The 57,671-nt window shown below is 74.1% G+C and carries 49 protein-coding genes and 2 riboswitches (2 of these 51 only partly in view); of the genes, 31 read left to right on the top strand and 18 right to left on the bottom strand.

The window, feature by feature from the left end:
• On the top strand, positions 1-345 hold the 3' portion of the coding sequence (locus ABZ576_RS13175) for a VOC family protein (RefSeq protein ID WP_360739456.1). It extends 6 nt beyond the left edge of the window; 345 of the gene's 351 nt are visible here — the last part of the coding sequence; its start codon lies beyond the left edge, outside the window; it ends in the stop codon at positions 343-345.
• Positions 346-419: 74 nt separating this feature from the next.
• A complete protein-coding gene (locus tag ABZ576_RS13180; protein WP_360739458.1) occupies positions 420-854 on the top strand; it encodes a MarR family transcriptional regulator in 435 nt (144 codons plus the stop codon).
• Here ABZ576_RS13180 and pqqB read toward each other — a convergent pair.
• From pqqB to ABZ576_RS13205, 5 genes are all read right to left on the bottom strand, one after another.
• Positions 851-1,747: a pyrroloquinoline quinone biosynthesis protein PqqB gene (pqqB, locus tag ABZ576_RS13185; protein WP_360739459.1), complete on the bottom strand. Its 897-nt coding sequence runs from the start codon at positions 1,745-1,747 to the stop codon at positions 851-853. The genes ABZ576_RS13180 and pqqB overlap by 4 nt on opposite strands.
• Before the next feature lie 221 nt (positions 1,748-1,968).
• The gene (locus ABZ576_RS13190) at positions 1,969-2,367 is read right to left on the bottom strand and encodes an SseB family protein (protein ID WP_360739461.1); all 399 of its coding nucleotides are present in this window, start codon (positions 2,365-2,367) and stop codon (positions 1,969-1,971) included.
• Between the two features lie 157 nt (positions 2,368-2,524).
• Positions 2,525-4,030 (bottom strand): cytosine permease, encoded by a 1,506-nt coding sequence (locus ABZ576_RS13195; protein WP_360739462.1) that lies wholly within the window; start codon positions 4,028-4,030, stop codon positions 2,525-2,527.
• Positions 4,031-4,132: 102 nt separating this feature from the next.
• A complete protein-coding gene (locus ABZ576_RS13200) occupies positions 4,133-4,456 on the bottom strand; it encodes a DUF2795 domain-containing protein (RefSeq protein WP_360739464.1) in 324 nt (107 codons plus the stop codon).
• Between the two features lie 9 nt (positions 4,457-4,465).
• Positions 4,466-4,606 (bottom strand): hypothetical protein, encoded by a 141-nt coding sequence (locus ABZ576_RS13205; RefSeq protein ID WP_360739465.1) that lies wholly within the window; start codon positions 4,604-4,606, stop codon positions 4,466-4,468.
• Between the two features lie 194 nt (positions 4,607-4,800).
• On the opposite strand from ABZ576_RS13205, the gene ABZ576_RS13210 reads away from it, so the two are divergent.
• Positions 4,801-4,995, top strand: a complete 195-nt coding sequence (locus ABZ576_RS13210; RefSeq protein WP_360739466.1) for a DUF2795 domain-containing protein — start codon at positions 4,801-4,803, stop codon at positions 4,993-4,995.
• Here ABZ576_RS13210 and ABZ576_RS13215 read toward each other — a convergent pair.
• Positions 4,967-6,214, bottom strand: coding sequence for an MFS transporter (locus tag ABZ576_RS13215; protein WP_360739467.1), 1,248 nt, complete (start codon positions 6,212-6,214; stop codon positions 4,967-4,969). The two genes, ABZ576_RS13210 and ABZ576_RS13215, sit on opposite strands and share 29 nt — an antisense overlap.
• 54 nt (positions 6,215-6,268) lie before the next feature.
• Between ABZ576_RS13215 and ABZ576_RS13220 the strand changes: the two genes are divergently transcribed.
• Entirely contained in the window at positions 6,269-7,054 is a 786-nt protein-coding gene (locus ABZ576_RS13220) for a helix-turn-helix transcriptional regulator (protein WP_360739600.1), read from the top strand.
• Positions 7,055-7,075: 21 nt separating this feature from the next.
• Here ABZ576_RS13220 and ABZ576_RS13225 read toward each other — a convergent pair whose 3' ends face one another.
• The 3 genes from ABZ576_RS13225 to ABZ576_RS13235 all read right to left on the bottom strand — a co-directional run bounded on the left by ABZ576_RS13225 (position 7,076) and on the right by ABZ576_RS13235 (position 10,714).
• Positions 7,076-8,761 carry a sigma-70 family RNA polymerase sigma factor gene (locus ABZ576_RS13225; RefSeq protein ID WP_360739468.1) on the bottom strand — a complete coding sequence of 562 codons (1,686 nt, stop codon included), beginning with the start codon at positions 8,759-8,761 and terminating at the stop codon, positions 7,076-7,078.
• A 175-nt stretch (positions 8,762-8,936) separates the two neighbouring features.
• Positions 8,937-9,599 (bottom strand): response regulator transcription factor, encoded by a 663-nt coding sequence (locus ABZ576_RS13230; RefSeq protein WP_360739469.1) that lies wholly within the window; start codon positions 9,597-9,599, stop codon positions 8,937-8,939.
• Positions 9,596-10,714 carry a histidine kinase gene (locus tag ABZ576_RS13235; RefSeq protein WP_360739470.1) on the bottom strand — a complete coding sequence of 373 codons (1,119 nt, stop codon included), beginning with the start codon at positions 10,712-10,714 and terminating at the stop codon, positions 9,596-9,598. Before ABZ576_RS13235 ends, ABZ576_RS13230 begins: the two co-directional genes overlap by 4 nt.
• A 528-nt stretch (positions 10,715-11,242) precedes the next feature.
• Here ABZ576_RS13235 and ABZ576_RS13240 point away from each other — a divergent pair.
• Positions 11,243-12,733 (top strand): hypothetical protein, encoded by a 1,491-nt coding sequence (locus tag ABZ576_RS13240; protein ID WP_360739472.1) that lies wholly within the window; start codon positions 11,243-11,245, stop codon positions 12,731-12,733.
• 226 nt (positions 12,734-12,959) lie between these two features.
• A complete protein-coding gene (locus ABZ576_RS13245; protein ID WP_360739473.1) occupies positions 12,960-14,033 on the top strand; it encodes an NAD(+)/NADH kinase in 1,074 nt (357 codons plus the stop codon).
• A gap of 38 nt (positions 14,034-14,071) precedes the next feature.
• Here ABZ576_RS13245 and ABZ576_RS13250 read toward each other — a convergent pair whose 3' ends face one another.
• The gene (locus ABZ576_RS13250) at positions 14,072-14,800 is read right to left on the bottom strand and encodes an AAA family ATPase (RefSeq protein ID WP_360739475.1); all 729 of its coding nucleotides are present in this window, start codon (positions 14,798-14,800) and stop codon (positions 14,072-14,074) included.
• A gap of 360 nt (positions 14,801-15,160) precedes the next feature.
• Here ABZ576_RS13250 and ABZ576_RS13255 point away from each other — a divergent pair, with 360 nt between their 5' ends.
• A complete protein-coding gene (locus ABZ576_RS13255) occupies positions 15,161-15,661 on the top strand; it encodes a peptidylprolyl isomerase (protein WP_360739477.1) in 501 nt (166 codons plus the stop codon).
• A gap of 63 nt (positions 15,662-15,724) precedes the next feature.
• Here the strand turns inward: ABZ576_RS13255 and ABZ576_RS13260 are convergent, their stop codons facing one another.
• Positions 15,725-16,504 carry an alpha/beta fold hydrolase gene (locus tag ABZ576_RS13260; protein WP_360739478.1) on the bottom strand — a complete coding sequence of 260 codons (780 nt, stop codon included), beginning with the start codon at positions 16,502-16,504 and terminating at the stop codon, positions 15,725-15,727.
• A 320-nt stretch (positions 16,505-16,824) separates the two neighbouring features.
• Between ABZ576_RS13260 and ABZ576_RS13265 the strand changes: the two genes are divergently transcribed.
• The 7 genes from ABZ576_RS13265 (at position 16,825) to ABZ576_RS13295 (ending at position 25,785) form a co-directional block, all read left to right on the top strand.
• Positions 16,825-17,478, top strand: a complete 654-nt coding sequence (locus ABZ576_RS13265) for a PAS domain-containing protein (RefSeq protein ID WP_360739479.1) — start codon at positions 16,825-16,827, stop codon at positions 17,476-17,478.
• A gap of 14 nt (positions 17,479-17,492) precedes the next feature.
• A complete protein-coding gene (locus ABZ576_RS13270) occupies positions 17,493-18,662 on the top strand; it encodes an alanine racemase (RefSeq protein ID WP_360739480.1) in 1,170 nt (389 codons plus the stop codon).
• Positions 18,663-18,711: 49 nt separating this feature from the next.
• Entirely contained in the window at positions 18,712-19,680 is a 969-nt protein-coding gene (locus ABZ576_RS13275) for a threo-3-hydroxy-L-aspartate ammonia-lyase (RefSeq protein ID WP_360739482.1), read from the top strand.
• A gap of 383 nt (positions 19,681-20,063) precedes the next feature.
• Positions 20,064-20,993 carry an endonuclease/exonuclease/phosphatase family protein gene (locus tag ABZ576_RS13280; protein ID WP_360739483.1) on the top strand — a complete coding sequence of 310 codons (930 nt, stop codon included), beginning with the start codon at positions 20,064-20,066 and terminating at the stop codon, positions 20,991-20,993.
• Positions 20,994-21,151: 158 nt separating this feature from the next.
• Positions 21,152-22,129, top strand: a complete 978-nt coding sequence (locus ABZ576_RS13285) for a peptidase (protein ID WP_360739485.1) — start codon at positions 21,152-21,154, stop codon at positions 22,127-22,129.
• A 226-nt stretch (positions 22,130-22,355) separates the two neighbouring features.
• Positions 22,356-22,580: riboswitch (cobalamin riboswitch) on the top strand.
• Between the two features lie 151 nt (positions 22,581-22,731).
• Positions 22,732-25,050, top strand: a complete 2,319-nt coding sequence (gene metE / locus ABZ576_RS13290) for a 5-methyltetrahydropteroyltriglutamate--homocysteine S-methyltransferase (protein ID WP_360739486.1) — start codon at positions 22,732-22,734, stop codon at positions 25,048-25,050.
• Positions 25,051-25,215: 165 nt separating this feature from the next.
• Positions 25,216-25,785 carry a histidine phosphatase family protein gene (locus ABZ576_RS13295; protein ID WP_360739487.1) on the top strand — a complete coding sequence of 190 codons (570 nt, stop codon included), beginning with the start codon at positions 25,216-25,218 and terminating at the stop codon, positions 25,783-25,785.
• 203 nt (positions 25,786-25,988) lie between these two features.
• Here ABZ576_RS13295 and ABZ576_RS13300 read toward each other — a convergent pair whose 3' ends face one another.
• From ABZ576_RS13300 to ABZ576_RS13310, 3 genes are all read right to left on the bottom strand, one after another.
• Positions 25,989-26,735, bottom strand: a complete 747-nt coding sequence (locus ABZ576_RS13300) for a CbtA family protein (RefSeq protein ID WP_360739488.1) — start codon at positions 26,733-26,735, stop codon at positions 25,989-25,991.
• Positions 26,736-26,754: 19 nt separating this feature from the next.
• Entirely contained in the window at positions 26,755-26,976 is a 222-nt protein-coding gene (locus tag ABZ576_RS13305) for a CbtB-domain containing protein (protein ID WP_360739490.1), read from the bottom strand.
• Positions 26,977-27,012: 36 nt separating this feature from the next.
• A riboswitch (cobalamin riboswitch) is annotated at positions 27,013-27,153 on the bottom strand.
• Between the two features lie 452 nt (positions 27,154-27,605).
• A complete protein-coding gene (locus tag ABZ576_RS13310; protein WP_360739492.1) occupies positions 27,606-28,799 on the bottom strand; it encodes an enoyl-CoA hydratase/isomerase family protein in 1,194 nt (397 codons plus the stop codon).
• A 184-nt stretch (positions 28,800-28,983) separates the two neighbouring features.
• Between ABZ576_RS13310 and ABZ576_RS13315 the strand changes: the two genes are divergently transcribed.
• The 13 genes from ABZ576_RS13315 (at position 28,984) to ABZ576_RS13375 (ending at position 44,424) form a co-directional block, all read left to right on the top strand.
• Positions 28,984-29,184, top strand: coding sequence for a DUF2997 domain-containing protein (locus ABZ576_RS13315; protein WP_360739493.1), 201 nt, complete (start codon positions 28,984-28,986; stop codon positions 29,182-29,184).
• A 7-nt stretch (positions 29,185-29,191) separates the two neighbouring features.
• A complete protein-coding gene (locus tag ABZ576_RS13320; protein ID WP_360739494.1) occupies positions 29,192-29,806 on the top strand; it encodes a 4Fe-4S single cluster domain-containing protein in 615 nt (204 codons plus the stop codon).
• Positions 29,803-31,344: an AAA family ATPase gene (locus ABZ576_RS13325; RefSeq protein WP_360739496.1), complete on the top strand. Its 1,542-nt coding sequence runs from the start codon at positions 29,803-29,805 to the stop codon at positions 31,342-31,344. The genes ABZ576_RS13320 and ABZ576_RS13325 overlap by 4 nt, the downstream gene beginning before the upstream one ends.
• A gap of 64 nt (positions 31,345-31,408) precedes the next feature.
• The gene (locus tag ABZ576_RS13330; protein ID WP_360739498.1) at positions 31,409-33,883 is read left to right on the top strand and encodes a hypothetical protein; all 2,475 of its coding nucleotides are present in this window, start codon (positions 31,409-31,411) and stop codon (positions 33,881-33,883) included.
• A 52-nt stretch (positions 33,884-33,935) separates the two neighbouring features.
• Positions 33,936-35,552, top strand: a complete 1,617-nt coding sequence (locus ABZ576_RS13335) for an Hsp70 family protein (RefSeq protein WP_360739499.1) — start codon at positions 33,936-33,938, stop codon at positions 35,550-35,552.
• A gap of 10 nt (positions 35,553-35,562) precedes the next feature.
• Positions 35,563-35,973 carry a DUF1257 domain-containing protein gene (locus ABZ576_RS13340; RefSeq protein ID WP_360739501.1) on the top strand — a complete coding sequence of 137 codons (411 nt, stop codon included), beginning with the start codon at positions 35,563-35,565 and terminating at the stop codon, positions 35,971-35,973.
• Positions 35,974-36,778: 805 nt separating this feature from the next.
• Positions 36,779-37,513, top strand: a complete 735-nt coding sequence (locus ABZ576_RS13345; RefSeq protein WP_360739502.1) for a hypothetical protein — start codon at positions 36,779-36,781, stop codon at positions 37,511-37,513.
• A 358-nt stretch (positions 37,514-37,871) separates the two neighbouring features.
• Positions 37,872-38,210: an antibiotic biosynthesis monooxygenase family protein gene (locus tag ABZ576_RS13350; RefSeq protein ID WP_360739503.1), complete on the top strand. Its 339-nt coding sequence runs from the start codon at positions 37,872-37,874 to the stop codon at positions 38,208-38,210.
• Positions 38,207-39,094, top strand: a complete 888-nt coding sequence (locus tag ABZ576_RS13355; RefSeq protein ID WP_360739504.1) for an NAD(P)-dependent oxidoreductase — start codon at positions 38,207-38,209, stop codon at positions 39,092-39,094. The genes ABZ576_RS13350 and ABZ576_RS13355 overlap by 4 nt, the downstream gene beginning before the upstream one ends.
• On the top strand, positions 39,091-40,119 hold the full coding sequence (locus tag ABZ576_RS13360; protein ID WP_360739506.1) for an amidohydrolase family protein: 1,029 nt from the start codon (positions 39,091-39,093) through the stop codon (positions 40,117-40,119). Before ABZ576_RS13355 ends, ABZ576_RS13360 begins: the two co-directional genes overlap by 4 nt.
• The gene (locus tag ABZ576_RS13365) at positions 40,116-41,357 is read left to right on the top strand and encodes a cytochrome P450 (RefSeq protein ID WP_360739507.1); all 1,242 of its coding nucleotides are present in this window, start codon (positions 40,116-40,118) and stop codon (positions 41,355-41,357) included. Before ABZ576_RS13360 ends, ABZ576_RS13365 begins: the two co-directional genes overlap by 4 nt.
• Positions 41,358-41,500: 143 nt before the next feature.
• Positions 41,501-43,873, top strand: a complete 2,373-nt coding sequence (locus ABZ576_RS13370) for a SpoIIE family protein phosphatase (RefSeq protein ID WP_360739508.1) — start codon at positions 41,501-41,503, stop codon at positions 43,871-43,873.
• Between the two features lie 77 nt (positions 43,874-43,950).
• Complete coding sequence (locus ABZ576_RS13375) at positions 43,951-44,424, top strand: hypothetical protein (protein WP_360739510.1); 474 nt, start codon at positions 43,951-43,953, stop codon at positions 44,422-44,424.
• 77 nt (positions 44,425-44,501) lie between these two features.
• On the opposite strand, the gene ABZ576_RS13380 is transcribed toward ABZ576_RS13375, so the two are convergent.
• Positions 44,502-46,571, bottom strand: coding sequence for a SpoIIE family protein phosphatase (locus ABZ576_RS13380; RefSeq protein WP_360739511.1), 2,070 nt, complete (start codon positions 46,569-46,571; stop codon positions 44,502-44,504).
• 300 nt (positions 46,572-46,871) lie between these two features.
• Positions 46,872-48,137 carry a vanadium-dependent haloperoxidase gene (locus ABZ576_RS13385; RefSeq protein ID WP_360739513.1) on the bottom strand — a complete coding sequence of 422 codons (1,266 nt, stop codon included), beginning with the start codon at positions 48,135-48,137 and terminating at the stop codon, positions 46,872-46,874.
• A gap of 617 nt (positions 48,138-48,754) precedes the next feature.
• On the opposite strand from ABZ576_RS13385, the gene ABZ576_RS13390 reads away from it, so the two are divergent.
• The gene (locus tag ABZ576_RS13390) at positions 48,755-49,648 is read left to right on the top strand and encodes a serine protease (RefSeq protein ID WP_360739514.1); all 894 of its coding nucleotides are present in this window, start codon (positions 48,755-48,757) and stop codon (positions 49,646-49,648) included.
• A 55-nt stretch (positions 49,649-49,703) separates the two neighbouring features.
• On the opposite strand, the gene ABZ576_RS13395 is transcribed toward ABZ576_RS13390, so the two are convergent.
• Positions 49,704-52,085, bottom strand: a complete 2,382-nt coding sequence (locus ABZ576_RS13395) for a phosphoketolase family protein (protein ID WP_360739516.1) — start codon at positions 52,083-52,085, stop codon at positions 49,704-49,706.
• 228 nt (positions 52,086-52,313) lie between these two features.
• Positions 52,314-53,342 (bottom strand): alcohol dehydrogenase catalytic domain-containing protein, encoded by a 1,029-nt coding sequence (locus ABZ576_RS13400; RefSeq protein WP_360739602.1) that lies wholly within the window; start codon positions 53,340-53,342, stop codon positions 52,314-52,316.
• 158 nt (positions 53,343-53,500) lie between these two features.
• Between ABZ576_RS13400 and ABZ576_RS13405 the strand changes: the two genes are divergently transcribed.
• From ABZ576_RS13405 to ABZ576_RS13415, 3 genes are all read left to right on the top strand, one after another.
• On the top strand, positions 53,501-54,421 hold the full coding sequence (locus ABZ576_RS13405; RefSeq protein WP_360739517.1) for a pyridoxamine 5'-phosphate oxidase family protein: 921 nt from the start codon (positions 53,501-53,503) through the stop codon (positions 54,419-54,421).
• A 378-nt stretch (positions 54,422-54,799) separates the two neighbouring features.
• Complete coding sequence (locus tag ABZ576_RS13410) at positions 54,800-55,669, top strand: cyclase family protein (RefSeq protein ID WP_360739519.1); 870 nt, start codon at positions 54,800-54,802, stop codon at positions 55,667-55,669.
• 125 nt (positions 55,670-55,794) lie between these two features.
• A protein-coding gene (locus tag ABZ576_RS13415; protein ID WP_360739520.1) for a SpoIIE family protein phosphatase crosses the window boundary here: on the top strand, positions 55,795-57,671 show its 5' portion. The gene runs 937 nt beyond the window's last position; the window shows 1,877 of its 2,814 coding nt (coding positions 1-1,877); its start codon is at positions 55,795-55,797; its stop codon lies beyond the right edge, outside the window.

Genomic DNA, 57,671 nt, shown 5'->3' on the forward strand with positions numbered 1-57,671 from the left:
GCCGGCCTCCAGACGATCGTCTACCCCGTCAAGGACCGGGAGCGGGCGAGGGCCCTGTTCACCGCCCTGCTGGGAGTCGAGCCGTACGTCGACGAGCCCTACTACGTCGGTTTCAAGGCCGCCGGGCAGGATGTCGCTCTCGACCCGAACGGGCATGCGCAGGGCATGACCGGACCGGTGCCGTTCTGGCACGTCACCGATCTCCGGGAGCGGCTCGCGGCTCTGCTTCAGGCCGGCGCGGAGGTGCTCCAGGACGTGCGGGACGTCGGCAACGGCCGGCTGATCGCCTCCGTGAAGGACGCCGACGGCAACCTGGTGGGGCTGCTCCAGGATCCGGCCGCCTGAGCCTCTCCGGTCGCCCCGGCCCGGCCACTAGTTGCACACTCAACGATTGGCCGGTTCGGTGCTACGGTGCGGTTATGGCAGTCAAGACGGCCGGCAGCCGGCTCGAGGAACGGTGGCGGGGCATCCTCGCGGTCCACGCGCGCACGATGTGCGAGATCGACCGCGCGCTGCACCCCCACGGGCTGGGCGCGAGCGACTTCGAGGTGCTGGACATCCTGGCCTCCGAGTCGCCCGGGGAGGGCGACCAGTGCCGGGTGCAGAACCTCGTCGGCCGGGTCCATCTCAGCCAGAGCGCCCTGTCCCGGCTGATCGGCCGGCTGGAGAAGGACGGACTGGTGGAGCGCTCGGTGTGCGCGGAGGACCGGCGCGGGGTCTGGGTCGCGCTCACCGACAAGGGCCGCGGGCTGTACGCCGAGGTACTGCCCCTGCAGCGGGCCGTGCTGGAGCGCATGCTCGCGGAGCAGGAGGACCAGGGGGCGTCCCGGCCGCTGGATCACCCGTTGCCCTAGAGCACCAGCTCGGAGCCGTCCGACAGGACCTCGACGCCGTGCTCGGCGATCCGGGCGCGTGCGGGGGAAGCGGGGTCCAGCAGCGGGTTGGTGTTGTTGAGGTGGGTGTAGACCCGCCGTACGCCGGGGTGGCGGGCCAGCGCGGCCAGGGTGCCGGCCGGACCGGTGACCGGCAGATGGCCCAGGGCGGCCTGCCCGGCGCCGGAGCGCACCGCCGTGCCCATCTCGTCGGCCGCGAAGAACGTGCCGTCCAGCAGCACGCAGTCGGCCCCGGCGCAGAGCTCCTCCAGGGCGTGGCTCCAGGCGCCGACACTCGGCGCGTACACCAGCACTCCCCCGCTGGCCAGGTCCTCGACGCGGTAGGCCGTCACCCACGGACCCGTGGGCGCGGGCGCCTGCGCCGGAACGTACGCCGGGATCCTCGCGCCCATCGGGTGGGCGGTCACGACGAGGCCCCCGGCCAGGACGAAGCCGCCGTCCGCCAGGCTGTCGGCCCACTCCCAGGGCGCGTAGCGGTCCAGCGCGGCGCGGAGGGGGGCGAGGACGGCGCGTACCGGGGGCGCGGCGTAGACCTTCAGCCCGGCCGCGCCGCGCAGCTCGCTCAGGCCTGTCACGTGGTCGGCCTCGGCGTCGGTGAGGAGCACTCCGCGCAACGGGGTCTCCCGGGGGCCGGGCCCGGGCCACAGGGCCGGCGTGCCGGCCAGCTGTGCGCGCAGGTCGGGGGAGGCGTTCAGCAGCCACCAGTCACGGCCGTTGCCGGTGACGGCGACGCACTCCTGCGCCCGGGACGGCAGTTTGCCCTCCCGGGCGGCGGTGCACAGCGCGCACGCGCAGTTCCACTGCGGGAAGCCGCCCCCGGCGGCGGTGCCCAGCAGGACGACCCTCACGGCCATCGCTCCTTCTTGCTCACCCGGACCTGTCTCCCGGTGGGACTTTCCCTCCGGGAGGGCCGGTACTACCGGTGCCGGGGAGCAGTTCCGGCCGTCGTCGTGCGGCGGTCCGCCCTGGCGCGTACGGATCGTCCTCGCACGTACAGATCGTCCTCGCACGTACGGATCGTCCTCGCGCGTACGGTCGTCGGCCGCCCGCCAGGGGCGTCTTCGGGGGCGCCGGATCACCTGGCCAGCAGGGTGCGCACGCCCTGGGACGTGAGAGTCAGCCCGTGGGCGGAGCTGCCGTCGATGGCGAGGGAGAGGTCCTCCTCGGGCCACTGCGCGGCGAGCGCGCCGAGCGGGATCAGGCGGTAGCGCGAGACGAACGGCAGCAGTTCCGCCATCTCGCCCTCGGAGGTGAACACCGGGACGACCGGGTCGCCCCCCGGCTGTTCGAGGACGGGCAGCGCCACCGTCGTGGCGTCGGCGCCCTCCCCGTCCACCGCGTCGTCGGGCACCGGGACGAGTACGTCACTGTGCGCGAGAGTGTCCAGGGCGGACTGGTCCTCGGCGTTCACGGCCAGCGCGTCCAGTGCCTGCTGGGCGGGCGTCGGCAGGTGGTCGTGTGCGGGTGTCTCCATGGCAGATCCCCAGGTAGCGGCGGTCGTACGGGCCGCCCGGGCGGGCTGTGCCCGGGCATGCTCCGCCTCGCGTACCCGGTGGGGTGCGGGGCATGCGCCGGGCAAGCCCCGGTCTTCGCCGGGTGGGCGCGGGCGCCGCCGGCGAGGTGTCCCGCGCTCATCGGTTCGGCATCTCTTCACCGGGCACCGGGCCGGGGGGCTGGGCCTCCTGCTCGCGGATCCGGCGCCGGCCCAGCAGCAGCGTGCCGAGGAAGGCGAGCGCCAGGGCGGCCAGCACGCCCAGGTTGGCGTACGCCCAGGCGCCGGTCCGGCCGCCGAGGCCCAGGGGTTGCAGCAGGTAGCCCTGCCAGGTCAGCCAGTCGGCCGCGGTGTTGGTGACCAGGCCCCAGCCGACGGCCGTGGCGGCGAGGGTGAGCGACAGCGGGAGGAGGGGGACGTCGCCGTAGCGGCCGTGCGGGCGGTACAGGTCGCCCTCGTCGTAGTCGCGCCGGCGCAGGGCCAGGTCGGCGAGCATGACGCCGGCCCAGGCCGCGATGGGCACGCCGAGCGTGGTGAGGAAGCCCATGAACTGGCCGAGGAAGTCGTCGGCGAAGAACACGATGTAGACCGCGCCGGCGATCATCAGGACACCGTCGAAGAGCGCGGCCAGATAGCGCGGCACGCGCAGGCCGGCCGAGAGCAGGGCCAGCCCGGAGGAGTAGATGTCGAGGACGGCGCCGCCGACCAGCCCGAGGACGGCGACCACGGCGAACGGCACCAGGAACCAGGTCGGCAGGAGCGTCGTCAGCGCGCCGATGGGGTCGGCCGCGATCGCCGTGGCGAGCTGCTCGGAGGAACCGGCCAGCAGCAGGCCGAAGACCAGCAGGACCAGCGGTGCCAGGGAGGCGCCGAAAGCGGTCCAGCCGACCACGCCCCTGCCGGACGAACCGCGCGGCAGGTAGCGGGAGTAGTCGGCGGCCGCGTTGACCCAGCCGAGGCCGAAGCCGGTCATCATGAACACCAGCGCGCCGACGAACTCCTGCGCCGAGCCCGCCGGGATGTCCGCCACCGTGCCGACGTGGACGTGGTCGGCGACCAGGGCGATGTAGACGATCGTGAGCACGCCCGTGACCAGGGTGATCCAGGTCTGGAGCCGCATGATCAGGTCGAAGCCCATGACACCGCCGACGACGGTCAGCGCGGCCACCACCACCAGGCCGACCACCTCGGTCTCCGTGCCGCCGCCCCGGCCGAGGCGGCCGAAGACGGTCGCGGTCGCCATCGTGGCGAGCGCGATGAGCACGGTCTCCCAGCCGACGGTGAGCAGCCAGGAGACGACGGACGGCAGCCGGTTGCCGCGCACGCCGTACGCGGCCCGGCTGAGGACCATGGTGGGTGCCGAGCCGCGCTTGCCGGCGACCGCGACGAGGCCGCACAGCAGGAACGACGCGACGATGCCCAGCACGCCGGCGGCGAGGGCCTGCCGGAAGGAGATGCCGAAGCCGAGCGCGAAGGCCCCGTAACTCAGGCCGAGGACGGAGACGTTGGCCCCGAACCAGGGCCAGAACAGACCGCGCGGCGTGCCCCGCCGCTCCGCGTCCGCGATGACGTCGAGCCCGTGCGTCTCCACCTGGAGCGGGCGGCCGGTGACCGCGCCGTCCGGGGACTCGTACGGAGAGGTCATCGCCGAGCCCCCTGCCCTGGCCGTCCGGACGTGTGCGATCACGCTAGGTCGGCGCCCAGGGGGCGTCAAGGCGGCCGGGGAACGGTGCCGGGCGTCCGCCGCTCAGCGGTCGAACTCCTCGTGGATCGGGGTCTTCGGCTCCTCCCGCAGGTGCTGGGAGAGCCCGGGCTTGCCACCGTGCCGGGACTGTTCCGCCCGCTGTGCGTCGTCGAGGCCGAGGTCCGATTCCGGATCGACCCGGACCGACCTGGCCACCTCCGGGTCGCCTGCGTACTCCTCGGCGGGCATGCCGCGCAGGGCCTTGACGACCTCCTCCGAGGCCCCGGCCTCCCGTGCGGCCGAGACCAGCCGGTCCTTGTCGGCGGGATAGGTCACGTCCCTCAGCGCGTCCAGCACCTCGGGGACGCTGGTGTGTGCCGTGCTCATGACGCCCTCCTACGCGTCGTCCTCGTCCGCGTTCTCGTCGTCGGGGTCGGCGCCCTCCGCCTGCGACGGAGTGGTACGGGGCGGCTGCTCCTCCTCGGGGGCGTCCGCCGCGGGCTCGCCCTCGGCCTGGCTGGGGGTGCTCTCGCTCATGGGGTCCTCTCAGACGCGTGCCGTGCCTGTTGCGGGGACCCGAGTACCCCTGCGCCGCGGGACCCATCACCGCCCGGGACCGCCGGCGGGCGAAATCCCTGAATCCGCTTCCGTCGGATGGGTACCTGACCAGTCCGGCGCAGCATGCGGCGCCGGCCACATGATCCGGCACCATCTCACCGCCTGGAGGAACCATGGCGGGTATCACCCCACCTGATCTGCAGAAAGCCCTGTCCGGCGCGGAGTACCCGGCCGATTCCGAGCAGCTTCGGAAGGTCGCCGAGGGCAATCGCGCGCCCAAGGAGATCACCGAGCGGATCTCCCACCTCGGCAAGAAGAAGTTCGAGAACCCCGCCGAGGTCAGCAAGGCCGTCTTCCAGAACGAGTGACGGCGCCCGTCTCCGGGTGCGCGGCGGCCGGGCCTGCGGGCTCCGGCCGCCGCGTGGGCCCGGGAGACGGGACCGCGGGGGCGTCCGGGGCCGCTGGTTCGGGCAGGGTGCGGAACAGCAGCCAGCTCAGCGCCGGCATCAGCACCAGGGGGGTCAGGGCGGTACGCAGCGACGTGGCGTCGGCGAGGGCGCCGATGAGGGGGCTCGTCAGTCCGCCGATGCTCACGGTCAGGCCGAGGGTGACGCCGCCGGCGGTGCCGATCCGTGAGGGCAGGTAGTCCTGGGCGAGCGTGACCTGGAGCGAGAAGGGGACGTACAGTCCCGCGGAGGTCAGGGCCACGCACAGGTAGAGGGCGGGCCCGGGGACGAGGACCACGCCCGCCACCGCCGCCACGGACAGCAGGTACGACCAGCGGCACACCGTGACCCGGTCCCAGCGCCCGGCCAGCCGGCCGCCCAGCACCGAACCGGCCGCGCCGCCCAGATAGAGCACGAACAGGGCGGCCGTACCGGCTGCCGTACCGCCGCCCAGACGCTGCGCGGCGTACAGGGACAGGAAGCCGCCCAGACCGGTGAAGACCACCGAGCGGCACACCACGGCCAGCGTCAGCCTCAGGAAGGACGCCCGGTCGTCGGCGCCGGCCGCCGCCGTCGTGGCGCGCGGCCGCTGCCGCGGACCGGGTGCGCGCAGGACGGTGCTGGTCAGCGCCGCACCGGCGAGCGCGGGCAGCGCCAGCAGCGGCGTCCAGTGCAGTCCGCCGGTGCCCACGACGGCCGTCACCAGGAGCGGGGCCAGCGCGAAGCCCACGTTGCCGCCCAGCGAGAACCAGGCCATGGCGCTGTGGCTGCCCCCGCCGGCCAGCCGGGCGACGCGGGCGGACTCGGGATGGTAGGCGGCCACGCCGACGCCGGACACCGCCACACAGGCCAGCGTGAGCGCGTACGAGCCGCTGCTTCCGCTCAGCGCGATGCCCAGCCCGGCCAGCAGCGTGGCGGCCGGCAGCAGCCAGGGGACCGCGCGGCGGTCGGTGAGCGCGCCGAACAGCGGCTGCGCCACCGAGGAGAGCAGGGCGGCGGCCAGTACGACGCCCGAGGCGGCGGCGTAGCCGTAGGCGCGCTCGGCGACGAGGAAGGGGACCAGGGACGCCACGGCGCCCTGGTAGACGTCGACGCAGGCGTGCCCGACGGACAGCAGGGTGAGGGATGCTTTTCTTCGCACCCGGCCATGCTCCGGTCCGGCCCGGCTGACGCGCTTTCGATAAGCTGCCACATGATGTCGCAGATCCGCCACGACCCGGTCGCGCCCACCCGCACCCGGCGGCTGGCCTCCGGCGCGGGGATAGCCGCCCACCGGCACGACGACCACCAGATCGTCTACGCCCGCCGCGGCGTGCTGGCCGTCACCACCGACGCGGGGTCCTGGATCGCCCCGGCCGACCGCGCCATCTGGGTACCGGCCGGCACCGTCCACGCCCACCAGGCGCACGGCGCCCTCGACCTGCACCTGGTGGGGCTGCCCGCGACCGAGAACCCGCTCGGCCTGGACGCGCCGACCGTGCTCGCCGTCGGTCCGCTGCTGCGCGAACTGATCGTCGCCTACACCCGTGCCCCGGCGGACGGCGGTGCGCGGCGGGCGCGGCTGCGCGCGGTGCTGCTGGACGAGCTGCGCGCCTCGCCCCAGCAGCCGCTGCACGTGCCGGCGCCCGCGTCGCCCGTGCTGCGCGCGCTGGGCGACATCCTGCGCGCCGATCCGGCCGACGGCCGCACGCTGGCGGAGCTGGGCCGGGAGGTCGGGGCGAGCGACCGCACCCTCTCCCGGCTGTTCCGCCGCGAGCTCGGCATGACGTTCCCGCAGTGGCGCACCCAGGTGCGGCTGCACCACGCGCTGGTCCTGCTGGCCGGGGGGACGCCGGTGACGACGGTGGCGCACCGCTGCGGCTGGTCCTCCGCGAGCGCGTTCATCGAGGTCTTCCGGCGCACGTTCGGGCACACCCCGGGCAGCGCTCCGGCGGCGGTGCGGCCCGGCGGCCCGCTCCCCGGCGAGGGCGCGCGGCCGTGACGGCCCGCCCGGGGCGGCGGCTCACATCCTGGCGCCGAAGTCCTGGGTCCACCACGGGCCGCCGGGGCCGTTGTGGACGCCCACGCCGATGTTCTTGAACGAGCAGTTGAGGATGTTCGCGCGGTGGCCGGGGCTGTTCATCCAGGAGTCCATCACCGCCTGCGGGGTCTGCTGGCCCCGGGCGATGTTCTCCCCGTACGTGGACCAGCGGTAGCCGGCCGCGGTGATGCGCTCGCCGGGGCCGTTGCCGTCCGGGTCCGTGTGGTCGAAGAAGCCGCGGGCGGCCATGTCGTCGGAGAGGCCCCGCGCGGCCTGGTCCAGCTGCGGGTCCTCGGTGACCGGGCCGCAGCCGGCCGCGGCCCGCTCCTTGTTCACCAGCGCGACCACCTGCGCCACGGTGCCCGCGGGGGCCGCCTGGGGCTGCGGGGCCCGGGAGGCGGGCGTGGCCGCGGGCGAGGTCCGCTCGGGCCGGGGGGTGCCGCTCGTGCGCGCCGGGCGGGGGCTCTTGGACGGGGCCGGCTTCTTCGCGCGCGACGCGGACGGCGAGGGGGACGCCGAGGACGAGGGTGACGCCGAGGTCCGGGAGGCGCTGGGTGCGGCGAGGTCCACGACGGCCGTGTCGGCGGCACTCGCCGCGGTCGTGTCCTTGGTCCCCGGTCCGGTGCCGGTGCCGGTGCCGAAGTACCAGAGCCCGCCGCCGGTCAGACAGGCCGCCACCACGGCGCCCCCGACGGCCCGCCGCCGTATCCGCCGGCGCCGCCGCGCCTCGCCCCGGGCCGCCGTACGACGCCGGGCGGCCCGCAGCCCGACCGGGGCGCCGGTTCCGGATCCGGCGCCCCCGTCGGAGGCCAGGTACGCGGTCTGCGGGTCCGCCGGCGGGACGGGGGCGGAGGAGCCCGCCGCGGTCATGCCGGCCGCCGCGGACCGGGTGGTCGCGAGCAGCGCGGGCGACGCCGCGATCAGGGCCAGCCCGGCCAGCAGACCCTCCGCCGGCAGCAGACCGCTCCACAGGCCGCCGCAGCGGCCGCACTCCCGGGCGTGCCGGGCTATCCGCTTGCGCCAGAGGGCCGACGGCACCCCGTCCCAGGAGGCGAGCACACCGCGCAGCTCCGTGCAGGCGGGGTGCGCGTCGAGTGCCCGTACGACCACCCGGGCCGCCTCCAGGCGCGCCTTCATCCGCTGCACCCGTACGGCGGTGTGCTGCGGCGACACACCCAGGGCCGCGGCCACTTCCGCCCGGGTCAGCTCGCCGGCGCACTCCAGCCACCACAGCGACAGCACTTCACGGTCGTCCGGCTCCAGCCAGCGGGTGGCGCGCGCGGTCTCCTGGCGCTGGCCGGACAACTGGAGCCGGACGATGGTCAGGTCCACGAAGTCGGCGCCCGGATCGGCGAGGTCACCGGCCTCCTCCACGGCGCCCGGGGCCAGTTGCCGGTCCTGCCAGTGCGCCCGCACCCGGTTCATGGCGATGGCCACGAGCCAGGAGCGGAAACTCCCGGGGGTCCGCAGGTCACCGAGCGAGTCGAGGGCCCGCAGCATGGTCTCCTGGACCACGTCGTCGACGTCGACCGAACCGTTCAGGGCCCGTCCCACGATGTTGTACACCAACGGCAGGTAGGCGCTGACCAGGGCGTCCTGGGCCCCCGGGTCGCCTGCTCGGGCGGCGTTCACCAGTGCCGCCGGATCCACCGTGTGCTGTGTCCTCATCAGAACTTCCCTGTCGTCGACGCCGAACGATGCTGTCCGCTGACTGGGAGACCGCCGGGCGCGGCCCCGATAACAGTTCTTCGGAAAATCGTTCGACGGGAGACTCACAGGGCGGGGCGAGGACCGCAAGGGAGAAGGTCACAGGGGGTCGCCGAGGTGGCTCCGGGCGACGGCGTCATGCCGGGCGGACGAGGCGGCTTTCGTAGGCGAAGACCACGGCCTGGATACGGTCGCGGAGTCCGAGCTTCTGCAGGATGCGCCCGAGGTGGGACTTCACGGTCGCCTCCGCGAGGTACAGGGTGGCCGCGATCTCGGTGTTGGACAGGCCGCGGCCCACCTGGACGAGCACCTCGCGCTCCCGGGCGCTGAGCCGGCTCAGCCGTTCGTCGCGTTCCGTGCCGCTGCCGTCGGGAAGGCGCGGGCGGAGGTGCTCCAGCAGGCGGCGGGTGATCCTCGGGGAGACCACCGCGTCGCCCGCGGCCACGCCGCGTATCGCGGTGAGCAGTTCCTCGGGCCTGGTGTTTTTCAGCAGGAAGCCCGAGGCTCCGGCGCCGAGTCCGGCGAACGCGTATTCATCCAGGTCGAAGGTGGTCAGGATCAGCACTCTGCTCGGCGGGGAGACCCGGATGACCTGCCGGGTCGCCTCGATCCCGTCGGTCCCGGGCATCCGGACGTCCATGAGGACGACATCGGGGCGCAGCTCCCGTGCGAGGCGTACGGCCTGCATGCCGTCCGCGGCTTCGCCGACCGGTGCCATGTCGGGCTGGGCCTCCAGGACCGTGCTGAAGGCCATGCGGAGCAGCGCTTCGTCGTCGGCGATCAGGATGCGGATCGTCATGCGGCCGCTCCGCCGCTGTCCAGGAAGAGGCGGGTACGGACTCCCCAGCCACCGCCCGGAAGCGGTCCGGCCTCCAGCTTCCCCCCGTAGGCGGCCGCGCGCTCGCGCATGCCGTGGATGCCGTGGCCGGATGGTGTGGCGGCGGGAAGCGGCAGGCAGGGGCCGCTGTCGGTGACGTCCACGGCGACGGTCTCGGCCGAGCACACCACCCGGACCTTGGCGTGTGTGCCGGTGGGCGTGTGCTTGAGGGCGTTGGTCAAGGCTTCCTGTACCAGGCGGTAGACGGTCAGTTGTGCGGTGGCGGGAATGTGCGCGTGGCCGCCTCGGACCTCGAGGCGGGTCGGCAGCCCGGCGGCGCACATCTGGTCGGCGAGGGTTTCCAGCTGTGCGATGCCGGGCACCGGATGGCGCTCCGCGTCCGGTTCACCGGTCCGCAGGACGCCCAGCGAGCGCCGCATGTCGGTCAGGGCCTGCCGGCCCGTCTCGGAGATCTGCAGCATCGCGGTGGTGGCCTTGCCGGGCGACCGGTGCTGCGCGTACAGGGCGGCGTCGGTGAGGGCGACCATGACGGACAGGTTGTGGGTGACGATGTCGTGCATCTCCCGGGTGATACGCGTCCTCTCCTCGGCGGCGGCCAGCCGCGCCTGCTGGTCCTGTTGCTGCTCCAGGCGTGCGGCCCGCTCCTCCACGGCCGCGAGATAGGCGCGCGTGGTCCGGACGTTCACCCCCAGGACGGCGGCGGCGACGACCATCGCGGTCACCGCGATGAAGAGGGCCGGGAACGCGCCTTCCGCCGCCCAGCGCAGACAGGCCAGCAGGGCGCCTGCCTCCACGACGGCACCGGCGACGAGCGTGCGGCGCCGCCCCGAGTTCGCGGCCACCGTGTGCAGGGCCACCAGCAGGGCGATGTCCGCCGGGAGTTGGACGTCCATCAGCCACTGGACGAAGGCCGCGGCTGCCACGGCGCCGAACACCGTGAGCGGGGCCCGGCGCCGCCACACCAGGGGCAGGGCGAGGGCGGCGGTGAGGGCCACCGCCACGGGCAGCTCCCGCGGCGCGCGCGTGGTGACGATGTGGAGCAGGAGCAACGCCGGCACCAGCGAGTCCCCCACCATGGGCGGCAGCCGGAGGCCCGCGCGCCGGGCGGCTCTCCCCCCTCGTGCCGCTCGCGCGGAGCCCGGACCGGCGTACCCGGCCGGCCGTTCGGCCGTCCTCCTCCGCCGCGCGCGGTCCCGGTGGCGCACCGGGTGCGCGGTGCCCGGCTGTGCGGCCGCCTCGGTCATCACACGTCCCTGTCGGTTCAGCGTCACGGTGGCCCCCGGCAAGGGCCACCACCGCGTCCGGCCGGAGCCGGGTCGGGTACGAGGTGTACGCACGCCCGCGCTCCCCGGCGTGAACCGCGGCTCTGTCACGGTAGGCCGCGGGCTCGCGAAGCACATGAGTCCACCGTCTGACGGCACCGCGCCGAGGTACGACCGCAGGAGGAGTCCCGCTTCCTTCCACGGTCGCAAAGCGGCCGTTCACCTGGCGCGCCCGATTGCGACTCCGGTCGCACGGGCGGGAGGCATGGATGCCCCCTGGGTCGCACCGGCGACATGCCTCGGATCGCGACTCCGGTCGCATGTGACGGCGACCCGGGACCGATGTGGCATCGCGTGCCCCGCCCTGAGGATGGCCGGGTGACCGAGATCATCGCGGGGCTGTACATGTCCCCCCTGGAATTCCTTGCCTTGCTGGGTGCCGTCGCGCTGGTGGTGGCGCGCTGGCTTCCCCCCGCTGCCCGCCCACGCGTCACGACCGCGGCGGGGGCGGTTGTCGTGCCGTCCGCGGTCGTGCTGAGTGCGGTGGGGATCCGCTGGCAGATGCTGCCGGTACTGGCAGGCGCTGCCCTCGCGTCGCCGTTCGCCTTCTCTCCCCTGCTGCGACGGCGTACCGGCCGGACGGCGTGGCGGGCCCGGTGGTGGCTGGCGTTGCCGGGGTCGGTGGCCTGCGTCGGCCTGATCGCCACGGGCCCGGTGGCCGCCTGGGCGTTTCCGGTACCCGTGTTCCCCGAACCGTCGGGCCGCTTCGCGGTCGGCACCCGCGTGGTGCAGTGGACCGACCCGCACCGCCCCGAGACCGCCACCGCCGACCCGCACGACCGGCGCACGGTCGTGGTCCAGCTCTGGTACCCCGCGCGAAGCAGCCCCGCCGGCACCCGACGCGCCCGGTACCTCGGACGCACGGAGCACGAGGCGCGCACCGTCTCCGACGCCCTCGCCCGCCATGTCGGCCTGCCCGGTTTCCTGGTCGACGGCGTCCCGCGTGCCCACACCCATTCCGTCTTCGACGCTCCGGTGGCCGGCGGGAGCGGGCGGTTCCCGGTCGTGCTGTTCTCTCCCGGGCTGGGCGGAGTACGCACCCAGAACACCGCCTGGGCGGAGGAACTGGCCAGCCACGGCTACGTGGTCGCTGCCCTCGACCACCCGTACGACTCCGCCGCCGTCGTCCTCGCCGACGGCCGGACGGTCGACGCCCAGGTCGCCTCCACCGGCGACCCGGACAAGGACGAGGAGCGGGGGGTCGGCTGGGCGACGGTTCGAGCCGCCGACCTCGGCTTCGTCCTCACTCAGCTGGACCGTCTGGACCGGGGCGAGATCGCGGGCCCGCTGACCGGGCGTCTGGACACCGGCCGGGTCGCGGTGACCGGCCACTCCATAGGCGGCGGTTCCGCACTGCAGGCGGCCCGCCAGGACCGCAGGTTCGACGCCGTCATCGATCTGGACGGCTATCCCTACGACCCCACCTCACGCTCACTGCACCAGCCGGCGCTCGCGCTCACCCAGGAGATCACCCCGGACACCGACCCGCAGTACCTGCCCCGCCTCACCAGGGTCCTCAAGCTCAACACCGAGACGAGCTACCGGCTCACCATCCCCGGCGCCGCGCACCTCACCTTCATGGACGGCCCCCTGTACCTGCCGCCCGTGCCGTCCATCACCGGCTCCCTGGGCCGCACCGAGAGCCAGCACGTCGTCGCCGCGGCCACGCTCGCCTTCCTGGACAGCACCCTGCGGCACGAACCCGGTGACCTGGCCGCCGTTCTGTCGGCCTACGGCGACCTCAGCGTCCACCCCCCGGGCGGCAGCCGCTGACCGGCCGTGCCGCGCACGGAGACGTCCGTGGTCGCGTGCGAGCGGGCGGGAGTGCTCCGTAAGCGGCCTGCCGGGCGGGCGGGGCATGGGCGGCCGGGGACGGACGCGGGGGGGGGAGAGACGGGGCCCGGCGGGTGGTCCGGGCGGCGTGGCGCGTGCCGGGGCGGGGTGGTCCGCGGCGAGGATGGCGCTCGGCAGGAGCCGGCTGGGAGGCGGGTGTACGGATATGACGGTGAACCGTGTCGGCCTGGTCGTGCACGGCGGACGGGCGGAGGCCGTGGCGGCCGCGGGCGCCGTGCACGCGTGGTGCGCCGAACACGCCGTCGGGTGTGCCGACATCGACGTGTGGCAGGAGGGCGGGCGGCACCACGCCCGGGAGGAGATCGACGCGGCGGGCGATCCGGACCTCATCGTCACCCTGGGCGGCGACGGGACGTTCCTGCGCGGTGCCCGGCTGGCGGCCGAGAACGACGCCCTCGTCCTCGGCGTCGACCTCGGCCGGGTGGGCTTCCTGACGGAGGTGCCCGCCACGGCGGTGCGCGAGGCGCTGGACGCCGTACGGGAGGAGCGGATCACCGTCGAGCGCCGGATGCTGCTCACCCTGCGGGCGTCGTGCCGGCTGGAGGTGCCGCGGAACGTGGAGGAGCTGATGGGGTACGGCCGCGGGCCGCTGCTGCCCCCGCCCCGGGTGCGCACGGAGTGCGAGGTGGGTGACGACTGGGGTGTGGCCCTGAACGTGACCGCGCTGAACGACGTCGTCGTGGAGAAGCTGGCCAGGGACCGGCAGGTGTCCGTCGGCGTCTATCTGGCGGGCCGGCTCCTCGCCTCCTACTCGGCCGACGCGCTGCTGGTCGCCACGCCGACGGGCTCCACCGCGTACAGCTTCGCCGCCGGCGGTCCGGTCGTCTCACCGCGCGCCGAGGGGCTCGTCTTCACGCCGGTCGCCCCGCACATGGCGTTCAACCGGTCGGTCGTGGCCGCCCCCGACGAGCCCATCGCCCTGAAGGTGCTCGAACGGTCCGGCCGGGCCGCCGTCAGCATCGACGGGCAGGTGCGCGGTGTCCTCAACCCCGGTGACTGGATCGGCGTGTACGCCGCCCGCCGCCGGCTCAAGGCGGTCCGGCTCGGCCCGATGGACTTCTACGGCCGGCTGCGCGAGCGCATGCGCCTCACCGACGCGCCGGCCGCGCTCGCCGACGGGGAAGCCGCTCCGCTGTGGCCGGTGACCACACCTCCGCCGGGCGACCTCACCCACCTGGCACTGCCCACCGCGCCCGGCGACACTCCCCCGCCGCCCTGAGGCGCACTGGGCGCCGGACGCCGGACGCCGGCGAGATCTCAGAGCGGGGCGCCCGGACTCCGCCGGAGCCGCTCGAAGGCGGTGGGACGAGGGCGCTCCCGGAGCAGGTCACGGATGCGCAGGGCGCACTCCTGCGGGGACAGGACGCTGGTGTCGACGTCCAGGTCGTGCGGCCCGTGGGCGTGGACGTGCGGGTACTGCAGGGCGGCCAGCCCCGCCTGCCGGTCCCCGCGCGCGCGTTCCCGGCGCTCCAGCTCCGGCAGCGGGCAGCGGACCGCGACCAGGAGCGTGTCCTGTGGTTCCAGCAGGCCGAGGAGGTCCAGCAGGCGCCAGCGGCGGCTGAGCGGGTGGTCCACGACGAGGTTGTTGCCCGCCGCGGCCATTCCGGCGACGGCGCGGTGGAAGCCCTTGGCGGTGCGGTCGATCTCGGCCTGGAGGTCCGCGTCGGTGAGGGGCCGGCCGCCGCGCATGCTGTGGAAGGCGTCGACGGGCAGGTGGAACCAGCTGCCGTCGAGGACGTCGAGCAGGGCTCGGGCGATGCTGGACTTGCCCGAACTGGAAGTGCCGTTGAGCAGGATGACCGTACCCGCGGCGGGTGTGTCGGGGATCCGGGCGTGCTGCAGCAGGTCGCCGTGACCGGGGTCCACCCGGTGCGGCGGCCGCCCCCACGCCCCGCTGCCCGCGACGGCGCCGGGCAGGGCCGCGTCCTCCTCCCCCGGCGGACCGTTCAGGCACTCGTCGCCGGCCGGCCGGACCTGCTCCACCACGTGTGTTCCCTTTCGACACCCACTGCCCGACACCCACTGCCGTCCCGGACGAACCCAACCGGGTCCGGGGGCGGGCCGTCAACCGTGTTCCGAGCGGCTGTCACTTCGCGCGGCAGGACGATGGGACGGGGCCGGTGGCCGACTCGACGTCACGCCGCACCCCCTTCCCGCCGCCGCAGGAGATGACACGGATGGCCGTTCGAGCGCCGGGGCGCTGAGCAACGGGTGTGCCCCTTGTGGTCGTATATTCCATGGTGCGCTTGAGCGTCTCGTCGTACGTGGTCCTCGATCGCACCGGAAAAACGGCCACCAGAGCCGTACCGCACCGTGGGCCGGCCCCACCGCAATAAGGAGAATGTGATGTCGTCAGTCGAGCTGAACACGAACTTCGGCCGCATCGTGCTGGAGCTCAACGACGCCGAGGCGCCCAAGACCGTCGAGAACTTCCTCGCCTATGTACGCAAGGGCCACTACGACGGCACGATTTTCCACCGGGTGATCAACGGCTTTATGATCCAGGGCGGCGGTTTCACCCCGGACATGCGGCAGAAGCCGACTGACGCCCCGATCCAGAATGAGGCCGACAACGGCCTGAAGAACGACAACTACACCGTGGCGATGGCGCGGACGAGCGACCCGCACTCCGCGACGGCCCAGTTCTTCATCAACGTTTCGGACAACGCCTTCCTCAACTTCTCGTCGAAGAGCCCGAACGGCTGGGGCTACGCCGTGTTCGGCCGGGTGACCGAGGGCCAGGACGTCGTCGACTCCATCAAGGGCGTGAAGACCGGCACCCTGCAGGGCCACGGGGACGTCCCCAAGGAGTCCGTGGTCATCGAGTCCGCCAAGATCCTCGGCTGACGCACGCCGCGGGGGGCGGCACCGGTTCCCCGGTGCCGCCCGCGTCACCTCCGCTTCACGGACTCAGACCGCTACCTCGTCGGTGAGTCCGAGCCGTCGCAGCGTGGCCTCGATCCGGGCCAGCACGGCCTGCTGCTGCGCCACCAGATAGAAGTGGGCTCCGGGGTACACATGGAGCTCGAACGGGCCGTCGGTCTCCTCGGACCAGGCCCCGGCCTCGTCGGGCGTCAGCCGGGGGTCGGCGTCGCCCGTCATCACCACCAGGGGGCAGCTCAACCCCGGCCCGGGGGTGCGCTCGTACGTCTCCACCACGTGGTAGTCGGCCCGCAGCGCGGGCAGGATCAGCTCCAGCATCTCCTCGTCCTGGAGCAGGGCGGCGTCCGTGCCGTCCAGTTTGGTGACCTCCTCGAGCAGCCGCGCGTCGTCGCCCGCGTAGAGCGTCTCGGTGCTCCGGGCGGACGGGGACCGGCGGCCGGAGGCGAAGAAGACCGCCGGCGGCCGCCCCGCAGCCTCCAGCAGCCGGGCCAGTTCGAAGCCGACCATGGCGCCCATGCTGTGCCCGAACAGGGCCAGCGGCGTGTCGTCCCGCTCGTCCAGCGCGCGGAACACGCCCTGCGCGAGTTCCTGGACCGAGCCCGCCACCGGGTCCTCCCTGCGGTCCTGGCGCCCCGGGTACTGCGCCGCGAGCACGTCCACCGCCGGCGACAGGGCCTTGGAGAGGGAGAAGAAGAAGCTCGCGGAGCCGCCGGCGTGCGGCAGGCAGAGCAGCCGTGGCGCGCCCGGCGCCGCCTGGTGGAAGCTGCGCAGCCACGCCTGGTGCTGTGCGCTGGACCGGTCGGCCATGTGTCCCCCTCGGTGGAACGTCCTGTGGCTGAATGTGCTGGTACCGACCGTACTTGGGCTTGGCTGAGTGTGTGGGCACCCGACCGTACTTGGGCTTCGGCGGCGACAGGAGGGCGGCCCGGCGGAGGGCGACCGGGGACACACCGGACGCGGCCGCCGGGCTCGGGACACGCGGTGCGGGCCGGACGCCGGGACCGGGGGGCGCGGGGACGGCGTGCTCCCGGTACACGCTGGACAGCGGTCACCCCACTCCTTAGACTCGCTGTCCAGAGATGGAAAATAAGTCGATGTGTACGCAGGACGGACCGGAAAGAGACCGCATGGACGACCTTCCGCACGGCGCGGACCCGGACGGCGCGGACGAGCACCTCATCCGGGAGGCCGAGAAGATCGCCGTGGCGCTGGGCCGTATGTTCCCCGGCCTGTGCGAGGTGGTACTGCACGACCTTCGGGACCCCGACCACGCGATCCGCGCGATCGAGAACAACCTGTCGGGTCGTCAGGTCGGCGACCCGGCAACGGAGTTGGGCCTAGCCCGTATCGCCGATCCGCAGTACCCGAGCGTCATCCAGAACTACCCCAACCGGTTCCCCGACGGCCGCCCGGTGAAGAGCACGTCCATCGGCATCAAGAACGCCGCCGGCGAGTACATCGCGGCGCTGTGCCTGAACCTCGACGTCTCCGTGCTGTCACCGGTGACGCTCACGCTGTCGAACCTCGTGGCCACCGACGCCGACCACCGCGAGCAGCCCCTGGAGACCCTGCGGGACCGCACCGCGCGCGAGCTGCGCCAGGTGGTGGAGGCCCGGGCCGCCGAGCGCGCCGCCACCCCTCGCTCCCTGAGCCGGGAGGACAAGAAGGCGCTCGTACGCCGGCTGCAGCGCGACGGCTACTTCGACTCCCGCGACGCCGCCCAGGCCATCGCGGACCTGCTCGGCGTGTCCCGGGCGACCGTCTACAACTACGCGAAGTGAAGGGGCATCCGACCATGAGCGCCGCCTGCTCCCCCGCCGTCCGGACCCTGGCCGACCCCGACACCCCGTTCGCCGTGGTGGACGTGGACAGGACGCGGCGCAACATCGCCCGCCTGCGGGCCAGGGCGGACCGCCTCGGCGTCACCCTGCGCCCCCATGTGAAGACGGCCAAGAGCCTCGACGCCGCCGCTCTCCTGCACGACGGCGGCACCGGGCCGGTGACCGTCTCCACCCTCGCCGAGGCCGAGGCGTTCGCCGACGCCGGTTACACCGACATCACCTACGCCGTCGGTATCGAACCGGCCAAACTCCCGCGTGTCATCGCCCTGTCGCGTCGCGGTGTCACCCTGCGCGTCCTGCTGGACAGCAGCGAGCAGGCGGCCTTCGTCGCCGCGGCGGCGCGGGAGGCCGGCACCGCCCTCCCCGCCCTGATCGAGATCGACTGCGACGGGCACCGCGGCGGCCTCAGGCCCGACGCCCCGGGCCTCACCCGCATCGGCGGCCTCCTGCACGACGCGGGCTGCCTGGACGGTGTCCTGACCCACGCGGGCGAGTCGTACTCCCGCCCCACCGCCGAGGGCCGGCGCAGGGCGGCGCGGGACGAGCGGGACGCCGCGGTCGCCGCGGCCGAGCGGCTCCGCGCGGCCGGCCTGCCCGCGACCACCGTCAGCGTGGGCTCCACCCCCACCGCCCACGCCGCCGAGGACCTGACCGGGGTCACCGAGCTCCGCGCGGGCAACTACGTCTTCTTCGACCTGGTGATGGCCGGTCTCGGCGTCTGCGACCGGACCGACCTCGCCCTGTCGGTCGTGGTCACCGTCATCGGCCACCGCCCCGAGTTCGGCTGGATCATCACCGACGGCGGCTGGATGGCCATGTCCCGGGACCGGGGTACCGCCGCCCAGGCGCAGGACCAGGGCTACGGACTGGTCACCGACCTGGCCGGCACGCCGATCCCTCACCTGGTCATGACCGATGCCAGCCAGGAGCACGGCACGCTCACCGCACGGGACGGCGCCCCGCTGCCCGACCTGCCCATCGGCACCCGCCTGCGGGTGCTGCCCAACCACGCCTGCGCCACGGCCGCCCAGCACCACGGGTACCACGTCGTCGACGGCTCCCGGGCCGCCACGGCACCCGCGCCCGCGATCGAGGCGTACTGGCCGCGCATCACCGGCTGGTGACCCGCACAGCCGTCAGTCCACGTCCCTCCGACTCCTCCAAGGACACGCCATGGCCGCCGCACCGCCCGTTACTCTCGACGACGTCCGCGAGGCCGCCGAGCGCCTCCAGGGCATGGCCCACCGCACGCCCGTCCTCACCTCCCGCACCCTGAACTCCCTGGTCGGCGCCGAGGTGTTCATCAAGGCCGAGAACTTCCAGCGGATCGGTGCCTTCAAGTTCCGCGGTGCCTACAACGCCGCTTCCCGGCTCCCCGCCGACCAGCTGGCGAAGGGCATCGCCGCCTACTCCTCCGGCAACCACGCCCAGGCCACCGCGCTGGCCGCCCGGGAACTGGGCACCAGGGCCGTCATCCTGATGCCCGAGGACGCGCCCCGGTCCAAGCTGGAGGCGACCACCGGTTACGGCGCCGAGGTCGTCACCTACGACCGTTACGGCCAGGACCGCTCGGCCCTCGCCCAGGCCCTGGCCGCGGACCGCGGCCTGACCCTGATCCCGCCGTACGACCACCCGCACGTGATCGCCGGTCAGGGCACCGCCGCACTCGAACTGCTGGAGGACACCGGCCCGCTGGACGCGCTGATCGTGCCCGTGGGAGGCGGCGGACTCATCGCCGGCAGCGCCGTCGCCGCCACGGCCCTGCACCCGGGCATCCGGGTGATCGGCGTCGAACCGGAGGCGGGCGACGACACCAAGCGCTCGCTGGAACAGGGCGCGCGCGTCACCATCCCGGTCCCCCGGACCATCGCCGACGGCCAGGCCCTGGACACTCCCGGTGAGATCACCTTCCCCATCAACCAGCGGCTGCTCGACGCGATCGCGCTCGTCAGCGACGACGAGATCGTCGCCGCCATGCGCTTCGCCTTCGAGCGGCTGAAGATCGTCCTGGAGCCGAGCGGGGCCACGCCCCTGGCGGCCCTCCTGGCCGGCCGTGTCGACAACCCGCCGCGCCGGATCGGCGTCATCGCCTCCGGCGGCAACATCGGCGCCGACCGCTTCACCGAACTCGTCGGCCGCTGAGGCTGTCGCCGGTCGGCGGCGGACAGGCGGCGGAGAGACCCCGGCTCGAGGGCTGAACCCGCCCGGCGATCGCGGGCCGGGTGGGCGTCCTACCGGCACGGGCCCGGCACCGGCCCGGCACAGGCGGGCTCGGGGCCGGCACGGCACGGGCGGGCTCGGGGCCGGCACGGGCGGGCTCGGGGCCGGCACGGGCGAGCTCGGGGTCGGCACGGGTGGGCTCCGGGCCGGCACGGGTGGGCTCGGGGCCCGTTGCGTACGTTCCCGGTCTGCCTTACGGTACGCCGCGTCAACCCCGCGCCGATGCACAGGAGTTGGCGCGGCGCGGCGCCGGGCCGCGTCCCGTCACCCGGGTGCGGGCCCCGGCTCGTGATCTGGAGGGTGCCGTGGACCGAGTCGACCGCACGACCCGCCGGCCCGCTCACCGCGCGCCGCTCACCGCCGTACTCGCCGCCACCGTCGCGCTCGGCACCACCGTCGCACTCGGCACGCTGTCGCCGGGCGCGGCCGCGGCGGGCCGGGCGGCCGGCACCGGATCCGCCGCGGCCGCCCCGCGGGCTCCGCGCGTACCGCTGCGTGTGGCGACCTACAACATCCACGCCGGTGCCGGACAGGACGGCGTCTTCGACCTCGACCGCACGGCGGCGGCGATCCGGGACCTCGACGCCGACGTGATCGGCCTCCAGGAGGTCGACGTGCACTGGGGTGCCCGGAGCGGTTTCGCCGACGAGGCCCGGGAGTTGGCCCGGCGCCTGTGCATGCGGGTCTTCTTCGCGCCGATCTACGACCTGCCGCCGGACCCGCCGGGCGGGGAACGGCGGCAGTACGGCGTCGCGGTCCTGAGCCGCCACCGGATCCTCGACGCGCGCAATCACGAGATCACCCGGCTGTCCACCCAGACACCCCGTCCGGTGCCCGCCCCCGCGCCCGGCTTCGCCGAGGTGACGGTCACGGTCCGGGGCGCCCGTGTGCACGTGTACGCGACGCACCTGGACTACCGCACGGACCCCTCGGTCCGGCGCGCCCAGGTCGACGACATGCTGCGCGTCCTGGCCGAGGACCGCGGCCCGAAAGTGCTCCTCGGCGACTTCAACGCCGAGCCGGCCGCGCCCGAACTGGCCCGGCTGTGGGGGCCCTTGGCCGATGCCGCGCCGGACGGCGGCAAGACCTTCCCGGCGGCCGACCCGGTCAGACGCATCGACCTCGTGACCGTCTCACCGGAGGTGACCGTCACCGGCGCGGACACGCCGGGGACCACGGCCTCCGACCACCGCCCGGTGGTGGCGGACCTCCTGCTGCGCCGCCGCGGCCGGTGACGGAGGCGGGAAGGGCCCGCGAGAACCGACCTTTACGTGCTCCTGACAAGTCCGCCTTTCCGTGGCACCCTGCCCTCACGCACGTCGATCCGCACCGCTCTTCGTTCCCCCACCCTGCCCGGACCCGACCGGTCCTGGCACGGCAGAAGGAGACCTGTGTGAGACGCCATCGCACTGCCGCGGGCATTCTGCTGGCCGTCGGAGCCCTGTTCACCGGCGGCCTCGTGCACGCCGGGGCCGCGAACGCCACGACGGCTCCCGGACCGTCGGCCGCGGCCCACACCCCCTCGGCGGCCGAGCAGCACAAGGCCCGCACCTTCTGGACCGCCGAGCGCATGCGCGGCGCCACCCCCCTCGACCTGCTGCTGACCAGGAAGGCGGCGGACAAGGAACTCAAGGCCCCTCGGAGCAGCGGGCGTTCCACCACGGTCGCGCCCACTCCCGCCCTCGCCTCCTTCCCGCAGGCCGGTGCCCCGTGGACCGGCGGCGGTGCCGTCGTGGCGACCTCCGGGCGGGTGTTCTTCACCTTCCAGGGGCGCACCGCCTCGTGCACCGGGAACGCGGTGACCAGCCAGAACGCCAGCACCGTCATCACGGCCGGCCACTGTGTGAAGTACCAGGGCAGCTGGCACACCAACTGGGTCTTCGTCCCGGCCTATGACAACGGCAACGCGCCGTACGGGCAGTGGACGGCGGCCAAGACGCTCACGACTCCGCAGTGGGAAGCGAGCGAGGACATCAACTACGACGTCGGCGCCGCGGTCGTCGCCCCCCTGAACGGCGCGACGCTCACCTCGGTCGTCGGCGCACAGGGCATCCAGTTCAACGGCGGCTACAACAAGCCGATGTACGCCTTCGGCTTCCCCGCCGCGTCGCCGTACGACGGCACGAAGCTCATCCACTGCAGCGGGAACAGCTCCAAGGACTTCCTCTTCTCGCAGGATCACAGCCTCGCCTGCAACATGACGGGCGGATCCAGCGGTGGCCCCTGGTTCACCGGCTTCACCGAGGCGACCGGCACCGGGCTCCAGGTCTCCGTGAACAGTTTCGGCTACACGTTCCTGCCGAACCGGATGTTCGGTCCGTACTTCGGTGACGTGGTCAAGGCCCTGTACGACAAGGCCCAGGTGTCGTAGCGCCCCCCGCCCGGGGAACCGGCCCCCGCGGCAGCCGCGCCACGCCGGGCGTGCGCCGCCGCGGGGGCCGGTCGTCCGCCCGATGTGCGGGATCACCGGCGGTGCCGGGAGGCCCGCGCCGCACCCGCCACGCAGCCGTGACCGGCTTGACCCTCGGTTCCGTCCCGTGTTCCACGTCACCTTCCGGATGCCGGACGTGACCGCACGCTCTCCCGGACGGCCCCGTAGGCTGAGCCGTGCAGCTGGTTCGCCCCGTCCGCCAGGCGGGATGCGTCGTAAGAGGGAACCCGGTGTGAATCCGGGACTGCCCCGCAGCGGTGAGCGGGAACGACCGCCGTCATACGCACTGGGCCCGGCGTACAGGGCCTGGGAAGCGACGGCCAGTAGGTGTCCTCACATCGTGAGGACGTGCCCGCGAGTCCGAAGACCTGCCGGCCGCCCGCGTGCGGACCACTCGTGCGCGGACATCCCGGTGACCTCGCGGGCGGTCGGCGTGCACACCGGACGGACGGCCACGGGCCGCTGCCGTCCGGTTCCTCACCCCTTCGCGTCCGCGTCCCGTCCCCGGGATCTCAGGGATTCATCTCGCGAAGGAGATCTCCGTGACCACCACGTCCGCAGCCGCGGCAGCACGGGCCACCGTGTACGGCTACCCCCGCCAGGGCCGGCACCGGGAACTGAAGAAGGCGGTCGAGGGCTACTGGAAGGGCCGCGTCGGCGCCCACGAGCTGCACGCCACCGGCGCCGAACTGCGCCGCTCCAACTGGCTGGAGCTCGCCGGGGCCGGCATCCACGAGGTCCCGACCGGCGACTTCTCGTACTACGACCACGTCCTGGACACCACGGTCATGGTGGGCGCGATCCCGGCCCGCCACCGGGCGGCCGTCGAAGCGGACGCCCTGGACGGCTACTTCGCCATGGCGCGCGGCACGCAGGACGCGGCTCCGCTGGAGATGACGAAGTGGTTCGACACCAACTACCACTACCTGGTGCCCGAGCTCGGCCCGGGCACGGTGTTCGCCGCCGACCCGGGCAAGCAGGTCGCGGAGCTGAAGGAGGCCCTCGCCCTGGGCCTGACCCCGCGGCCCGTGCTCCTCGGGCCCGTCACCTACCTGCTGCTCGCCAAGCCCGCGCCGGGCGTGGCCGCCGGCTTCGACCCGCTCACCCTGCTCGACCGGCTGCTGCCCGTGTACGCCGAGATCCTCGCGGACCTGCGCGCGGCCGGCGCCGACTGGGTGCAGCTGGACGAGCCGTCCCTGGTCCAGGACCGCACCCCGGCCGAACTGAACGCCGCCGCCCGCGCCCACCGCGCGCTCGGCGCCCTCACCGACCGGCCGAAGCTGCTGGTCGCCTCCTACTTCGACCGGCTCGGCGAGGCTCTGCCGGTGCTGGCCAAGGCACCGGTGGAGGGCCTGGCCCTGGACTTCACGGGGCCGGCCGCCGCCAACCTGGACGACCTCGCCGCCGTGGGCGGCCTGCCCGGCAAGCGTCTGGTCGCCGGTGTCGTCAACGGCCGCAATGTCTGGGTCGACGACCTGGAGAAGTCCCTGGCCACGCTCGGCACCCTGCTGGGCCTGGCGGACCGGGTGGACGTGGCCGCCTCCTGCTCCCTGCTCCACGTGCCGCTCGACACCGCCGCCGAACACGACATCGAACCGCAGATCCTGCGCTGGCTCGCCTTCGCCAGGCAGAAGACCCGTGAGATCGTCACGCTCGCCAAGGGGCTCGCCCGCGGGACCGACACCATCGCCGCCGAACTGGCCGCCAACCGCGCCGACCTGGCCTCCCGAGCCGGCTCGCCGATCACCCGCGATCCGGCCGTCCGGGCCCGGGCCGCGGCCGTCACCGGGGACGACGCCCGCCGCCGTCAGCCGTACCCCGAGCGCACCGCCGCCCAGCGCACACTGCTCGGCCTGCCGCTGCTGCCGACCACCACCATCGGCTCCTTCCCGCAGACGGGCGAACTGCGCACCGCCCGCGCCGCTCTGCGCGCAGGCCGGATCGACAGGGCCGGCTACGAGGAGCGCGTCCGGGCCGAGATCCGGGAGGTGATCGGGTTCCAGGAGAAGGCCGGGCTGGACGTCCTGGTCCACGGGGAGGCCGAACGCAACGACATGGTCCAGTACTTCGCCGAACAGCTGACCGGCTGCCTCGCCACCCAGCACGGCTGGGTCCAGTCCTACGGCACCCGTTACGTCCGTCCCCCGATCCTCGCCGGTGACATCTCCCGCCCCGAGCCGATGACGGTGCGCTGGACGACGTACGCCCAGTCCCTCACGGACCGGCCGGTCAAGGGCATGCTCACCGGCCCGGTCACCATGCTCGCCTGGTCCTTCGTCCGTGACGACCAGCCCCTCGCCGACACCGCCCGGCAGGTCGCACTCGCACTGCGCGACGAGGTGGCGGACCTGGAGGCGGCCGGCACGTCGGTGATCCAGGTGGACGAGCCCGCGCTGCGCGAGACGCTGCCGCTGCGTGCCGCCGACCGGCCCGGCTACCTGGAGTGGGCCACGGAGGCGTTCCGCCTCACCACCGGCGGGGTACGCCCGGACACCCAGATCCACACCCACATGTGCTACGCGGAGTTCGGCGACATCGTCCGGGCCATCGACGCCCTCGACGCCGACGTGATCAGCCTGGAGGCCGCCCGCTCGCACATGCAGGTCGCGCGCGAGCTGGCCGCGCACGGCTACCCGCGTGAGGCCGGCCCGGGTGTCTACGACATCCACTCGCCGCGCGTGCCGAGCGTCGAAGAGACGGCCGGGCTGCTGCGCGCCGGGCTCCGGGCGATCCCCGCCGAGCGGCTGTGGGTCAACCCCGACTGCGGCCTGAAGACCCGCGGCTGGCCCGAGACCCGCGCCTCGCTGGAGAACCTGGTGGCCGCGGCCCGTGTGGTCCGCGAGGAACTCGCCGGTTCCTGACGGCCACCCGGCCGCCGCCGGCACCGCCCGCCGGTCCGGCCCCCGCCCGCGAGGCGGGGGCCGGACCGGTGCGGTGTGCGCGGGCGGGCGGCGGACGTACCATCCACGGCGTGCGCACCGAGCGCCGGTGCGCACGCCCATGACGACAGCAGCAGGAGTGACCGCGTGACCAGCCGAGTTGTCCTCGTCTCCGCCGCCATGAGCACGTCTCTGCGGCAGGCGCGCTTCGACGACGGCGGCTCCCTGGACGACGGCGGTCTGGCCGAGGCCAGGTCGGCGGCCGGGACGCTGCCCGCCGCGGCCCGGGTACTCCTCTCGCCCAGCGTGCGCTGCCGGCAGACGGCGGCGGCGCTGGGCCTCCACGGCGTGCCGGCGGCGGAGCTGGCGGGGCTGGACGTGGGCCGTTGGCGCGGCCGCGCCCTGGACGAGGTGGGGGCCGCCGAGCCGGAGGCGGTGGGCCGCTGGCTCACCGACCCCGACTGCGCACCCCATGGCGGCGAGTCCGTGCGGGAGCTGTGCGAGAGGGTCGCGGGCCGGCTGGCGAAGGCCCGGGAGCTGGAGGGCCGTACGCTCGCCGTGGTCGAGCCGGACGTGGTGCGGGCGGCGGTCGTCGCCGCGCTGGGCCTGCCCGCCGCGGTCTTCTGGCGCCTCGACGTACAGCCGCTGACCCTCACCGAACTCAGCGGCCGGGCCGGACGCTGGAACCTGCGCCTGGGCCGTCCGCCGACCGGTTGAGGACCGGGCCGCAGACCGGCCGGGGCGCTCGCCCGCAGGCCGGCCGGGGCAACGCCAGACAGGGCGGCGCCGGTCGGGGCAGCGCGGTCCGCGCCGGACCGGCCGGTGCTCCGGCCGGGCCGTGATCCGGTGCGCGACGGTGTCCGGAGAACGCCGAAGGCCCCCAGGATGGTTCCGAGGGGCCCTCTGGTGGCGCGGAGGAGTCAGTGCGCGGCGGGAACCGCCCGACCGGCGGCCACCGGCCCCGGGTTCAGCAGCCGCTCGGCCAACTCGCCGAAGGCGAGGCCGAATCCGCCCCACAGCACGGTCTGGATGGCCAGCGCCGACAGGCGGAACCGCCACAGCAGGGTGGCCGGGAAGTGGCTCGGCACCTCGTTGACGACGGGCAGGAACTGGAAGGCCAGGCCGATCACGACGGCGAACGCGGCCACCGCGACGACCGTCGCCCACCAGGTGCCCAGGCCGGGCGCGAGCCGCTTGCCCAGGATGGTGGCAGCGACCGCGAGGAGGACGCTGAGCACCATCATCAGGAAGTACAGGGTGGTCCGCTTGCCGATGGTGTCGGGGTCGCCGACCGACGGCGGATTGGCCGGGTACTTCAGGAACGGTACGACGTACACGGTGAGCAGCGCGCAGCCCGACAGCAGCAGGGCCGTGGCCCGCGGGCCGAACCGGCCCACCCGGCCGAGGGCGAAGCAGAAGGCGAGCGCGGCGATGCCGCCGAAGGCGACCCCGTAGAGGAGGACGCCGGTGGCGAGGCCGGCGGTGGACTGGACGGAGCGGGAGACGACTTCCACCCCGTGTTCGTGGGAGTGGGCTTCCTCGAAGCCGATCGCCTTGTCGATGTGCGGCTCACCGAGGACGTAGGCCGCGATCAGGGCGAGCACGCCGGCCGCGAGGCCGGCGAGCATGCCCCGTACGAGGAGGTTCCGTACGGTTGCGGAGTTCATGGGCGCGCGTCCCCTCGCGTCAGTGGCAGGGGAAGCCGAGCAGGTGACGTGCGTCGTGCACCCATTCATGGACGTCCGTGCCGTTGAACACGGAGGTGGCGCCCTGCTCGGCGCCGACGAAGTACAGCAGGACGAGCATCAGGATGCCGAAGAAGACCGCCCAGGGGGCTATCGCCTTGAGCGGCAGCTTGGCGGGAACGACGGGGGTGGTGGCTGTCGGCCGGGCGACGGTCTGCGCCATGGCAGGACCTCCTCTGGGAGTTCGCGTCCCATCTCGGTGGTGCACAGGACGACGGCCACGGGTCTGACTCACGAGCTCCTTGAAGGGCCCGCATACAGTGGCGCGACCGTGCCGGATTCCCACCGGCTTCCGTCTCGCCGTCGTCGATATCGGACAGACCGTACCGCGTGGCGCGGGCCCGGCCAAGACCGCGTACACCAGGGGTGATCTACCTCTCCCACCGGGCGGGACGGTATGGGCTGGTGGGTCGGCGGTGGCTAGATCCGACCGGTCGTCCACCGCGGCGACAACGGGCCCGAGCCGCTCCGCCCGCCCGCCGCGAACACCGCGCGCGGCAGGCGCCGAGGGGGGCGGACACCCGAGCGGAGGCGCACACCTCGGAATGCGGGCACCTCGGGATGCGGGCACCTCGGGGTGCGGGCGCCTCGGGATGCGGGCGCCTCGGGATGCGGGTCGCTCGACGCCGAACGCCGCACAGCGGAGGCGGCGTTCGGCACGGCGGCGTTCGGCACGGGCACCGGAGGAGGCGGGTCGCCGTCCGGCGCGGCCGGCTGTCCCCCGGCACCGCCCCGGCGGCCCGCCCCACCACTCCCCGCCGGCCGTCAGCGCGGCGGGCTGCCGCCCGTCGGCTACCCGGCGGTGTCCGGGGTGCCGGCCGTGCCGGCGGTGTCCGGGGTGCCGGCCGTGCCGGCGGTGTCCGGGGTACCGGCCGTGCCGGCGGTGTCCGAGGTGCCGGCCGTGCCGGCACCGTCGGCGGTGGCGGTGGCGGTGGCGGTGGCGGCCAGTCCCAGTTCCCGGTCGCCGAGCGGGGCGAAGAAGCGGTCCACGTCGGCGTCGGTGACCTCGGCCAGGGTCGCGGGCGACCAGCGCGGTGCGCGGTCCTTGTCGATGACCTGGGCGCGGATGCCCTCCACCAGGTCGGGCGTGCGCAGGAAGGCGCAGGAGACGCGGTACTCCTGGTCGAGGACCTGCTCCAGCGAGCCGAGGCTCCGGGCGCGGCGCAGGGCGGCGAGGGTGGCCTTGAGCGCGGTGGGCGACCTGCCGAGCAGGGTCTCGGCCGTCTCCTTCGCGTCCGGGCCGCCGTGGTCCCGCAGCCGCCGCACGATCTCCTCGACCGTCCCGGCCGCGTAGCACGCGTCGATCCACTCCCGCCGCTCGGCCAGCTCCCCTCGCGGCGGCGGCTGCACATGGCGCGCGAGGACGTCCGGCAGGGGCGAGGCGGCGAGTTCGGCCACGAGGGCGGGGAGGGCCGCGGCGGGTACGTAGTGGTCGGCGAGCCCGCAGAGCAGGGCGTCGCCGGCGCCGATGTGGGCGCCGGTCAGCGCGAGGTGGGTGCCGAGTTCGCCCGGGGCCAGGGCGAGCAGACGGGTGCCGCCGACGTCGGGGACGAAGCCGATGCCGGTCTCGGGCATGGCGATCCGGGACCGGTCGGTGACGATCCGCACGCTGCCGTGCGCCGAGACGCCGACACCGCCGCCCATCACGATGCCGTCCATGACGGCGACGTAGGGCTTCGGGTAGCGGGCGATACGGGCGTTGAGCCGGTACTCGTCGCGCCAGAAGGCGGCCGAGGCGGTGCCGTCGCCGTCGCGGGCGTCATCGTGGATGACGCGGATGTCGCCGCCGGCGCACAGGCCGCGCTCCCCCGCGCCGGTGATGACGACGGTCTCCACGGCCGGATCGCTCTCCCATACGGTCAGGGCCGCGTCGACGGCGCGGACCATGGCGTGGTTCAGGGCGTTGAGCGCCCCCGGCCGGTTGAGGGTGAGATAGCCGGCCCGCCCCTCGGTGCGCAGCAGCACGGGCGCTTCGGTGCCGGTCATCCGGACGCCTCCGTCAGGCCGCGGGTCTCGATGACGCACATGATCTCGTCGGTTCCTTCCCTGGTCCGGTCCTGTCCGCGGGGTCGCGGACGATCTTGTCGATTGTCGCCACCTGGTGACGTGCCTCGCCGCGCGGAGATATATTGCGGGCATTCGTGGTTGGGGCCTGGCTTGGGGGGACGAGTTGGCCGACGAGATCCTTGAGGTGACGGTCAGACCGGACGGCCGGGTCGAGTTGCACGTGCAGGGCATGGAGGGCATGAGCTGCCTCGCCGAGACCGAGGAGCTCGTCTCCCGGCTCGGCGGCGACGTGGAGTCGCAGGAACTGACGGCCGAGGCCTACGTGGAGACCGCCGAGGAACACCACGACCAGCTCTGGCAGTAGACCGGCGATGGTGACAGTACGGGGGCACTCCGTCGCCGGGCCCCGGTGGCGGATTCATTCGACGCTGGCCCGGAGCACGGCGAACGGTCCGGGTGCGCGGTTCGTGGTGTGGAGCCAGGGGTGCACTCTGGCGTGCGACGGCTGCTTCAATCCGGGCACGCATCCCGTCCGCCCCGGGGACCCCGCCCGGGACCCCGGCGGGCGGCCGGTCGCGGACCTGGTCGAGGAAGTGCTCGGCACCGACGGCATCGAGGGCGTGACCCTGACCGGTGGCGAGCCGCTGGAGCAGACGGAGGCCGTCGCGGCGTTCTGCGGGGCGGTCCGGCGCCGCAGCGATCTCGGCATCATCGTGCTGACCGGGTTCACCCGCGCCGAGGTGGAGGGCGACGCCCGCCGTGCGGCGGCGGTCGCCGACACGGATCTGGTCGTCGCCGGGCGGTACAACGCGCGGCTGCGGCTGGGCGCCGGACTGCGCGGGTCGTCCAACAAGGAGTACTGGGCGCTGACGGGCCGGTACACCGCCGCGGACCTCGCCGAGGTGCCCGAGGCGGAGCTGGTGATCGGTACGGACGGCTCGATCACCCTGACGGGCATGCACGAGTGGGAGGGCGGTCCGCGGTGACCATCGAGAACGACATCGGCCTGTACCTGCGGGCGAGGGTGCCGCTGCTGGTGCTGGTCACCATCGAGGAACAGCGGGCGCTCACGGTGCTGGACACGGTGCGTGCGGCGCGGGACGCTTCCGCCGACCTCGTCAGCTGGGACATCGCCGACGGCTTCCGGTCGGCGGTCGGCCGCGGCATGCCGCAGGCGCCGACGCCGGAGAAGGCGCTGGAGAAGATCGGCGAGATGGTGAAGGCCTCGCCGCAGAAGCGCGACCTGTACGTGCTGAGGGACTTCCACGAGTTCTGGTCGAAGAGCCCGCTGGTGCGGCGCAAGGTCCGCAACCTGGCACACGAACTGGTGTACACGGGGTCCTCGCTGGTGGTGACCACGCCCGTGCGCGACGTACCCCGGGAACTCGACGACGACGCCGTGGTCATCGACCTGCCGCTGCCCGACGCGGACGCCCTGCGGGGCGAACTGGAGCGGATGATCACCTCCACCGGCGGCATCCGCTGCGAGCTGACCGCGCACGGCCGTGCCCGGCTCGCCCAGGCGGCACTGGGTCTCACCTCCACCCAGGCGCGGCGGGCCTTCGCCAAGGCGATCGTGCGCGACCAGGTGCTGGACGACCGGGACATCGGCGCCGTACTGGCGGAGAAGAAGGCCGTCATCCGCGCCTCCCGGGCCCTTGAGTTCACCGCGCCCGAGGAGACACCGGACGACCTCGGCGGGCTGGACGCGCTCAAGCGCTGGCTGACGCTGCGCGAGCGCGCCTTCGGTGAGGAGGCCGCGAAGTACGGGCTGCCCGCGCCGAAGGGTCTGGCGCTGATCGGCATCCCGGGTACCGGCAAGAGCCTGACCGCCAAGATGATCGGCGGCATGTGGCGGCTGCCGCTGCTCCGGCTGGACGTCGGCGCGGTCTTCGGCTCCCTGGTCGGCGAGTCCGAGGAGCGGGTCCGCCAGGCGCTGAGCCTGGCGGAGACGGTGGCGCCGTGCGTGCTGTGGATCGACGAGCTGGAGAAGTCGTTCGCCGCCGGCGGGGGCGGCGACTCGGGGACCTCGCAGCGCGTGCTGGGCACCCTCCTCACCTGGATGCAGGAGAAGACCAAGCCGGTGTTCGTCGTCGCCACGGCCAACGACGTGACCGCGCTGCCCCCGGAGATGCTGCGCCGCGGCCGCTTCGACGAGGTGTTCTTCCTGGACCTGCCGACCGAGGCCGAGCGCCGCGAGATCCTCCACGTCCACCTGCGCAAGCGGCGCCGCGATCCGAACCGGTTCGACGTGGCGCAGCTGGCCCGGCTGTCCGACGGCTGTGTCGGCGCGGAGCTGGAGCAGGCCGTCGTCGACGCGATGTACCGGGCGTTCGCCGAGGACCGGGACATCACGACGAGCGACCTCGCGGAGGCGATCGCGCGGCTGGTGCCGCTCAGCCGTTCCCAGCGGGAGTCGATCGAGAACCTGCGGGCCTGGCTGCGCGACGGGCGGGCGCAGTCCGCCTCCTTCGCCGAGGCCGAACGGGCCGCCGAGGCGCAGGTCCGGCTGGAACTGGCGTGACGAGGGACAAGTGACGGAGTACGGCCCGTGCGGCGGGCCGGTGACGGGGGGGAGCGGGGCGGTGGTGAGTGCCTGGCGGGCCGAGCGCCGGCTGCGGGCGTCCGCGCGCGGTGACGCGGCGTCGGGCTGGGGGTTCCGGGCGCGCCGGGCCTGGCGGCGGCTCCGTGCGGGTGCGCTGGAGGACGGCGATCCCCGGGTCGTGGCGGTGCTCGCGCGGACCGCGCGGGAGGACGGTCATCCGCGGCAGCAGTCGGCCGGCGAGGTGCTCGCGGAGCGCTGGGCCGCGACACGCGATCCGGAGCTGCGCCGCCTCGTCCGCGAGACGGGTGCGTTGGCCCCCCACGGCCTGCCCCGGCTGCTGACCGCCGCGGTGCAGGGGCGGCTGCCGCAGGTGTGGTCGTGGGAACTGGCCGATTCCGTCGACCAGTTGCTGGCCGACCCGGATCCGCTGGTCCGGGAGGGCGCGGAGGCGGCGTGCGCGACGGCCACCGGGAAGTTGTCGGAGGCGCTGTGGCGACGGGCGGCCCGCACCTTCACGCGTTCCGGTCAGGGGCCGGCCGGCGCGCACGTCCCCGTGGATCTCCCGCCGCTGGTCTCGCTGCTGCTGCGCAATCCGGTGCCGCCCGAGGGCAGGGTGCTGCGCGTTCTCTGGGCCGCCTGGCTGCGCGTGCCCGACGAGCGGCTGCTGACCGCCCTGTCGGCGTGGAACACGCCCGCGCCGCCGAACGAGCCGGAGCGGGGCGCGAGTCTCGTCGTACTGGCACCCACCACCGCGGGTCTGACCGAGCCGGCCGCCCGCGTCGCCCTGTTCGCGGCGGCCGCACGCACCGACCACCCGGTAGGGGACCTGGCCCGCCGGAAGATCCTCGCGGGGCTGCCGCCGGAGCTGGCGGAAGCGCTGTGCGACGCCGCGTTGTCCGATCCGGCGCTGGTCCCGCTCTGCGTCGAGAAGCGGCTCGCGCCCAGGGATCCCGTCCGGCGGGTGGTGTTCTTCCTGCTGACCCGCCAGTTGGAGCAGTACCGGGGCATGGACCCCGACGGCCGGCTGCTGGAACTCGCCTACGCCGCCGCCACCCAGGAGACGCGCCTGGGGCTGCAGCAGGCCATGCGCGCCACCGGCGGTCTCGACCTGATGCGGGTGCTGGTCGGCAGCGACCCGCGGTCCCGGATACCGGAGCTGGAGGAGCCCGAACTCGACTACCTGAGCCGTCAGCTGGCGGAGCGCGGGGAGTGGCGCCGGCTGTGGGGCATGGTGCAGGAGGTGGCCCCGGCCGCCGGCCTGAAGCTGATGGGCCTGTTCGAGGACTGGGTGCCGCGTGACGAGGACGGCCGCCGGGTCTTCGAGATGATGCGCCGGGCCGATCCCCGGTGGACGCGCGGATCGCTGCGGGGGTTCGGGCAGTGGTGGCCGGACGTGTCACGCAGCAGCCGCATCCAGTTCCACGGCAGGGTCAACGACGTCTCCTTCGCCCCGGACGGCCCCTTCCTGGCGATCGCGGGGACCGACCACGTCGCCGGTGTCGTCGATCTGACGCAGGGCCGGCTGGTCGAGCGCTACGACTGCTTCCGCTCCTCGGTCGGGTTCATCGTGCACACCGGTGGTGGTGCCTTCGTCGCCGCGGAGCGCACCAACAACGGGCAGGCGCCCTGCCGGCTGGTGCGCTGCACCGGCGGCGGCGGGCGGGTGCTGTACGAGGAGCCCGGGCCCTTCACCGCGCTGACCCTGCGGGGCACGGACGGTTCGTTCGCCGCGGGTACGCGCGGCGGGGAGATCCTGCTGGGCGCGCCGGACGGCGGCGTGGAGGCGGTCTGCGTGCAGAAGCTCGGCCTGGACCCGCAGCGGGACTGGCCGCGCGCGGTGACCGCGCACCTGCCCTCCGGGCGGCTGGCGGTCCTGGCCCGGGAGCTGGCCGTCACGAACGGCTCCGCCACCGAACTGCTCGCCGGGGGCGACGGCGGGATGATCGTCGGCCGGGCGGTGTTCACCGGCTCCGACTCGCTGGTCGTGGCGAGCAAGCGCGGCACCATCCAGCAGCTGACGTGCGTGGGACGCACCTTGGTGCCGGGGGCCGTCAACGCCGGTCTGATCCGCGGTCTGGAGGCGCTGCCGGGCCGCGGCGAGGTCGCGCTCGTCGACGAGCGCGGGCGGATCGTCGTACTGAACGCCCGGACGCTGGAGCAGAAGTGGACGTCCGAGCCGGAGCGGCACGGGGCCACGGTGACCAGCGCGCACCTGTCGCCGCGCGGCGAGTTCCTCGCCGTCGGGTACGACGCGGGTTACACGGACCTGTACGACCTGCGCACCTGGGCGCTGCCCAGCCTGATGACCAAGCCGCTGGTGACGTCCGTGCCCGCGGACCTGGGCGTCGTCGCCGGCGCCAAGGCCGCCCCGGATCTGCCCCCGGCGGCACGGCCGGTGGTCGACCTGCTGCACGCCCTGCTCGAGTACCGCTTCCGCTTCGACATCGAGCTGGGCGACCTCGGGGATCCCGGTGAGCTCGCGGCCCTGACCGCCGGCGAGTACGACATCAGCCTGTGAGGCCGGCGCGGCCTCGCCCCGCACGTCCAGCGACGAGGAGTTTCGACACCCCATGACCACCCGCATCGGCATCGACTTCGGCACCGCCAACACCGTGGTCGCCGGCTGGGACCACGCCTCGGACCGGGGTGAGCCCATCCCGCTGGAGGGGCTCGACCTGCTGCGCGGCGGCAGCGGGGGCGTACGTCAGCGGGTCGTGCCCTCACTGATCGCGTTCGCCGTGGACGGGGAGCGGCGCTGGACGGGCGCCGCCGTCGCCCGGGACGCGGCGTTCTGGGACGACCCGGCGGTGGCCGTCTTCCAGTCCACCAAGAGCAGTGTCACCGGGCAGTCGATCGACATCCCGCGCGCCGTGGGCGACCGCCGGATCAGCAACCGGGACGCGGCCACCCAGTTCCTCGGGGACGTGATGGCCGCCGCCTCGCTCGCCGTCGGCACGGACGACCTGGAGATCGTGGCGACCGCTCCGGTGGAGTCCTTCGACACCTACCGGGACTGGCTGGTGCGGGAGGTCGGCGAGACGGCGGGGCTGAGCAGGCTGCGCGTGGTGGACGAGGCGACCGCGGCCGCGGTCGGTTACAGCGCCCGGCTCAACCCGGGGGACGCCTTCATGGTGTTCGACTTCGGCGCCGGCACGCTGGACATCTCCGTGGTACGGGTGCAGGAGCCGGCCGAGACCGGCGGCGGGGCGGGCGTGCGGGCCATCGCCAAGACGGGAGCCGACCTCGGCGGCAATCACATCGACGCGCTCATCGCCCAGCACGCCGCCGACACCACCGGTGTGCCGCTGGGCGACACGGCGGCCTACAACCGCGTCTTCCGCCGGCTGCTGCGCTCCGCCGAGGCGGCCAAGACCGCGCTCACCCAGGCCACGACCGCGGTGGTGGAGGCGACCGATCCGGAGACCGGCGAGTCGTACCGCATGGACCTCTCCCGCGGTGACTTCGAGGCGCTGCTGCGGGACCGGGACGTGCTGGGCCGGGTGGGCAGGGCACTGCGCAGGGCGCTCGACGGCGCGGCCTCGGCCGGCTACCCGGCCGAGGAGATCTCCCAGGTGTTCCTGGTCGGCGGCTCCAGTCTCATCCCGGCCGTCCAGGAGCTGCTGCGCTGGCAGTTCCCGCCGGAGGTGCTGCGGGTGGACCGCCCCTTGGAGGCGGTGGCCGCCGGGGCCGCCGGCATCGCGGGCGGCTACGAGCTGCACGACCACATCCAGCACGACTACGCCATCCGCCACGTCAACCGTGACACCGGCGCCTACGAGTTCGAGACGCTGGTCCGCGCGGGCAGCGAGTACCCGACGGCGGACCCGATCCGCACCCTCACCATCAAGGCCATCCGGGACGGGCAGCGCAATCTGGGCCTGGCCATCTACGAACTGGCCCACGCCACCTTCCGGGACGCGGGAGCCGACCTGGAGATCGTCTTCGACGCCGACGGCGGTGCCCGGGCCGTCGGGGTCACCCCGCAGCACCGGCAGGAGAAGTCCCAGCTGTGGCTGAACGAGGACAACCCGACCTTCCTGGAGGCGCGGCCGCCCGCCCGCGCGGGGGCCGACCGCTTCCGGTGCGACTTCCGGATCGACGCGCACAAGCGCCTCACCGTCTCCGCCTTCGACCTGGAACGCCGTGTCTGGGTCCTCGACCGGCAACCCATCGTGCGCCTCGCCTGAAGGAGTCCCCATGTCCCACTACACCCGCGTCCGCACCTCGCTGAAGGACCAGGACACCCTCGTCCGCGCCCTGCGGGCGCTCGGCTTCGACGAGGTGGAGAGCCACGACGAGCCGCAGGCGCTCATCGGGTACCAGGGTGACCGGCGCAGCCAGCGGGCCGAGGTGATCATCCGGCGCCGGCACGTCGGTTCGGCGAGCAACGACCTGGGCTTCGCCCGCACCGCCGACGGCGAGTTCCAGGCCATCATCAGCGACTACGACCGGCGCCGGTACGACGCGGCCTGGCTGCGCCGGCTGACGCAGACGTACGGCCGCGAGAGCGCGCTGGCCTTCGCCGAGGAGCACGGCTACGAGGTCCTCACCGAGGAGACCGACAAGGCGGGCAACGTCCATCTGACACTCCGCCGCAGCGCGCTCTGACCCCGAGCCGCGAGGGGCCTGGCCACTTCGAGCCGCGACGGGCCTGGCCACTCCGAGCCGCGACGGGCCTGGCCGCTTCGAGCCGCCGGGCCCGCGATGCCCCGTCCCCGGGTGGCCCGGCGGCAGGCCGCCGGGTCGAAGCGGGGGCCCGGGGGTGCCCGGGGTGCCGGCCCGGCCGACGCGCCCCGCAACCCCGCAACCCCGCAGCCCCGCAGCCCCGCAGCCCCGACCGGACGTGATCCACATCACGGGGAGAACCGCGGAATCGAGGCAACCCTTTGCGCACGCTACGGGTCACCTATGCGTACGTTTTCGGCCACCCCTGTCTCCGAGGTTCGCATGACGTTCCGCCGCTCCCCGGCTCCCACCGCCGCGACGGCCGCCACGGCACCAGCCGTCCCGCTGGTGCCGTCGGCCGCCCACGCGTGCGACCGGGACGGAGTATCACCCGGCCGGCGAGCGGACCACCGCGCGGAGCTCTGAGGCTGCGAGGTGCGGGAGCTCCGGCCTTCCGGAGCTCCCGCGCCCGCCCCCGGCAGGGGCCCGTCGGCCGCTCCCGGTCCTCGCCGTGCGGCCTTCGGCCACGGCATTCCCGCCCGCACACGGTGAACGCCCCATGCGGGGCGTCGCCTTGACCCGTCCCGAGTGAGAGGAGACCCGCGCGCATCCCCGCGGTGCCCGACGTCCCCCGGCCGGCTTCCGGCCCGCCGTCCGGCTCCGCGACGCACCCGCCCGCCCGGGGCGTGTGCACCCCCACCCCTCGCCGCCCCGGCGCGGCACAACGCAACTCACGTCTAGGACTCCCATGCGTCTCCCCTCCCCCGCCCTCAAGGTGCTCGCCGTCGCGGCCCTCCCGCTGGCCCTGACCGCCTGCTCCTCCGACTCCGGCACCTCCTCCTCCGGCGGCACCGCCTCCGCCACGTCGGCCAAGCCGGAGAACGCCGACGCGGGGCTGCTGACCGGTGCCCAGCTGAAGAAGGCCCTGGCTCCCGCGTCGTTCTTCCCGTCCGGGTTCGCCATCGACCCGAGCGGCAGCCGGGACACCGGGGACGAGTTCCAGACCCAGGCCACCAAGAGCGCCGCCAAGCCGCGCTGTGCCGACCTCGGCGCCACGGGCTGGATCGGTCTGACCGGGATCGACGGCGTGTCGTTCGCGCAGAACTCCTACATGAACGCCGACCAGACCGCCGAGCTCGACCAGGAGATCGACGTCTACCGCGGCTCGACCGCGACCGAGGTCATGAAGGGCCTGGCGAAGGTGGTCGCCGCGTGCCCGAGCTACCCGGACTCCGACACCGGCGGCAAGGTGAAGGTCACCGGCGTCGCGACGAAGGGCCTCGGGGACGAGGCCTACACCATCACGCTGACCAACCCCGCCTGGGAGGACGGCACCACCCTGGTCGCCGTCCGCGTCGACACCGCCGTGGTGAGCGTGCTGTCGACGTACGGCGGCGAGAACGGCGCCGCGGGCGCGCAGAAGCTGGCCGCCCACCTCGCGCTCTCCGTCGAGAAGGCGGACAAGTCCGCGCAGCAGGGCTGACAGCCCGTCGGCGGGGCGGCGCCCCTTCGCCCCGCCGGCGCTCCACCACACCGGTCCTCTCCTGCCCGCGCCGGGACCACACCAGACCCCTCCTCCCCGCGCCGGAGGCCCACCGGCTGTCCACTTCCGGGTGACCGGGTCCGCGCTAAACGGGTCCGCCGGGATGTGACCCGTTCGCGGTAGGCCGTCCGCGCCTCGCCGTCGGGTGACGCGACCGTCCCGCACTCACCCGAAGCGAGTAATGACGGAACGTGAACCCCTTGTGCCCACTGGGTCCTCCCCCATTCGGAGTTGCAGCCGTCCGGGCGACATGAGTCCGTGGGATGCGTGTCCCGCCGGATCTCACTCAGGAGGAGCCATGGGCACCGACCACAAGGGCCGATCGGCCGACAAGCTGGGCGTCGTCTTCGCCGTCAGGGTGATCGAGGGTGGCGAGCAGGGGTTCCTGGATCTGTACGAGCAGCTCCGCAAGTCCGTGTCCAACACCCCCGGTCACATCGTCGAGCGGCTCGGCGAACCCGCCGACGACTCCCGTCAGTGGGTGATCACCAGCGAGTGGCAGAGCGCCGAGCACTTCTTCGCCTGGCAGCAGAGCGAGGAGCACCGTGAGCTGGTGGCCCCGCTGCGCCAGTGGGTCGACCAGCGGCAGTCGCTGCGGTTCCGGGTCGTCAAGGAGACCAAGGGGGTGTCGTCATGACGCGCCCCCAGAGCAGCCCCGTCGCCGTCCTCGGTCTCGGCGCGATGGGCACCGGCCTGGCCGTGCGCCTCCTCGACCAGGGCGTAGCGGTCCGGGTCTGGAACCGCACCCCCGAGCGGACCGCTCCGCTCGCCGAGGCCGGCGCCTACGTCGCCTCCCACCCCGCCGACGCCGTCGCGGGCACGAGCGCCGCCATCTGCGCCGTGGCCGACGGCGAGGCCCTCGGCGCCGTACTGCACGGCAGGGGCGGCGTGCTGGCCACCGACCCCTACCCCGGTGTGCTGATCTGCGCCAGCACCGTCTCCCCGGAAGAGGTCGTGCAGATCGCCGGGGACGTCCCCAAGGTCCTGGACGTCGGCATGCTCGGCAACCGCGACCACGCCCGCGACGGCGAGCTGCGGCTCTTCGTCGGCGGCCAGGAGGCCGCGTTCACCACCGCGCGCCCGCTGCTGGAGACGCTGGGCAAGGAGGTCGTCCATCTGGGCGCACTCGGGTCCGGCATGCGGATGAAACTGCTCCTCAACCTGCTGATGGGCGTCGAGGTGCAGGCGCTGGCCGAGGCGAGCGAGCTTGCGGCCGCCTGCGGACTCGACCGTCAGCTGGTCCTGAAGACCATCGCGGGCAGCGGATTCGCCTCGCCGGTGATGGCATTCAAGTCGCGGCGGCTGGCCGCCGGGCGCTTCGAGGAGCCGGACTTCCGGCTGCGGCTGATGGCGAAAGACCTCATGCTCGCTTCCAAGCAGGCAGCGGCAGTCGGCCTGAGTCTGCCGTTGGCGACCGCCGCGGCGGAGACCCACGTCCGCGCCACCGAGCAAGGACTGGGTGACCAGGACTGTGCCGCGGTCGTCCGCGCACTCGCACCGAAACCGGGAACCGACACGTGATCATCGACATCCACGGGCACCTGTCCCCGCCCGAGGCGGCCAAACGCTTCCCCATGCCCCCCAGCCTGACCGACGTCGACGGCATGCTCGCCGCTCGCGCCGAGGCCGGGATCGACCTCACCCTCATCGGCAGCCCCGTCGGGGCCGGTGCGATGGCACGGGTACCGGGCGTCGACAACTACGCGCAGCCACGCGACCGGCTGCGTGCCTTCCACGCCTGGATGTCCGGCCTGATCCGCAGGTTCCCGGACCAGTTGCGCGGCTACGTCTTCGCGAACCCGTTCGGGGACGACGATCACCTCGAAGGGGTGCGGGAGACGCTGGCGGACCCCGCCTTCGTCGGTCTGATCACCACGTCCAGCGTCCACGGGGAGCTGCTCGGTTCGCCCCGCGCGGACTCCTTCTTCGCGCTGGCCGCGGAGGCGGGGGTGCCGGTCCTGGTGCACGCTCCGGCCGAACCGGTCGGCACGGAACGGGTCGAGGGGATCGGCTTCGTGGAGCAGATCGGCCGGTTCGGCGACGTCACCCTGGGCATGGCCCATGTCGCGTTCGCCGGATGGCTGGACAAGTACCCCGGTCTGCGGCTGATCGGCGCGACCGGCGGCGGCGCGATGGCGCTGCTGCCGGAGCGGCTGCAGACCGCGGCGCGCCCCCGGCACTGGGCCGGGGGCGCGCCGCCCCCCGGCCGGCCCACGCCGGCCGGCTCCGCACCGGCCGGCGCCCGCCCGCCGGCCGGGAGGCCGGACGCCGGGCCGGCGGCGCCGCCGGAGCCGGCGGCCGACCCGGTCGCGGCGCTCCGGCGCATGTACGTCGACACGAGCCCGTTCAGCCCGGCGCACCTGAGCCTGAACGCGGAGGTGCTGGGACCCGAACGGATGCTGTTCGGCACCGACTCGCCGCCGATGGCGGCACCGCTGGAGGACTTCGTCCACATGATCGAGAAGCTGCCGGTCGACAAGGCGGCCCAGCAGCGCATCCTCGGCGGCAACGCCGAGGCCCTCTTCGACCTCGGGAGCCGGTTGTGACCACCATGCAAGAGGCCGTCACCGCAGCCGAACGGTGCACCCCGGAGTTCCGGCGCGATCCGCACGCGGTCTACGCCCGGCTCCGCGACGAGGCGCCGGTCTGCCCGATGAGACCGCCGCACGGCAACGAGACGTACCTGATCACCCGGTACGAGGACGCGCGGGCCGCGCTGGCGGATCCGCGGCTGAGCAAGGACATGTACGGCGCCATGGACGCCTACCGGAGGATCTTCGGTGACTCCTCCATCGCGCTGGACGACAACATGCTCAACTCCGACGCGCCCAAGCACACCCGGCTGCGCCGGCTGATCAACTCCGCGTTCACCCCCAAGCGCGTGCAGGCGCTGCGGCCCCGGATCGAGGAGATCGTCGAGAACCTCCTCGACGACTGCCCGACCCGGGAACGCGTCGACCTGCTGCCCGCGTTCGCCTTCCCGCTGCCGATCATCGTGATCTGCGACCTCCTCGGCGTGCCGGCCGCGGACCGGTCGCGGATGCAGCGCCTGTCCACCACGGTGGCGCAGACCGGTTTCGGTGAGGAGGCCAAGCGGGCCCAGCAGGAGGCGGAGGAGGGTCTGCACGCGTTCTTCACGGAGCTCATCGCCGCCAAGCGCACCCGTCCGGGTGACGACCTGATCAGCGCGCTCATCGCGGCCCGGGACAACGACGGCGGGCTCACCGAGAACGAGCTGGTCTCCACGGCGTTCCTGCTGATGTTCGCCGGTCACAAGACGACCGCCTACCTCATCGGCAACGCCGTCCACCATCTGCTGTCCCGCCCGGCGCAGCTGCGCGCCGTGCGGGAGGACCCGGAGCTGATCCGTGCGGCGGTCGAGGAACTGGTGCGCTACGACGGCTCCGTCGAGAGCGCGACGTTCCGCTACGCGACCGAGGACGTCGAGTACAGCGGGACCCTGATCCCCAAGGGCGCCCTGGTCCAGATCGCGCTCAGTTCCGCCAACCGCGATCCGCGGAAGTTCGACGCGCCGGACCGGCTGGACGTGAAGCGGCCGGGGAACGCACAGGACGCGCACCTGGGATTCGGGCACGGCAGCCACTACTGCCTGGGTGCCCCGCTGGCCCGCCTGGAGACGCAGCTGGCGCTCACCCGCCTGTTCGAGCGGTTCCCGCGGATGACGCCGGCCGACCCCGCCGGCGGTCCGCGCTGGCTGGAGGTCCCCTTCCCGGCCTTCCGCGGCCTCGCGGAACTGCCCGTCGTCCTCGACCCCGCCGGGTGACACCCCGCCGCGGCCGTCCCCGCCTCCCGGTCCGTCCTCACCCTGCCGGGCCGGGCGCGGCGGACGGCGGTGGCGGTCCCGCGTGCGGTTGTCGTCCGCCGTGCGGCACGGGATGCTGAGGGAGCACGAAGGGAAGCGGTGCCATGGATCGTTTTCCGAAGGCGCCCGATGTCGATTTCCACAGCCCCCTGGACCTCTCCAAGGCCGCCGCCGCGGTGCTCGACGACGAAGGCCGGGTATCCGGGTGGGGAGCCTCGGCCCAGCGCCTCCTCGGGCACGCACCCGAGGACGTGCTGGGCCGGCCGGCCGAGCGGCTGCTGGCGGCGGGCACCGGGCAGCGGCCGCCCGCCCTCTGCGGGGCGCGCGGGCCCCGCCTCACCGTGCTGGACCTGTGCTGCCGGGACGGGCACACCGTGCGCGCGGCCGTGACGTTCAGCCCGCTCGCGCACCGGGGCGCCGCCGCGACCGTCGTGGTCGCGGCCGAGCTGGAGGCGCTGCGCGGCTGGGAGGCGCAGCTTGCGGTGCTCCAGGGACTGGCGACCGAGTCGCCCGTCGGCCTGACGGTCTTCGACACGGACGGGCGCGTGGTCTGGGCGAACGTCTCCACCGATCTGGAGCTCGCGGGGATCGGCCCGTACATCGGCCGGCCGGCCGCGGACCTCTTCCCCGAGGGCGAGTTCATCTCCCGTCACCACCCGCCGGACGAAGAGCAGGTGATGGAGCACGTACTGACGACGGGGGAACCGATCATCGGCATGCACTACCGCGGGCGGGCCCCCGCCGACCCGGTGCGGGAGCACGTCTGGTCCTGCTCGTACCACCGGCTGCTGGACGCCCGCGGCGAACCGCTCGGACTGTTCGAGGAGTCCCTCGACATCACCGACCGCTACCGCGCTCAGGAACGCCTGTCGCTGCTGGTGCGGGCGGGGAAGCGGATCGGCGCCTCGCTGGACGTGCGCCGTACGGCCGCGGAGCTCGCCGACGTGGCGGTACCGCAGCTCGCCGACGAGGTGCTGGTGGACCTGCCGCCCGCGGTCATCGACGGGCGGCAACCGCCGACGGGCTCGGCACCGGGGCACGGTCTGGTGCGGATGCACGGCCGCACCCCCGAGGAGTTCCGCACCACTCCCGTCTCCTACCCGCCCTCGTCGCCGCAGGCGCTGAGCCTGGCCACCAGCCGCCCCGTGGTCGACGCCTCACCGCCCGAGGCTGCGGGCGCGGCGGACCCGGCCGCCCCGCACTCCTGCCTCTTCGTGCCGCTGCTCACCCGCGGCGCGGTCCTCGGCCTCGCCACCTTCCGGCGCAGCGGCAACCCCGACCCGTTCGGCGCCGAGGAGCAGGCTCTCGCCGTGGAACTGGCCGAGCGGGCCGCCGTCGGCATCGACAACGCCCGCCGCTACACCAGCCAGCACTCGGCGGCCCTGGTGCTCCAGCGCAGCCTGCTGCCCCAGCACCTGCCCGAGCAGAGCGCGGTCGACGTGGCGTACCGCTACCTGCCCGCCGACAACCGGGTGGGCGTGGGCGGCGACTGGTTCGACGTGATCCCGCTGTCGGGTGCCAGAGTGGGCCTGACCGTCGGTGACGTGGTGGGCCACGGCGTGCACGCGGCCGCGACCATGGGCCGGCTGCGCGCCACCGTACGGACCCTGGCGCTGCTGGACCTGGATCCGGCCGAGCTGCTCACCCGGCTGGACGACCTCGTCGCGCAGGACACGGAGTGCCGGGCGGACGGCGAGCCGGGCGCCGAGGCGCTGGGGGTGACCTGCCTGTACGCGATCTACGACCCGGTCGGCGGCCGGTGCGTCTGGGCGAGCGCGGGCCATCCCCCGCCGATCGTGGCCGACGCGAGCGGCTCGGTGGCCCTGTCCGCGCTGGCCCCGGGGCCGCCCCTGGGGCTCGGCGGCCTGCCGTACGAGAACGTGGAGCTGAGCCTGGCCGGCGGCAGTGTGGTGGCGCTGTTCACGGACGGCGTGGTGGAGGACCGGCACACCGACATCGACAGCGGTATCGACCGGCTGGCCCAGGTGCTCACCTGGCAGCGGTGCCCGGTGGAGGAGCTGTGCGACCGGGCGCTGTCCACCCTGCCGCCGGGACCGCAGGCGGACGACGCCACGCTGCTCCTCGTCCGCACCCGGCGGCTCGACGCCGACCACGTGACGGACCTGGAGCTGCCGCCCGACCCGGCGATGGTGGCGCACGCCCGCACCGCCACCGAGCGCCAGCTGGCGGCCTGGGACCTGTCCGCACTGTCGTTCACCGCCGAACTCGTGGTGAGCGAGCTGGTCACCAACGGCATCCGGTACGCCTCCGGTCCGGTCGTGCTGAGGCTGATCAGGGACCGCTCCCTGCTGTGCGAGGTCTCCGACAACGCGCACACCGCCCCGCACCTGCGGCGGGCACGCCGGGACGAGGAAGGGGGCCGCGGCCTGTTCCTCGTCGACCAGATGTCCCGGCGCTGGGGCACGCGGTACACCGCCTCCGGGAAGACCATCTGGGCGGAGCTGGCCATCCCCTAGACGTCGCCGCGCGTGGGCGGCGGCCCGTTACGGGGGGCGGGTCCGCCGGCGGGGGCCGTCTGGGCACAATGGGCCCCATGGCCGTAGACGAGGAAGCGGCGTTCACCCTGCCGCGCGGCGCCACCGGCTTCTGCCGGCCGACGGACGGACCGCTGCCGCAGACCGATCGGCGGATGTTCCGCACGGCGCTGCACGCGGCCGCCCGGGCGGCCCGGGGGCATGTGGGCGAGGTGTCGGAACGGACGTACCCCCGTACGTTCCACACCGCGGTCATCGAGGGAACCGCCGGGTGCGTCGTCCTGTGCCACGCACACCACCCCTGGATCGCGTTCGCCGCCGAACAGCGGGAGTGGTACACCGAGCAGTTCCTCGCACCGCCGCCGTGGGCCCACGTCTTCACCGACCTGGGCTTCGTCGTGCTCGATCGCGCGCGGCTGACTCTGCCGCTCGCGGACGTCGACACCTCGGTCCTGACCCGGGGCGAGTGGCGCCACGTCCGTCTGTACGGCATCACCACGCTGGGGGGCGTCCTCTTCAACGCGTGGGACTGACGGCTTCGACGCGGGGGACCGACGGCCGAGCGGCGTTCCGTGCCCGGCCCCGGAAGGGCGGGGCTCGTCCTCGATGGTCAGGAGTCGGCTCGGGCGATCAGGAGGGCGACGTCGTCCTCGCCGTCGGGGGAGCGCAGGTCGTCCAGGACGCGGTCGCAGGTGTCGTCCAGGTCGTGGCCGCGTGTCGCGGTGAGGGCGTCGAGGAGGCTGTGCAGGCGGGCGTCGATGGGTTCGCTGCGGGTTTCGACCAGGCCGTCGGTGTAGAGGATCAGTTCGTCGCCGGGGCCGAAGGGGACGGTGGCGGCCTCGAACGGCACTCCGCCGACGCCCAGCGGAGCGCCGGGCGGAAGGTCGAGCAGGTGCGCCGGCCGTCCGGCGCGCATCAGGGCCGGGGGCAGGTGGCCGGCCAGGCAGATCTCGCACTGGCCCCGGTGCGGGTCGTAGACGCAGTAGATGCAGGTGGTGATGGTCTGCTCGACACCTTCCGTCAGGTGGTCGAGGTGGTGCAGGGCCTCGGCGGGGGCGAGGTCGAGTTCGGCGAAGGCGCGGGCGGCGCTGCGGAGTTGTCCCATGGTGGCGGCCGCGTTGAGACCGCTGCCCATGACGTCGCCGACGACCAGGGCGGTCTTGTCTCCCTGGAGCGGTATGGCGTCGTACCAGTCGCCGCCGATCTCACTGGTGGCGCCGGCGGGCTGGTAGCGGCACGCGACCTTCAGCCCCGGCAGGTGCGTGGGCAGTTCGGGGAGCATGCTGCGCTGCAAAGTGAGGGCCGCACGGCGCTGTGCCTGGTATCCGCGGGCGTTGTCGATGCAGACGGCGGCCCGGGCGGCCAGCTCGCCGGCGAGGAGGACGTCGTCCTCGTCGAACGGCGCGGGGTTGCGGATGCGGGTGAGGTCGAGGGCGCCCAGCACCTCGCCGCGGGCCATGAGCGGCACGGCCAGATAGGAGTGCACGCCCGCGCGCTCCAGGAGGGCGGCGGCCGCGCCGTGGCGGGCGATGCGCTCCAGGTCCCGCCGGGTGGTGTGGGGCACCACGACCGGCCGGCGGGTGCGCACGCACCGGGTGATCAGGCGGTCGGCGTCGTAGGTGGCGAGCTCCCCCGGCGGGTCGGCCGCGTCGGCCACCTCGGTGGAGTGGGCCGCGACGACGGCGAGGGCGCGGAAGCGGGCCGGTCCCTCCTCCGGCGCGGTCCGGCCCTCCAGGGCGCTGTCGAGTACGTCCACGGCGGCCACGTCGGCCAGGACCGGGACGACGACCTCCGCGAGCTCGCGCGCCGTCGTCTCCAGATCGAGGGTGGTGCCCACACAGGCGGAGGCCTCGGCGATCAGGGCCAGCCGCTGCCGGGCCCGGGTCGCCTCCACCGTCGACCGATGACGCTCGGTGACGTCGATGACCGAGTAGGCGATGCCCAGCACCCGGCCGGCGGAGTCCTCCAGCCGGTAGTACGACACGGACCAGGCGTGGTCGTGGTCCGGGTCGTTCGGGGGACGGCAGACGATGTCCCGGTCCACGACCGACTCCCCCGTCTGGAGGACCCGGCGCAGACGTGCCTCGGGGTCCGTGTCGAGGAAGGTGAGGACCTCGCCGACGGGGCGGCCCAGACGCTCGGCGGCGGACTGGCCGGTGATGCGCTCCAGTGCGGGATTGACGGCCACGTAGCGCAGGTCGGTGTCCAGGATGGCCAGCCCGACCGGGGACTGGGACACCAGGCGCATGGCCAGGGCGGCGTCGCGTTCGACCCGCTCCACGGTGGCCTGGTCCGCGGCGAGGCCCAGGGCGTAGACGTCACCGAGGTCGTCCAGCAGCCGCATGTTGCGGAACTCCACCAGGCGGGTGCCGCCGTCCTTGTGCCGGATGGGGAAGGCGCCGGCCCAGTCGGTGCCGGACTCCATGACCTCGGCGAACAGCCGCATCACCTCGTCCTGGTGCTCCTCGTGCACCGTCAGCCGTGCCGCGTACTGGCCCAGGGCCTCCGCGGCGCTGTAGCCGAACAGCTCCTCGGCCTTCGGGCTCCAGAAGACGACCTGGCCCTCCGCGTTCACGACCACCGCGGCGACGCTGAGGAGATCGAGCAGGCCGCTGGGCGGCGCGGCCAGGTCCGCCACTGACCGGCCGCCGCCCGTTCGGGGGGATTCCGTCGTGCCCATGCCTCATCTTCCCTCCCGGTCGGCGCCTCGGCTCGCCGTGCCGGCGGTCGTGCCACCCCCGTCCATGGTCGGCCCGGACCGGGCCGGGGCACATCCGGAGCGGGGTACGGGCCGCCGCGTCGGCCTCCCCCGGCCCGGGCGCCTCCCCGGTCCGGGCGCCTCCCCGGCCCAGGCGCCTCCCCGGCCCAGGCGCCTCCCCGGCCCGGGCGCCTCCCCGGCCCGCTCCGCAGGGTCCGGCCGGCCGGGGCCGGCCCCCGCGGGCCGCCGCGTGAGCCGCCGCACCGGCCGGCGGCGCGGGGCCTAGGGCCGGCTCAGTGACAAGCGGGCGGCGTTGCGCAGGGCGTGCGCCGCGACCTGCCGGCCGAGAACGAGGCCGGCGTCGTCGGCGGAGCGGGTGTGGATGCCGGAGTACACACGGGCGTCCACGTTGTCCTGGGAGAGCCGGCTCCAGGCGGTGTAGGTGCGGGTCACCCCCGGAGCGGTGGGACTGGTCAGCTCGAAGGGTGCGGTGCGGGGCCCGGTGAGCGCCGTCAGGACCGTCTCCGCCGCGCCGGCGAAGCTGCTGTGCCCGCTCGGGTAGTCGGGGTGGGCGGGCGTGACGTGCAGCGGTGTCCACACGGGGTCGGGGTCGATCACGCCCGTACGGATGGCCGTGACCGGGCGCCAGCGCAAGTGGGCGTACTTGCTGTCGGAGGTGGCGATCTGGGTGTCCACGCAGGCGATGTGGAACAGGGCCACGAGCTCGGCCTGCGCGGCGGTCGACCGCGGTGCCCGGGCCAGGGCGATGCGCAGCGGCTCGGTGTACAGCGTCAGGGAGGAGCCGAACCAGAAGGTGGCGGTCTCGGTCTGCGACGGGGTGCGCACGGTGCTGTCCACGGCCCCGTACGCGCGGACCTCGGCAAGGTCGGCCCGGTAGCGCGCGGAGTCCAGCGCGGGCGGTGCGGGCAGCCGGTACCGGGCGGGGGAGTCCAGCAGGAAGGGCCGGGCGCTCCGGTTGCCGTACTGCGCGGCCGGGGCGTAACCGGGCGGGGTCGGCTGCCACACGCCGGGGGCCGCCGGGGGCACGGTGAACGGTGTGTTCACCGACGCCGGGTCGAGGCCGTCGCCCTCGCGCGAGGCGAGGACCAGCCGTGCCTGCCGCGCACCGGCCGCCTCGCCCTGCGACGTGGCCGGTCCGTCCGGAAGGCGGTCCAGCGTCGCGCGCAGCGCGGCGTCCAGTTCTTGGGCGCGGGACGGGAGCAGGGCCGCCAGGGAGTCGTGCACGGCGGTCGCGAGCGCCGCGTCCTGGAACGCGTGCCGGTCGACGCCGGGCGGCACCTCCCGGGTGGCCCGGGCGGCCGCGAGCCAGCCGATGGCCCAGGTGCGGCTGTTGGTGATCTGGGTGGCGGCGCCGGCCGCCGCGACGGCCGCGGCCGTGGTGTCGTACCAGTCGAGGGCCACGGACGGGCGGGGCCGCCGTTCGCCCGCGGCGGCGGCCGTGGCGGCCGGGACGGTGGTGCCGGCGGCCGGCAGGGCGGCCCAGCCCAGTGTCTTCAGGGCGGAGCGGCGGGTTCTGAGCGGGTTCACGGATCCTCCTTGACCGGGGCGCGCGGGGCGCGCGGTGCGGGTGGGCGCGGGATGCGGGTGGGTGCGCCGTGCGGATGGGTGCGGGGTGCGGGTGGGTGCGGGGTGTGGGTGGGTGCGGGGTGCGGATGGGTGCGGGGTGCGGGTGGGTGCGGTGGCGGGACGCGCCGAGCGCACGCGCACGCGCGGGAGACCGCCCTGGCGGGCGTTGGGCGTGGGGCGGCTGCGGCGAGCGGAGCGGCGTCAGCCACAGAGCGCGGCGGCGACACGCAGCAGATCGATGGCGCGCCGCCGGGTGAACCGCGAAGAGGTCCGCATGCCGGGGACGCTATCCGCGCTCCAACCCTCCGTCAACAACGCGCAGTTGAACGGCCGGCGGGGCACGGCGGCGGCCGGGGCGCCCTGTCGTGCGTGGCGCGGCGGGGCGTCGGGACGGCACGCGCCGGAGACGGCCCATCCGGTCCGCACCGCCCGGCGCCTTCGGGAACCTCCCTTGGCGAGTTGCCATCTGACAGGGCGGCATGCCGCCACCGACGGGACGGGTCGCACGTCGCTCGCCCGGTCGAGCGCCTCGCGCGTCCGGCGTCGTGGCGGCCCATCGGAGATTGGAGACACCCCCCATGCGTCTTTCGACCGCCCACAGAACCGCGACCCGGCGCATCGCCTCCGTGGCGATCGCCGCCGGTGCGACGCTCGGACTCGTCGGTACGTCCACCGGCATGGCCGACGCGGCGGCACCGGCCCGCCCCGGCCGCCCGGCCGCGCCCATCATCGGCGGCACCGAGAAGCCCGTCGGCGCTTACCCGTTCATGGCGGCGCTGCTGGCCAAGGGCCGGGGCAACCCGCACGACCGGCAGTTCTGCGGCGGCAGCCTGCTGGACCCGTACATCGTCATGACGGCCGCGCACTGCGTCGTCGGCACGCAGCCCAAGGAGCTCGAAACGGTCGTCGGCCGCACGGTGCTGTCCAAGAAGAACCAGGGCCACCTGCGCGACGTCGCCGACATCGTCGTCCACCCGCGCTACACCAAGGGCCAGGAGGCGTACGACATCGCGTTCCTGATGCTGGACAAGCCCGTCACCGGCACGGCACCGGTCAACCTGCCCACCGCCGGCACGGACGCCCTGATCCGCCCGGGCGCCAAGGCCACGGTCATCGGCTGGGGCAACACCGACACCGAGGTGCCGGAGTACCCGGACCGGCTGCGCGCGGTGGACGTCCCGATCGTGTCGCACATCGAGTGCAAGGCGTCGTACCCGGGCTACGACAAGAAGGTCAACGTCTGCGCGGGCGTCGAGGGCAAGGACTCCTGCCAGGGCGACAGCGGCGGACCGATGTTCCGGAAGCTGCCGGGCCGCCGCGGGGTGTACCAGATCGGCGTCGTGTCGTACGGCGACGGCTGCGCGGCCCAGGGCGCTCCGGGCGTGTACACGTACACCGGGTCGGCGAAGCTGTGGGACACGCTGGGCGAGTCCGTCAAGGGCAAGAAGGTCAAGCGCCTGCTCGGCCGCTGATCCGCCGAGGGGGTGCCCTGCCGTCCCGGGCCCGGGACGGCAGGGCACCCGGCGCTCAGCTGTGCCAGCTCCACTCGGCGACTTCCGGCAGGTCGGTGCCGTGTTCGCGGATCCACGCCCGGTGCCGGGTGCGGGCGTCGGCCATGGTCTGGCGTACGGCGGCGGCGCGTACCGCGAGGCCGGGTACGCGGTCGATGACGTCCATGACCAGCCGGTACCGGTCGAGGTCGTTGCGTACCACCATGTCGAACGGGGTGGTCGTGGTGCCCGACTCCTTGTACCCGCGCACGTGCAGGTTCCCGTGGCCGGTGCGGCGGTAGGCGAGGCGGTGGATGAGCCACGGGTAGCCGTGGTAGGCGAAGATCACCGGCTTGTCGGTGGTGAACAGGCCGTCGTACTCGAAGTCGGTCATGCCGTGCGGGTGGTCCTCGCGCGGCAGCAGCCGCGTCATGTCGACGACGTTGACCACCCGCACCGCCAGGCCGGGCAGGTGCCGGCGCAGCAACTGGGCCGCGGCCAGGACCTCCTGGGTCGGCACGTCCCCGGCGCAGGCGAGCACCACGTCGGGTTCCGTCCCGTTTTCGGTGCCGGCCCACTCCCAGATGCCGGCTCCGCGGGCGCAGTGCACGCGCGCCTCGTCCAGCGAGAGCCAGTCGAAGCAGGGCTGTTTGCCCGCGACGATCACGTTGACGTGGTCGCGGCTGCGCAGGACGTGATCGGCCACCGTCAGGAGGGTGTTGGCGTCCGGCGGGAGGTAGACCCGCACCACCGCCGGGCTCTTGTTCAGGACGTGGTCGACGAAGCCGGGGTCCTGGTGGGAGAAGCCGTTGTGGTCCTGGCGCCACACGTGCGAGGTCAGCAGGTAGTTGAGGGAGGCGACGGGTGCCCGCCAGGCCAGCTCGCGCGAGGTCTTCAGCCACTTGATGTGCTGGTTGACCATCGAGTCGACGATGTGTACGAACGCCTCGTAGCAGGAGAACAGGCCGTGCCGGCCGGTCAGCAGGTAGCCCTCCAGCCAGCCCTGGCAGAGGTGTTCGGACAGGATCTCCATCACGCGGCCGTGCCGGTCCAGGTGTTCGTCGACAGGAAGCAGCCCCGCCTGCCATGCCTTGCCGCTGGCATCGAAGACGGCCTGGAGCCGGTTGGAGGCCGTCTCGTCCGGGCCGACGAGCCGGAAGTCCCGGCGCGGTCCGGTGTCCCGCATCACCCGGGCGAGGAGGTCGCCCAGGACCCGGGTGGGTTCGTGCAGGGTCGTACCCGGCTTGTCGACGGGTACGGCGATGCCGTCGAGGGCGGGGACGGGCAGGTCCCGCAGGAGCAGGCCGCCGTTGGCGTGAGGGGTGGCGCCGAGCCGGGCGGTGCCGTCGGGGACGCAGGCCAGGACGTCGGCGACCGGCCGCCCGTCGGCGTCGAACAGTTCCCCGGGCCGGTACGAGCGCAGCCAGCGCTCCAGCTGCTCCAGGTGCGCCGGGTTCTCCCGCACGGTGGCGAGCGGCACCTGGTGCGCGCGCCAGGTGCCCTCGACCGGTACCCCGTCGACCTCGGCGGGCCCCGTCCAGCCCTTCGGCGTGCGCAGCACGACGACCGGCCACCGCGCCCGCTCGCCGGCCCCCTCCCGGCGCGCCGCGCGCTGGATCAGCGCGATGCGGTCCAGCGCGTCGTCGAAGGCCGCGGCCAGCGCCCGGTGCACCGCGGCCGGATCGTCGCCGGTGACGTACAGCGGTTCGTGGCCGTATCCCCGCAGCAGCTCGTCCAGCTCGGACTCGGGGAGCCGGGAGAGCACGGTCGGATTGGCGATCTTGTAGCCGTTGAGGTGCAGGATCGGCAGCACGGCACCGTCGTGCACCGGGTCGAGGAACTTGTTGGAGTGCCAGGAGGCGGCCAGCGGGCCGGTCTCCGCCTCGCCGTCGCCGATCACGCACGCGACCAGCAGGTCCGGGTTGTCGAAAGCGGCGCCGTAGGCGTGGGCCAGCGAGTAGCCGAGTTCCCCGCCCTCGTGGATCGAGCCCGGAGTCTCGGGGGCGACGTGACTGGGCACGCCGCCGGGGAAGGAGAACTGCCGGAACAGCCGGGCCATGCCGGTGGCGTCCCGTGGCACGTCGGGGTAGGTCTCGCTGTAGCTGCCCTCCAGCCAGGAGCCCGCGAGGACGGCCGGTCCCCCGTGACCGGGGCCCCACACGCACATCGCGTTCAGTCCGCGGGCCTTGATCACGCGGTTCAGGTGGGTGTACACGAGGTTGAGTCCCGGCGAGGTCCCCCAGTGGCCCAGCAGCCGCGGCTTGATGTGCTCCGGCCGCAGCGGCTCGGTCAGGAGCGGGTTGTCCATGAGGTAGATCTGTCCCGCGGACAGGTAGTCGGCGGCGCGCCAGTGCGCGTCCAGCGTGCGGAGTTCCTCGTCGGTGAGCGCGGTGCGGTCCTGGTGGACGGCAGGGGACATGAGCACCTCGGATCCGTTGTCCTTCGTCGGCCGTTTCGCGTGCGTTGTCGGCGGTCCTGCGTGCATTGTCGGAGAAGTCCGGTACGGCAGCCATCGGGCGGGCCGCGCCGTCCCGTCGCCGCACCCCTCCAGTGCACCGCGCCCGGCCCGGCGGCGCCTGGGGCCGAACGGCCCCCGCGCCGGGGCCCTGAGGTCCCTTCCGGCCGCAGGCCGCCACGCGGCCGCCGGTCAGCCGCGGTGCAGCACGACCTTGAGGGCGCCGGTGTCGGTGCCGTGCGCGAACACCTCGTAGGCGTCCGCCATGCGATCCAGACCGAGGGTGTGCGTGACCAACTGGGCGACGGGGAGGCGGCCGGACCTCACGAGCTCCAGCAGCCAGGGGGTGGAGGACGTGTCGACCTGGCCCGTGCTGATCGTGACGTTCTTGCGCCACAGGGACTCCAGGTGCAGCGTCGCCGGCCTGCCGTGCGTGCCGACGTTGGCGATGTGCCCTCCCGTGCGGACGGCGCGCGTGCACAGTACGAAGCCCTCCGGATCGCCCGACGCCTCGACGACCACGTCGGCGCCCGGCCCCTCGGCCAGGTCGGCGATCATCTTCCCCGGCGACTGGGCGGCGTCCGCCCCCACCCGGGCCGCGGTGTCCAGCCGGGCCCCGGCCAGGTCCACGACGATGATCCTGCGCGGCGAGTAGAGCCGTGCGACGAGCACCGTGGCCAGGCCGACGGGGCCGGCGCCCACCACGACGACGGTGTGTCCCGGGCCGACCCGTCCGTTGCGGACGCCGACCTCGTAGGCGGTCGGGAGGAGTTCGGCGAGCAGCACCGCGTCGTCGAGCGGGAGGCCGGTGGGGCGCAGGGTGGTGGAGTGGTCGGCGAACGGCACGCGCACCCATTCGGCCTGGGTGCCGTGGACCAGGTTGCCCAGGATCCAGCCGCCGCCCCCGTGGCACTGTCCGTACCGGCCGTCGCGGCACTCACCGCACTCACCGCAGGCCGAGACGGACGACACGATCACCTGGTCCCCGGGGCGGCGGCGGTGGACCTGCCCTCCGGTCTCCACGACCTCGCCGACGGCCTCGTGACCGAGCACCGTCCCCGGTTCCACCTCGGGGAAGTCGCCGCGCCGTATGTGCAGGTCGGTGCCGCAGACGGTGGTGGCGTCCACCCGCACGACGGCGTCGGTCGGCTCCTCGATCACCGGGTCGGGGACGGTGTCCCAGGAGGTGTGCGCCGGGCCGTGGTAGACGAGCGCTCGCACCGTGATCACCTCCTGGCTCCCCCACCTCGCGGGTGCGTCGGGACCGCCGCGCGGGGGCGGGGACGCCCGCCCCCGCGGTCCCGGGACTCGCCCCGTGCGGCGCCGGGGCCCGCGTGGCAGGTTGGATACAGCACCATTCTGAGGAGAGGGCGGCGATCATGCGAGCTCACCTCGGCGACCAACTCGTCATCGAGAGCCCGGCGACCGGAGCCGCCAGGCGCGACGGCGAGATCGTCGGACTCCACCACGACGACGGAACACCCCCCTACGACGTGCGCTGGTCGGACACGGACGAGGTGACACTCGTGTTCCCCGGGCCCGACGCCCACATCCGCCACCTCGATCACGAGGAGCCCGTGGCAGCGCCCCGGCCGGAGCCGGATCCGGACGAGGGCGCGCCGGGCTCCACGGCGCCCCGGCCGGCGGGGGTGAACGATCCGGGCGACATCGGCCGGCGCGTGGCCGCCGAACGCGCGCGGCGCGGACTCAGCCGGGAGGAAACGGCCGGCCGGGCCCGGATGTCGCCCGATTACCTGGCCTACCTGGAGGAGCGGCCGGCCGACCCGTCCCTGGCGACCCTCATCAGACTGGCGGACGCGCTGGGCACCACGGTCGCCGCACTGCGGGGCGGCGGCGTCGATTCCCCGCCGGGCCAGGGACACGCGCTGCCGCATCCCCGGCTCCTGGACCTCGGCCCGGACGAGTGCCGCACCCTGCTCTCCACGCACGGCGTGGGCCGCGTCGCCGTGTCGGCGCCCGACGGCAGCCCGGCGGTGGTCCCGGTCAACTACGAGGTCGACGGGGACGCCATCGTCTTCCGGACCGCGCCCGACTCCTTGCCCGCGGCGGCGGCGGACACGGAGGTCGCCTTCGAGGTGGACCACGTGGACGAGGCCATGAGCCGGGGCTGGAGCGTGCTGGCCGTCGGTCCGGCGAGTGTGGTGACGGACCCCGAGACCGTGCGCCGGCTCACCCAGCGCGCGCACACGACGCCGTGGGCGGGCGGGGAGCGCGAGATGTGGGTGTCGATCCGGCCCACGAGCCTGACGGGCCGGCGGATCACCCCGGCCGATCGGTGACCGGGCGAGCCGGCGCCCCCACACACACGGTGAGTACAGATGACGTCGGAGTCCCCCGGACATCCCGGTCCCGCCGAATCCACCGGTCACACCCACGCCACCGGTCACACCCGCGCCACCGGTCCCGACGCAGCCACCGGTCCCGACCCAGCCACCGGTCCGGGTGAAGCCACCGGCCCCGCCGGCGCCACCGGTCCCGGTGAAACCAGCGGCCCCGCTAGCGCCACCGGCCCCGGTGAAACCACCGGTCCCGCCGAAGATCCCGGTGGCCGCGATGCGCACACCACCGCCGGACGCCCCGGTCCCGATCGCGAAGCGGTCGGGGCCGGCGACGGGCCCGCCGTCTCCCGCCGGGAGTTCGACGCTCTGTTCGAGGTGGTGCGCACCTGGGGACGCTGGACCCCGGCCGACCGCGGCGCCTGGAACCGGGTGACCGCGGACCACGTACGGCGGGCCGCGGGGGCAGTGCGGTCCGGGCAGGTCGTCCCGCTGGCGCTGCCCTGGAACACCCGGCCCGGCCCCGACAACCGCAGGCCCGCCCTGCACCACATGACCGACCTCGGGAACGTTGAGGGGCCGGAGCCCTCCACCCACAAGGACTTCATCGCCGCCGACTACCACGGCAAAGGCGTCACGCATCTCGACGCCCTGTGCCACATCGCCTACCGGGGACGGCTCTACGACGGCCGGACGGCCGGCGACGTCGTCGGTGCCGCGGGCGCCCGCTTCGGCGCGGTCTCGGCGCTCGGGCCCCTCGTCACGAGGGGTGTCCTGCTCGACCTCCCCGCCGTCCTCGGGGTCCGCTGGCTGGAGCCGGGCCACGCGGTGCACGCGGCGGACATCACCGCCGCGGAGCGGGCGCTGGGCGTGACGATCGGCGAGGGCGACGCGGTGCTCCTGCGGTCCGGGCAGGTCCGTCGCCGCACGGAGCTCGGCGCCTGGGACCCCGACACGGGGAGCGCGGGCTTCCACGTGGACGCCGTACCGCTGCTGGCCGAGCGTGGCGCCGTCCTGCTGGGCGGCGACGGCGACAGCGACGTACGGCCCTCGCCCGTGGCCGGCGTGCACTCGCCGGTCCATGCCCTGGCCATCGCCGCGATGGGGGTGCCGCTGCTGGACAACCTCGACCTGGAAGCCCTCTCCGCCGCCGCGGCGGCGGCCGGACGGTACGCGTTCCTGCTGGTCGTGGCGCCACTGAACGTGCCGGGCGGGACGGGTTCGCCGGTCAACCCGGTGGCGGTGCTGTGACGACCGGGACGAGGGGTTCCGGTGCGTGAGCGGGAACGTTCGTCGTGACCCTTTCCCCTGATATCCGTATTCTCGTCTATGTCAGATTGTTTCCGGAAAGCTGACTGTCGCGAGCGAGGCGGAGCGTGGTTCGGTTCGGCGGGGCACCGACGCCCACGGGGCGTCCGACGGGCGGCGAGGAGCCCGTCCGCTCGCGTGAGCGCTTCCTGGAGGGCGGACCGGTCGACGCGGGGGTGCGCACGCCCATCTCCGGTTCGTGGCAGCGCTGCCGGTCCCTGGGGCTCTCGCCCGACCGGTCCGACCTCCCCTTCCGGGCCGATTACGACAGGGAGGCACGGATCGTCCGCGCCGCCGTGCCGGTGCTCGACCGGCTGCAGCAGAGGTTCGCCGGCAGCCGGATGAACATCTGCGTCGCCGACGCGAGCGGGACCGTCCTCCTGCGCCGCTTCGGGGAGACGTCCATGGCCAGGAGCCTCCCGGCGATCCAGCGGGTGCCGGGGTTCGTCTTCGCCGAGCAGTTCGCGGGGACCAACGGCATCGGTCTCGCGCTGGTGGAGCGGCAGCTCATACGGGTCTACGGTGCGGAGCACTTCGCCGAGCGCGCCCAGTCGAGCGCGTGCCGTGCGATCCCGGTCCGCGACCCGCTCAGCGGTGGCGTCGAGGGCGTGCTGTGCTTCGGCTATCCCCGCGACTTCGACGACCCCGCGCTGGCCACCGTGATACGCCAGGCGGCGCGGGCCATCGAACGGCGGCTGCTGGGGCAGAGTTCCGCCCGGGAGCGCGCGCTGCTGCGGTCGTACCTGGAGACCGACGCCGAAGCCGCCGTCGGCCGTCACCACAGCATCGGCCTGGACGAGCTGGCCCCCGCGCTGAGCCCCCGCGACCGTGCGGTCCTCCTGGAGAAGGCCACCGAGCTGATCTCCCGCGCGCAGCGGGCCGCGGTCCCGGTCCTGCTGCCCGACGGCCGGTGCGTGACACTGCTGAGCCGTCCGATGACGAGCGCCACCGGGGTGGAGGGCCTGGCCATCGAGGCCGTCCTGCCCGGCCCCGCACCGCGCGAACCCCTCCTCGGCAGCCGGCGGATCCACACGCCGCCGGGCCTGAACACCGGGTTCGCCGCCGCCCGCGCCACACCGCCGCCGGGGGCCGCCGGCCCCACCCCGTCCGGCCGCCTCGGCGCGGGTGCCGCACACGCCGGACCGGACGGCCGTCAGGACGCCTCCGCGCCCGCGTCCAGGAGGCTGCTGCTCGTGGGGGAGCCGGAGGTGGCACGGCACGCGCTCGCCGCACGACGCCGCCTGGAGCTGCTGTCCGAGGCCAGCACGCGCATCGGCACCACCCTGGACGTGTGCCGCACCGCCCGGGAACTGGCGGAGACGGCGGTGCCCCGGCTTGCCGACTACGTCACGATCGACCTGCCCGAGGCGGTATTGCGCGGCGAGGAGCCCGCCGGCCCGCACGGCGACCTGTGCCGTGCGGTGGTCCACGGCGTCCGCGACGACTGCCCCTTCCACCCGGTCGGCAAGCAGGTCGACTACGGCCCGGCCACGCCGCAGCTGCGCGCCCTGACCGGCGGGGAAGCGGTGCTGGAACCCGATCTGCACGTCGCCGCCGGCTGGCTGGCGCACGACCCCGAGCACACCGGGCAGCTGCTGACCCACGTCCACTCCCTCATCGCGGTCCCGCTGGTGGCCCGCGGAGTGGTGCTGGGCGTCGCCGCCTTCTACCGCGGCCGGGACCCCGCCCCCTTCGACGACGACGACCGCTCGCTGGCCCAGGAACTCGCCTCCCGCGCCGCCCTGTCCATCGACAACGCCCGGCGCTACACCCGCGAACGCACCATGGTCCTGGCCCTCCAGCGCAGCCTGCTCCCGCACGGGCTGCCCGACCAGGACGCCGTCGACGTCGCCCACCGCTATCTGCCCGCCGAGGCCGACGTGGGCGGGGACTGGTACGACGTCATCCCCCTCTCCGGCGCCCGTATCGGCCTCATGGTCGGGGA

The organism is Streptomyces sp. NPDC013455 (genome assembly GCF_040632975.1).
Classification (GTDB): Bacteria; Actinomycetota; Actinomycetes; order Streptomycetales; family Streptomycetaceae; genus Streptomyces.

Coding starts and splice junctions, on each gene's coding strand:
- ABZ576_RS13180 (WP_360739458.1), top strand. CDS start 420: ATGGCAGTCAAGACGGCCGGCAGCCGGCTCGAGGAACGGTGGCGGGGC.
- pqqB (WP_360739459.1), bottom strand. CDS start 1,747: ATGGCCGTGAGGGTCGTCCTGCTGGGCACCGCCGCCGGGGGCGGCTTC.
- ABZ576_RS13190 (WP_360739461.1), bottom strand. CDS start 2,367: ATGGAGACACCCGCACACGACCACCTGCCGACGCCCGCCCAGCAGGCA.
- ABZ576_RS13195 (WP_360739462.1), bottom strand. CDS start 4,030: ATGACCTCTCCGTACGAGTCCCCGGACGGCGCGGTCACCGGCCGCCCG.
- ABZ576_RS13200 (WP_360739464.1), bottom strand. CDS start 4,456: ATGAGCACGGCACACACCAGCGTCCCCGAGGTGCTGGACGCGCTGAGG.
- ABZ576_RS13205 (WP_360739465.1), bottom strand. CDS start 4,606: ATGAGCGAGAGCACCCCCAGCCAGGCCGAGGGCGAGCCCGCGGCGGAC.
- ABZ576_RS13210 (WP_360739466.1), top strand. CDS start 4,801: ATGGCGGGTATCACCCCACCTGATCTGCAGAAAGCCCTGTCCGGCGCG.
- ABZ576_RS13220 (WP_360739600.1), top strand. CDS start 6,269: ATGTCGCAGATCCGCCACGACCCGGTCGCGCCCACCCGCACCCGGCGG.
- ABZ576_RS13225 (WP_360739468.1), bottom strand. CDS start 8,761: ATGAGGACACAGCACACGGTGGATCCGGCGGCACTGGTGAACGCCGCC.
- ABZ576_RS13230 (WP_360739469.1), bottom strand. CDS start 9,599: ATGACGATCCGCATCCTGATCGCCGACGACGAAGCGCTGCTCCGCATG.
- ABZ576_RS13235 (WP_360739470.1), bottom strand. CDS start 10,714: ATGGTGGGGGACTCGCTGGTGCCGGCGTTGCTCCTGCTCCACATCGTC.
- ABZ576_RS13240 (WP_360739472.1), top strand. CDS start 11,243: ATGTGGCATCGCGTGCCCCGCCCTGAGGATGGCCGGGTGACCGAGATC.
- ABZ576_RS13245 (WP_360739473.1), top strand. CDS start 12,960: ATGACGGTGAACCGTGTCGGCCTGGTCGTGCACGGCGGACGGGCGGAG.
- ABZ576_RS13255 (WP_360739477.1), top strand. CDS start 15,161: ATGTCGTCAGTCGAGCTGAACACGAACTTCGGCCGCATCGTGCTGGAG.
- ABZ576_RS13260 (WP_360739478.1), bottom strand. CDS start 16,504: ATGGCCGACCGGTCCAGCGCACAGCACCAGGCGTGGCTGCGCAGCTTC.
- ABZ576_RS13265 (WP_360739479.1), top strand. CDS start 16,825: ATGGACGACCTTCCGCACGGCGCGGACCCGGACGGCGCGGACGAGCAC.
- ABZ576_RS13270 (WP_360739480.1), top strand. CDS start 17,493: ATGAGCGCCGCCTGCTCCCCCGCCGTCCGGACCCTGGCCGACCCCGAC.
- ABZ576_RS13275 (WP_360739482.1), top strand. CDS start 18,712: ATGGCCGCCGCACCGCCCGTTACTCTCGACGACGTCCGCGAGGCCGCC.
- ABZ576_RS13300 (WP_360739488.1), bottom strand. CDS start 26,735: ATGAACTCCGCAACCGTACGGAACCTCCTCGTACGGGGCATGCTCGCC.
- ABZ576_RS13305 (WP_360739490.1), bottom strand. CDS start 26,976: ATGGCGCAGACCGTCGCCCGGCCGACAGCCACCACCCCCGTCGTTCCC.
- ABZ576_RS13310 (WP_360739492.1), bottom strand. CDS start 28,799: ATGACCGGCACCGAAGCGCCCGTGCTGCTGCGCACCGAGGGGCGGGCC.
- ABZ576_RS13320 (WP_360739494.1), top strand. CDS start 29,192: ATGGTGACAGTACGGGGGCACTCCGTCGCCGGGCCCCGGTGGCGGATT.
- ABZ576_RS13335 (WP_360739499.1), top strand. CDS start 33,936: ATGACCACCCGCATCGGCATCGACTTCGGCACCGCCAACACCGTGGTC.
- ABZ576_RS13340 (WP_360739501.1), top strand. CDS start 35,563: ATGTCCCACTACACCCGCGTCCGCACCTCGCTGAAGGACCAGGACACC.
- ABZ576_RS13345 (WP_360739502.1), top strand. CDS start 36,779: ATGCGTCTCCCCTCCCCCGCCCTCAAGGTGCTCGCCGTCGCGGCCCTC.
- ABZ576_RS13350 (WP_360739503.1), top strand. CDS start 37,872: ATGGGCACCGACCACAAGGGCCGATCGGCCGACAAGCTGGGCGTCGTC.
- ABZ576_RS13355 (WP_360739504.1), top strand. CDS start 38,207: ATGACGCGCCCCCAGAGCAGCCCCGTCGCCGTCCTCGGTCTCGGCGCG.
- ABZ576_RS13370 (WP_360739508.1), top strand. CDS start 41,501: ATGGATCGTTTTCCGAAGGCGCCCGATGTCGATTTCCACAGCCCCCTG.
- ABZ576_RS13375 (WP_360739510.1), top strand. CDS start 43,951: ATGGCCGTAGACGAGGAAGCGGCGTTCACCCTGCCGCGCGGCGCCACC.
- ABZ576_RS13380 (WP_360739511.1), bottom strand. CDS start 46,571: ATGGGCACGACGGAATCCCCCCGAACGGGCGGCGGCCGGTCAGTGGCG.
- ABZ576_RS13390 (WP_360739514.1), top strand. CDS start 48,755: ATGCGTCTTTCGACCGCCCACAGAACCGCGACCCGGCGCATCGCCTCC.
- ABZ576_RS13395 (WP_360739516.1), bottom strand. CDS start 52,085: ATGTCCCCTGCCGTCCACCAGGACCGCACCGCGCTCACCGACGAGGAA.
- ABZ576_RS13405 (WP_360739517.1), top strand. CDS start 53,501: ATGCGAGCTCACCTCGGCGACCAACTCGTCATCGAGAGCCCGGCGACC.